The following is a 57,671-nucleotide window of genomic DNA, read 5'->3' on the forward strand; positions in this document are numbered from 1 at the left end:
GGAAGAATCCATTACACGCCGAGCGTTCCGCTTGCCGATGGCGTTCATCAGGCGAAAGTAACCGTCCGCGATCTGTCGGGCAACCAAACGACCAAGGAATGGAACTTCACCGTAAATACGGGCGCAGCCAAGGTGGTGTACGATACGCCGGATACGATCTATGTTGGCGGCAGTTATACGCTCGATATCGGCGGAGTGAAGACCTCCCAAATTCGCGGCGGGCATGTCGATTTCCAATTCGATCCCACCAAAGTGGAGAATCTGGAGCTCATACCGGGAGACAAGCTGAGTCCAACCCAGGTTAGCGGGAACATCGACGGTACAACTGGAAAGGTGAGAGTGACCTGGAAGGACATCCATACCGCATCCCTGCAGGATACGGATTGGATCGGCCAAATCCGGTATGACGTGAAAAAGAACGCCACCGGCACCAGCATTCTATCACTCACGTCCGGGGCGGTATCCTTTGCCGATACGGGCAATACCGAATTTTCGTTCTACGGTCTTCCGATAGAATCGCAGATCGCAACGCATTATGCGCTGAGCTGGAATGAGGAAGGAACCGTACAGGGATACGAAACCGTGTTTGAAGTGATCGATGCTCAAGGTCAGCCTGTGGAAGGCGTTCAGATCATGGCTGACGCAGCGGCGGTGGGCAAAACAGATGCTGCGGGCATTCTGAAGACGGCGGCGCTAACATCCCAGGTGAAGACGTATACCGTGCAAGCCGTAAAGAATAATCAATATAGCCCGGCCTTGGAGTTTAAGGTTTCGCCGCTGGCTGGAAGTCCTACTCCATTCAACATCAGCGTGGGCATGGGCGAAGATCCGACCACGTCGCGGATGCTGAACTGGCACACGGACCCGGCGACGGATGGGACCGTCGTGGAACTGGCCAAGCGGTCCGAATTTACGGATTTCGATGCGCCGAACGTCCAGAAGTTCAATGGTGCTAGCGAGCTGTACCATACCTTGGATCTCGGCACCGTTCGTGTCCATAAAGCGACGGCAGCCGGACTTGAGCCAGGCACAGAGTATGTGTACCGTGTCGGTGATGGACAAGGCCATTACAGTGCCCAAGGCTCTTTTAGTACAACGGAGGTTAGGGGAGATACAACGAAATTTCTGTATTTTGCCGATTCCCAGGCATCTACCGCGAAGGAGTTCGAGCTGTGGGGGAATACGATCGACAAGGCGGCAGCCGAGCATCCTGACGCCGAATTTATGGTTCATGCCGGCGATATGGTCGACAAGGGATTTTTGGAGGAGCAGTGGAACTACTGGTTCGATGAAGCCCAGAAGCATTTCCTGAACACGACGTTAGTGTCTGCCATCGGCAACCATGAAGTGATGGGGAATAAGGAGAATGGAGACTTCCTGGCTCACTTTAACCAGCCGGGCAATGGCCTGGACAGCCTGAAGGGAACCAACTTCTCTTTTGACTACAAGGACGTTCATTTCATTATGCTGAACAGCGAGTATGAGTTGGAGGATCAGAAAAAGTGGCTCCAGCAGGATCTGGCTGGCAATGACAAGGAATGGACCATCGCGATGTTCCACCGCGGGCCTTACGGAAGCATCTATGATTCCGCTGAGGTACGCAGCCTGTGGGCGCCGGTGCTTGAGGAATTTGGCGTGGATCTCGTATTAAACGGACATGATCATATTTATATTCGTTCCTATCCGATGATGAACAACCAAATTGCTGCGGACGGTAAGGGCACAACCTACGTTGTGGCGGGATCGTCAGGACCTAAATTCTACTCCCACACCGAGCGAGGCTGGCATGAGGTGGTAGATGAAGAGAAGACTCAGATGTATGCTTCCGTGGAAGTGGAGGGAGACGAGCTTTATTATGTAGCCAAAACAGTTGACGGGCGCGTCGTGGATGAGTTTACGCTGGCGAAATCGGATACGAAGCCGGAGCCGCAGCGGATTGAAGTAACGCCAAACCAGCTGACGCTAGCTGTGGGCGAGAGCCAGAAATTGCTGGCTCAAGTGAAGCCGCGCAGGGCTGAACGAACCGTTGTATGGTCTGTATACAGTTCCGAACCGGCAAATGATGTCGTCACCGTATCAGCAGATGGCATCGTGACGGCTCAAGGTTTGGGCAGCGCGGTTGTAAGAGCGACCAGCACGACAGCGCTGGACGTCTATGCAGATGTGAAGATTACGGTGGACCGAATTCCGAACGGCAGCATAGAGTCGATCGCCCTAAGCGGCAAATCCGAGCTGAAGGTCGGGGACACCGATCAAACCGTCACGGAGGCGGTTTATACCGACGGCAGCCGTATCCGCTTAATCGAAGGTGTAACCTACGAGAGCAGTAAGCCAGAGATCGCCTCGATCGATGAGTTAGGCTCAGTCCGGGCATTGGCCGAAGGGGCGACCGTGATTTCGGCAACCTACGGAGGGTTCAAGTCGGAATATGATTTGAAGGTGACCACCCGGGGCGGGGGAAATCCTGATCCGGAACCGGAGCCACCGGTAGACCCTCCGGTACAGCCGCCGGTAACACCACCAGTAACGCCGCCAGTAACACCACCGGTCACCCCGCCTGTGACACCGCCGTCAGGCAGCGTCACCTTATCAGCGAGCGAGCTGGCAGCTCAGCTGTCGAACGGGCAGGTTGTAATCACGATGGATGGAAGCTTTACGGATATCACGCTGCCAGGGAATGCAGCAGACATACTTAAGGATGATTCGATCCATATTGAAGCGAAGAATGTGGCCATAACGATCCCGGCCGAAGTGCTTCGCCAGTTGGGTGGTCTTGCATATCCTGGCCAGCTTGAGAAGAGCACGATGAAACTGAGTGCCGCCGCGTTATCGGATGCTGAGATGAAGGAGCGAATCGCGCAAGCTGCCCGCGTCTCCGGGGCCAAGCTGACAGCAGTCGGAGCCATGCTAGAGTTCCAGCTTCGATTAACGACAGCGGATGGCAAATCTTACAACTTAACTGAATTCGATCATCCGATCACGCTGGAACTGCCGTTATCTAATGACACTAACGGCAAAAGAATAGCGATGTACTATTTGTCCGATAATGGTGAGTTGGAGTATATAGGCGGAGTGGAAATAGATGGCCGCATGACTTCGGAGATCCGACATTTCAGCGCCTATGGTTTACTTGATTATGAGAAAACCTTTGCCGATGTGCCATCTTCATTCTGGGCTGCAGAAGTGATTACCGACTTGGCAGCGAAGCAGCTCATCGAAGGCGTCAGCACGGAACGCTTCGCACCGGCTCAGCAAGTGACCCGGGCTGAATTTGCGGCGATGCTGGTTCGTCTGCTCGATCTTCAGGCAGAGAGCTCTGCGCCGTTTGCAGATGTAGCTTCAGGCAAATGGTACGCAGAGGCTGTGGCCGCAGCGGCCGGGTCGGGCATCGTGAATGGAATAAGCAAAGACCGTTTTGATCCGGATGCCCCGATCAAGCGTCAGGAAATGGCGGCGATGCTGGTGCGTGCTTATGCCCACGCGATGAAACTACAGCAGGAGAACATCAGCGCGGGCAGCGATTTTGCCGATCTTGCTTCATCCCCGGACTGGGTTAGGGAAGCGGTAGAAACCGCGCATGCCCTCGGATTTGTTCAGGGCCGTACACCGAGCCGCTTTGAACCGGAAGGCCTGACCACGCGTGCGGAAAGCGCACAGGTCATCTATAATCTGTTGCACAAACTGAAGTAAAGGCTAGAAGGCAAAATACCGCTCTCTTCTCCTGTAGATGATCATAGAGGAGAGAGGCGGTTTCTTTTTTTAAGACTAATCGAGGTCTGTCTTTACGGCATAAACGTCAAAAGACATTTTTCTTACAGGTTAAAGAACGGTGGAAGTTCCGATATAATGATTACATGGTCAATGGACGAATGTGAATCGAATTAATGGCTAATCTGGAAACCAGAAAGGAGGAGAGAGAATGACGGAATACGCGAATACGCCGAAGCCACCTTACTATGCCTGCATTTTTGTGTCCAAACGAACAGAAGGTGACCGGGGTTATGGGGCGATGTCCGATAAAATGGCAGAGCTCGCCGCTCAGCAGCCCGGCTATTTGGGGGTGGAGTCTGCACGGGATGAGGGGCTTGGGATCACGGTATCGTACTGGGATTCACTGGAGGCCATTCGTTTATGGAAGGAGAATGCTGCTCATCAGGTAGCCCAGGAACGGGGCAAGAACGAGTGGTATGAAAGCTTTGGCTTACGAATTTGCAAAGTGGAGAGGGACAGCTTCTACAAGCTTTAGGCAAGGCTAATCCAGGAAGATGATGAGGAGGAGTAAATGATGATACAGAATCCGGGCAAGATCAGATGGGGAATCATAGGGACAGGCTGGATTGCGGAGCAGTTTGCAGCCGATCTGGCGTATGTGGAGAACGCTCAGTTTGTGGCCGTGGGCTCTCGTACGGCAAGCAATGCAGGAGAGTTTGCGTCTAAATACGATATACCGCGGGCTTATGGCAGTTACGAGGAACTCGTGAAGGATCCCGATATTGACGTTGTTTACATAGCGACTCCGCATCCGCTGCACCGGGATCATGCCTTAATGTGTCTTCAGGCCGGCAAAGCCGTCCTGTGCGAAAAACCCTTTACGATTAACGGGGATGAACTGGAGGAATTAGTGGCAACCGCACGGGAGCAAAAGCTGTTCCTGATGGAGGCCATGTGGACGCGTTTCCTTCCCCCGATTCGGAAGGTGCGCGAATGGTTGAGCGACGGGCTTATTGGCGACGTTCGGCTGCTGAAGGCCGATTTTGGTTTTCGCAGCGGCTGGAATCCGCAGGGACGTTTGCTGAATTTGGAACTTGGCGGCGGCGCGCTGCTGGATGCGGGTATTTATCCGGTGTCGTTTGCATCCATGATTTTTGGAACCGAGCCGGAGAAGATTTGGAGTACCGCGCATATCGGTGAGACGGGCGTAGATGAGCAGTTCTCGGTGATTCTATCTTATGAATCGGGCAAGACCGCTTCGTTAAACGGGGCGATCCGGCTTGGATTGACGAATGAAGCTTATATTTATGGCACCATCGGGTATATTCACATTCCGTCCTTCTTGAATGCAACATCCGCTGCGCTTTATGTAGATGGCGAGGAACCGGTGGTTGTTACAGATGACCGGCAGGAGAAAGGGTATAGCTTCGAGGCATACGAAGTGGGGCGGTGTCTGCTGGAAGGGCGGCTGGAGAGCGACGTGATGCCGCTTGATGAGTCGCTTGCGATTATGAGGCTGCTGGATCAAATCCGAGGGCAGTGGGGACTGAAGTATCCTTCGGAAGGTTAAGCCATCTTGGCAAATAAGGGAGCAGTGCGAGAGAACCTCTCGCCCTGCTTTTTTTGTTTTTGTCATAGTTCAGATGACGTGAGCAATATCATATGTTTTCAATGTCATTATTTACATAAGTTTTACGTTGGGATGACAAGCTATTAATCTTCTCTTGTTATGCTGGAGCTGTTTGACAGTCTTGCTTCACACACATCCAACATCATAAAGGAGAGAATACATGATTACTCATCTGTACAAAAGGCTATTATCCATGCTGTTATCCATAGCGTTAGTGTTTGGATTATTTGCAGGAATCGGATCCTTATCCACTGTTGAAGCAGCAACGCAGGATCAGCCTGATATCTTACTTCAGCGCAATGCGGAGTGGAAGTATTTTGATCAGGGCCAAGATTTAACAACCGTATGGCGTTCCACCTATGATGATTCCTCATGGGAATCCGGATTCGCTCCTTTCGGTTATAAAGATAACGGAAGCAGCATAGCAACCACGGAGTTTGGTCCGCTGGGCACCATAGTAGACTATGGTACGGATAAAAAACTCAAGCACCGCACGACGTATTTCCGAACGAATCTTCAAGTCAACAAGGCCCAAATTGACAGTTACGGCCAGATTCTCGGCACGTTCGGCATTGATGACGGCGCCGTGCTCTACGTCAATGGCCATGAAGTAAGACGCATGGGCATGCCGGAAGGCGAAATCACGTACGACATGAAGGCGACCTCGAGCAAGGACCTGCCCGTTATATATGGGGACGTGGACCTGACCGAGCCGCTGAAAACATATTTGCAGGACGGCAATAACGAAATTGCGGTCGAGATCCATCAGCAGAGCGACAGCAGCTCGGATCTATATTTCGATATGGAGCTTACCGCGTTAGCGCAGGCACCGGCACTGGATATTTCCAAGGTAACGGTAACCTTCCATGGAGACGCGACCAGCGCGAAAGGCTTTACCTGGTATACGCCGCTGGGCTCTTCCCAAAGCGATGTCCAGGTTGTGGAGAATCGCGGGGCCGGGCCGGACTTCAGTCAGGCGCTAGCATTTAGCGGTCGTACTTCCGTCTCCTCGAATTCTCCGGGAGAGCATGTACATAAAGCGGAAGCGACAGGTTTAATGGCGGATACCTCCTATTATTTCAGAGTTGGGGACCAGAGCCTGAATGTGTGGAGCGAGGTGGGTACCTTTCAGACGGCACCTGTCAGCGGTGCCTTCACGTTTATCGATCTGACGGATACACAAGCGAAGGAAGAGGACGAGGCGATGCTGTCGGCAGCTACCTTGTCCAAAGCACTTGCCACTATTCCAGATGCTAAATTCGTTGTCCATAACGGAGATGTGGTGGAGAACGGCACATCGGAGCAGGAATGGAACTGGTTGCTGGGTCATTCGCAATCCAGCCTTTTGAATACAACGATTGCCCCTTCCGCAGGGAATCACGAGAATAAGAATTATGCCTTCTACGAGCATTTTAATGTGAAGCAGCCAGACAACGCTGCAACGATTACTGGCGCGTACTACTCTTATGATTACAGCAATGCGCATTTCATCGTGCTTAACTCCAATGAGAATTCGCCCGAGTACGCGAACTTCTCTGCAGAGCAAGTCGCGTGGATGAAGCAGGATGTGGAGCAAGCGAAGGCTGCCGGCGCAGACTGGATTATCGTCAATATCCATAAAGGGCCGTATACAACTTCGAACCACGCAACCGACAGTGACATCATTGGTGCGAACGGAGTAAGGAACAAAATGGCTCCTTTGATGAACGAGTTGGGAATTGATATGGTGCTGCAGGGCCATGATCACATCTATGCGCGGACAAAGCCGATCAAGAGCGACGGAACCGCCGAGGATGCCACGAAAATTACCGAGATGCTTAATGGGCAGAACATCGAATATGCAGTTAAGCCGGATGGAACCATCTACATGATTCCTGCCACCGCAGGAGCCAAGGTTTATTTCAAGAACCAGAAGCCGGAGCTGGGTGATTCATATTTCAATTTGTTTGAGCGCGCCGAAGAGAACCACGCCCGCCAGTACGGAAATACAACCAGCCTTGCCAGAGGCCAGGTTCAGAACTTTGTCGGGTTTACGATCGACGGTGGCAGGCTGACAGCTGTGACGTATGAAATCGATCAGAATCAGATGAACGGGCAGCCGTTTATCGTGGATCAGTTTGGAATCATGAAGGAGACGAAGCCGGATCCTGTTCAGGAAAAAGTGAGCAAAGTGACGGTTACGTTCCACGGCGATGCCAAAACATCCAAGGGTTTCACCTGGTATACATCCCAGCAGGTGACAGGCAGTGACCTTCAGATCGTGGAGAAGTCTGCTGTCGCTCCTGACTTTACGAATGGGATCAAGTTCCAAGGACATTCGGCTGCTTCTACTAATTCAGCAGCAGAACTTGTGCATAAAGCGGAAGCAACGAAACTCAAGCCCAATACGTCTTACGATTTCCGCGTAGGAGATGCAGCGCTTGGGGTTTGGAGTGAGACGGGAACCTTCCGGACTGCGCCGGAGAAAGGAGCGTTCACGTTCATTGATTTGGCCGATACGCAGGCGAAGGCAGAAGATGAAGCGGTGCTTTCATCCGAGACACTTGCCAAGGCGCTGGCTACCGTGCCGGAAGCGCAATTCGTTGTCCATAACGGCGATATTGTAGACAAGGGCGTCAAGGAAGAACAGTGGAATTGGCTGTTAGGTCATTCGCAGGAAAGCTTGCTCCATACGACGCTGGTGCCATCTGCGGGTAACCACGAGGATGAAAACTACGCCTTCATCGAACATTTCAATGTACAGCAGCCGGATAATTCGGCAACCGAGACTGGAGCGTACTACTCATACGATTACAGCAACGCGCATTTCGTTGTGTTGAATTCCAATGAGGACCCGGACGTGTACGATAATTTCTCTGTCGAGCAAGTGGAATGGCTCAAACAAGATGTACAGAAGGCTAAAAAAGCCGGAGCGGAGTGGGTGATCGTCAATATTCACAAAGGTCCGTACACTACTTCGAATCATGCGACGGACTCCGATATTATGGGAGCTAACGGCGTGCGGTCCAAGATTGCTCCGTTAATGGCAGAGCTCGGCATTGATTTTGTATTGCAGGGTCATGATCATATTTATGCCCGCACCAAACCGATCAAGGCTGACGGCAAAGCGGCAGAGCCGGAGAAGATTACGGAGATGCTAAACGGCGAGAAGCTGGAATACTCGGTTAATCCGGACGGTACGATCTATTTGATTCCGGCAACCGCAGGACCGAAAGTTTATTATAAGAATCCGAGTGAAAAGCTTGGGGATGCATACTACGGACTGTTTGAACGCGCGGAAGAAAACCATGCGGCCAAATACGGACCGGATCCGAGCGATAACCGGCGTCCGAAACGCAGCCAGGTACAAAATTTCGTCGGTATTACGATCGATGGCGGCAAGCTGACCGCGGTCAGCTATGAAATTGACCAGAACCTCAATGGTGCACAGCCATTTATCATTGATCAATTCGGTATCGTGAAGAAGGATGTTCAAACGCCGAATCCCGATCCAGGAACTCCAGGTCCGGGACCAGGTCCAGGAACACCGAATCCGGGGCCTGGCACATCCAATCCAGGATCAGGAAGCAACTCTGGTTCAGGCAATAATCCAGGTTCCGGTTCAGGAAGTGGCTCAGGATCAGGCTCGGAGAACGGTTCAGGTGCCGGGAATGGAACGAACCCGGGTAACGGATCGGAAACAGGTTCTCAGCCTGGAAGCAACCCCGGTACGGATTCGGGTAATGGGAATCCACCGGCGCTGAAGGATACTGCGGGTCACTGGGCCAAATCAGCCATCGATAAGGCCGTGGCAGCAGGCTTTGTCAACGGGTATGGGGACGGAACCTTCAGGCCAAATCAACAGGTGACGCGGGCTGAATTCACGGCTATGCTGGGCCGCGCGCTGCATCTGACCGAAGGCGGGACTAAGCTTACGTTCACGGACGCAGGCAAGATTCCTTCGTGGGCCAAGGATGCTGTAGCGCAAGGCGTGGCAGCAGGCATCATCAGCGGTTACAAGGATGGCTCCTTCGGTCCGCACAAGCCGCTGAACCGGGCCGAGCTGGTAGCGATGATCGTTCGTGCCAGCGGAATAAATCCGGACTCGGTAGCGAAATTGACCTTTAAAGATACGAAGGAAATTCCGAAGTGGGCTGCGCCGTATATTGCGACTGCGGTTGATGCAGGACTTGTGGGCGGTGTGGGTAACAATCGCTTCGCTCCACAGCAATTCGCAACACGGGCGGAAGCCGTGACGCTGATTATCGGACTTCTTGAACACGTGAACTGAATGAATCAGGAAGCCAATACGGGGGATTGTCCCGTGTTGGCTTCTTTTTTGCGATTGCATACGCCATGGCAGCTTAAATTCCTGCTCGAAATATAAAATTATATTTTATAAAAACTATTGAAATTTGAAATAAAATTTCAATATGATAGAGGTAGAGATGAACGCGTGTGTTCGAATCCATGCCGATCATCTACTTTTAGCGACAGAGATAGGAGGTGGGGGGCGCCGATTCGAATCGTAATCGTAATCGTATTCGGGTTCAATGAAAAGTAAGCGCATTCATAAAAGTGGGGAGTGAATTAGTGAATGAAAACCAGAAGACATGTCTATCGAAGCAGCAGGTTGATCCTATGCATGACGCTGGCGTTAGCGATAATGTTCAGTTCAGCTGTTTCTGCATGGGGCAGCAGTTCCGATGCAGACGCAAACGCCGAAGATCCACGCGCTGTTGTGATTGAAAATTTCGAATCGGTAACAAATATGTCCGCAACCTCCGTAAGGGGAAAGGCCCAGCTGGAGGTAGTAGGGAGGCCGGAGCCTATCTATTACGGACATCACGCTGCTGCTCTAACTTATGATTTTGTGGGCAGCGAATCCGGCACCTCGGCGGCTTATCTCAACTTCAAAGATCCGGACGGTTCTACCGGCAGAAGCGTCCCCGGTTCACCGATTGCACTCGGTTTATGGGTTTACGGCGATGGCGGGAATCATTGGCTCCGTGCCCAGCTTCAGGACGCTTCCGGTGGCAAGCATGCCGTGGATTTAACCTCTACCTCCGGTTTTAGCTGGAAGGGCTGGAAATACGTCAAATTTAACGTCCCCTCTACCATCAAGGCTCCTCTCAAAGTGAATCAAATCTATATCACCGAATTAAAGGACACGAATAAAAACAAAGGTACCGTATACTTCGACAGGTTGTCCGCATTCTATACGGCTTCCCAAGTGTACGGGCTCGACATTGGCGGGCTGACGCCCATGGGCGTAGGAGAAACGGCGAAGCCCCAAGTATATGCAACCTATGAAGGACATACGGAACCTGCATTATTAACAACCGGCGTGAAACTCACCAGCAGTGACGATAACATCGCTACTGTCACGGGCGCTACATACGACACTATTGAGGCATTGGCGCCGGGAACTGTAACCATAACGGCAGGATACGGAGATGGACCAAAATCTCAGTATGATCTTCATATTACGCAGGATGTGCCAGCCCCTGGAGAATTGCTGTTATCCGGGCCGCTTCATATGGAGACCAGTCTTACCGGCAACATGAGAACCAGTGTGGTTTACTCCGTATACGGAAACCAGACGGACCCCGTATGGCTGACTGAAGGAATTAGTTATGCAAGCAATCAACCGGGCGTTGTATCGGTAGATCAAACCGGTCAATTGACCGCAGTTTCCGCAGGAACGGCAGACATTACGGCTTCGTACCGTGGAATATCCGCACAGCATGCCATTACGGTGACGGATCCAGTTCCTGTTCTGCAGAGCATCGAACTTCAAGGACTTACATCGGTTACGGTAGGAGACTCCTTCGAGACGGCGGTGTCCGCAACCTACTCCTGGATGGAGGAGCCGATGATCATAACGGAAGGCGTTACGTTTACCAGCAGTCATCCGGATGTAGCCGCTGTCGATGATAAAGGAGTGGTATCCGGCTTGAAGATAGGTTCCGCTAGAGTAACAGCGACATTCCAAGGAAAGGCCAGCTCCCTCTACATCACGGTGAACAAAGCTTCTGAGCATCCGAAAGCCGAGATGAGAGCGGCCTGGATTGCAACCGTCGACAATATTGACTGGCCAGCCAAAGGAGTCACCGATCCGGATCAGCAGAAGCAGCAGTTTATCAGTCTGCTTGATCAGTTGGAGGATGCGGGAATGAATGCGGTCATTATGCAGATCAAGCCGACGGCGGACGCATTCTACCCGTCCAATTACGGGCCATGGTCAGAATGGCTGACGGGAGTTCAGGGCAAAGATCCGGGGTATGATCCGCTGGCATTCCTGCTGGAGGAAGTCCATAAGCGGAACATGGAGTTTCATGCCTGGTTTAATCCATACCGCATCAGTCTTCAAGGAGACGTTAACAAACTTGTAGCAGACCACCCGGCCAGGCAGCATCCGGAGTGGGTTGAAGAATATGGCGGCAAGCTGTATTTCAACCCAGGAATACCGGAAGCGCAGCAGTTTATTATCGACGGCATCATGGAGGTCGTTCGCAATTACGACATCGACGCCGTGCATTTTGACGATTACTTCTACCCGTATCCCGTAACCGGCGTGGATTTCCCGGATACGGATACCTTTAACCAATATAAAGGCTCCTTTACGAATAAGGGCGACTGGAGAAGAAATAACGTCAATCAATTCATTCAGAACGTGAACGAAGCCATCAAGGCAGAGAAGAGTTACGTGAAATTCGGCATCAGTCCGTTTGGTATCTGGAAAAATAAATCTAGCGATCCGACCGGCTCTGAAACCAATGGTCTTGAGAGTTACAATGCCATCTATGCCGACTCGAAGAAATGGGTTGAAGAAGAGTGGATCGATTATATCACGCCTCAGATTTATTGGAATATCGGTTATTCCGCTGCCGCTTACGATAAGCTGATCGATTGGTGGAGCGGGATCGTGTCCGGCAAGAACGTTCATCTATACAGCGGACAAGCCGTATATAAAATCGGGTCGAATGCCGATTGGTCCAACCCCGAAGAGATGCCGAACCAGATCCATTACAACCGCAACTTTGAGGAAGTCCGGGGCAGCATATATTTCAGCTCCAAATGGTTTAAGGACAATGCGCTCGGATTTACAGACAGACTGAAGAACGATCTGTATCGATATCCGGCATTGATCCCGGCGATACCTTGGATCGATTCGGAAGCGCCGACTTCGCCTAAGAAGCCAAAGGCTGATCACGAGCAGGATGGTGTGCAGCTAAGCTGGAGGTCGACAGATGATGAGACGTATTATGCGGTTTATCGTTTTGATGGCAGAGGAACCGGCAGTGTTCAAGATCCGTCGCATTTGTTAGGGACTCTCCGAAAAACAGCCGATAAGATGCAATTCTTTGTCGATCATACCGTAGCGGAGGGACAAACCTATACGTATGTCGTGACGGCAGTTGATCGTCTGCATAATGAGAGTGCCCCAAGCAAACCGGTCACGGTGAAAGTGAAGCATAGTGGTAAGCCTGGAAAGCCCCCGGTGAATCCACCAGGGAAACCGAGCAGACCGTGAGTTGACATGAGCGCGATAGGATCTAATCCATACCGGTTAACGGCTGTTCCACTTCCCTAGCAACATGTAGCTTCAGGGAACGACCAGCCCATTTCAAGCAAAAGGGACATCCCGGCTTATAGCCTTGGGATGTCCCTTTTGCGCTTGTTCCAATGGATATGCGTGATACAATAGGTGCATTACGACCTGGAGTGTGGTGCATGTTCAAGAAATTAGGAATGGCATTGGTTTACGCCGCCGTAGGTGGTCTTGTTTACTTTTATGGCGATGTCATATTGGTATGGATTCGATCGACAGACAGTATCATGCTAATGATGTTCATGGCCGTCATCATGGCCTTGTTTCCGGTGATCCCTTATCCGGTGGTAGGAGGCGTTATCGGTGCCGCCCTGGGGCCGGTCATCGGCGGAATTGTCACTTGGGTCGGCTCCACCGCCGCTTCCATCCTTATGTTTATGTTCATCCGATACGGCTATCAGGAATGGGTCGACCGGGTGCTTTACCGTTATAACAGGCTGGGAAAAGTGACAACGATGTTCGAACGGAACGCCTTTTTGACCATCCTGTTTACCCGGTTGATCCCGTTTATTCCTTCCATTGTCATCAACGTGTACGCGGCTCTCAGCAAGGTAACGTTCGCATCATACAGCATCGCGTCCGCGTTAGGCAAAATCCCAGCCATGCTGCTGTTCTCGATGGTGGGGGATCATCTCATGACAGACCCTTCCCACATCATCATCACCATCGGCGTATACGGTGTATTTCTCGTGATCACCCTGCTGGTTTACCGGTTGTCAGGCTTTGGTCGTTCAGGAAGAACGGAGACCGAACGTTTATAAGTGTTCAATTGATGAGGCGGGACCACTCCGTTCAGCAGATGCGGAGTTCTCGCCCTTTTTCTTTTGGAACCAAGCCCGAACAGCCTCGATCTCTCGCTGATCCATTCCGCTTAAACTTTCGTTGATCTCGCTGAATATCATCTTCACTTGAAGGGATAGAAGCCCTCTTCTTCGCTGTCTGCGGGTACCGCTAACCTCCATGGCGATAATCTGCGGCCTGCGTATATACCTGGTGGACATAGCAATGAAACGGCTGCGGATCGTTAGCTGTTTGTCTGTTACATTAAGTCCGGAATCCCGGTGCGAAAGGAGTCCCCAAGCTAACGAGAGCGGAAGGAGCAGAAGCGATAACAAACCGAGCCCGTCAAAATACCAAATGCACGCGGCACTAACTACCGCGGCAAAAGCCAGCTTCCACCGCAAGTACATCCATTTTGCGCGCGGTGGCGGCGAAGCGGTAATGGCATGAGAGCTGAATTGAGGGGTAACCCGATTCAGCAGTGCCGGAATATCTCCAGTCTTCAGTAGAGGATGGAGCATGAAATGCTTGTCAGACTCAGACGTAAGCACATGAACCTTCACTTCAGCGTAACCGAACCAGCGCCGGAATACGCCTTCTTTTACGGTAATGGCCAGCACTCGTTCGGGAGAGAAGAGCAGTCTCTTTCTCTCCAGCAGACCGCAGCTGACCGAGATTTGTTTCCCGATCCGCTCGACGGTAAATCCAGCATATTTGATCGTGTAGAGTACGGCGGAGAGCAGCCAGGATACGATGAGCGCCACAGCAGCAATGCTGATCCAACTGCCGGGCAGCAGCTTCCCTGCCGATTGAAACAGCGATTGGTACATCCGATCCGGGAGCAGGTCATCGGCAAATGATAAAATACCACCTACAAAGGCTAAAGCCAGTGACAGGTTGGGCGAGGAGAGAGCAGCAATGAGCAGGCGTCCGGAGGATAGTTGCAGCAGCGTGCTGCGTTCTTCCTCTACGGTGATTGGATCGTTTGCATTCTTTCTACCAACGGAGCCTGAATCGGAATCCTCCAAAAGACCGCTTCCGTATTCTATGTTCTGATTCGACGGTTGAACGGATTCGTAATTCTCTCGGGTTTCCGGCGGTTGAACAGATGGCCCCTCCGTCTGAACGGGAAGGCTCTGATCGGATGGGTCGGGGCTTTCATGGGCTTGGTGAATCTCACGCTGTGTCTGCCTTGTTACGGTTTGCTCGCGCAGCCAGCGCTGCAGCCGTTCGCCTTCGCTATTGGTAATGGCAGGCAGTATGCCCCCGCCTTCCGTTTTACCCGGCGTTTCGATTCGGACCTGGGTAAGCCCCAGTAAGCGCTGCAGCAAGGGCTGCTCCATATTCATGGAATGAATGCGACCCGTATAGATGGACAATTCCTCACGGAACAGAACGCCGCGGCGAATGAGGATTTTGTCTTCTTCTAACGTATAGACGAAGCGTTTCCACTTTAGATACCCGTACAGAAGCAGAAGCGAGACCAGGATGACGATGGCGGCGGACAGCCAGTACCAGGGGATGTCGCGCAGCGATTTTCCGTTAAGGAATTTGATGGATACCAGAGCGGCGATGGGAATGAGTGATTTTACACTGCCTACGAGCGGGAACAGGATGAACAGGCGGTGAAGTCTTGTCGGTTCATTCATCGTGATCCACCACTTTGGCCAGCTCGCCGATCTGTTTTTTCAGTTCCTCTGCTTCTTCCAGCTTGAGCGCCTGAATGACATGAGTCGTAGCGGCGGTAACGACCTTTACCTTGGCTAAGCCATATTTACGAAGGAGCGGTCCCCGTTCCAGCTCGACATGCTGTACCCGCGTCATCGGGACAAGGGTGTCACTGAGCCAGATCCAGCCGGAGCGAAGCTCCAATTCTTCCTCGCTTACCTTGAAGCCGAATTGTTTGTAGGTGAAAGAGGGCACGGCCCAAGTAAACCAGGCTCCGAGAACCAGAAGTCCGATGGTGATCCAGCCCGGTATCAGGGTCCACCCGAATATAGCAGCCATAATCAGATAGGCTGCTGCAGCGAGTAGAATAACCCCATCCGTAATGAAACCCGTTATGCGGGAGATCGTTACGGAGTCCGGGTGACACCTGCGCATGGCGTCAAGTCGATTGTCCATATGTATGTTCCTCCTTGATGTTACAGATTCGTACATTTTGCATCTTTTATGTATGTCTACGTTCTTGGGGATGGATCGTTTCATCCCGTCCTTTGACTTGATTGCCGTGCCTATCATTGTAGCATAACAGGCTAACGAGCATCTGAACCTGACCTAACGGTTACATGAACACATGCCAAATCTGTTAAGCTTGAGTTAAGGAAGAACATGAATGATCGAGAGGCGAAAGGATCGCATGCAATGAAAATAGACCGGCTATTAGCCATAACCGTCCTGCTTCTGAACCGGGGGAGACTGAGCGCCAAGGAGTTGGCCGATCGGTTTGAAGTATCGAGCAAAACCATATATCGCGATATGGATACGCTATGCCAAGCCGGGATCCCGATTGTTGCCCACCAGGGAATATCCGGCGGGTTTGAAATTATGGAGCATTATATGATTGACAAGTACTGGCTGTCCGCTGAGGAGATGAGTGCACTGGTTACAGCCGTCAAAGGGATGAGCAGTGCACTGGATGATCAGCAGATGGGCATCCTGCTTGAGAAGGTAAAAGCGCTGCTGCATAGGGTAGAGCAGGGGCTTGGCGATGAATATCGGAGGGAACCTGTGGTCATGGACTTTCAGCCTTGGGGACAGCGTCAAGGACTGAAACCTACCGTGGGCTTGCTCAAAAAGGCTATTCAAGAAAAGCGCAGGGTCGAGATGGAGTATATTGATACGCAGGGCAACGCGGAGCGAAGAACCATTGAACCGGCATCCTTGATACTGAAGGGCAATATTTGGTATGTACAAGCCTTTTGTCTGGAGCGGGAAGACCATCGAATCTTTCGATTATCGCGCATGCAGCATATCGAGATGCTGGATGAGACTTCGGAGACAAGAATGATACCGAGCATGGAACGATTAGAATGGGATGCTTCTTGGTCGAGCGCACAGGAGCAGGAGACTGTGCTGTTATTCGAAGCAGCCGCGCGTCAGCGGGTGGCGGATATTTTTCCGCCGGAACAAGTAACCGTCAACCCGGACGGCTCTTTACGCGTTCACGTGTTATACAAATTGGATGAGTGGTTTTACGGCATGATTCTAAGCTTTGGTGATCAGGTGCTGGTTGAGCAGCCGGGCGAAGCAGCCGAGGAAGTGAAGCGAAGAGCACAATTGATTATGCAGCGCTACGATAACCAGGACAGATAGATGTCCACGTTACCTCCTTAGAATAGAGATATATTCATTTTAAGGAGGATACACATGAGTGATAGCAATCAGAATCAGAGTGAACGATTTATAGAAGTTAGACCCGCCATGTCCATTCAGGGTGTCGGCGTTCGAACGACGAATGAAGCGGAGGCAGGACCGCAAGGCAAGATACCGCAGTTATGGGACCGGTATTTCCAAAGCGGTTTGCAGGCACAGTTATCTGATAAGGATCAAGCCATATATGCTTTGTACACCGATTACGAAAGCGACGCATCCGGGGAATACACCTTGATTATCGGCAACAGGATAGAGGAAGACGTGGCTGCTGCAGCTTCTTCGGAGGAATTGAAGCAAGCGTCCGTCCCAGCAGCCAAGTACATGGTATTCCGGACAAGACGTGGCCCTTTGATGGAAATTGTCCCTGAGGTGTGGTATGCAATTTGGAGTTACTTCCAGCAATCAGCCAAAAAAAGGACGTATACCGGCGATTACGAACGCTATGATATGCAGCAGTTTGATCCTGCCCATACCATGGTGGACGTTTACATCGCTATTGAATAGCGGTTAAGAATCGGCTACTGCTCCATTGCTTGGAGTGGAAACGACTAATCCGGGTGATATGACCCAATCCGGAAGTTAGCAATATTTGCCAATAACGAACTAGAGGGTGATCCCGCAGCGGGATCACCCTCTTTATTTCACAATCCAGAGACCGGCATCTTAATCATCGTTATGAACGTAGTGCCGCCATAATCAAACGATGTTACTTCCGAGAAACCCAGCTGGGTATACAAGCGAATGGCTCGTTCGTTGAATTTGGCAACGGTCAGTCGAAACGATTGGCGATTGTGAATTTCAGCGATGGACGACAGCACGAACGAGAGGAACTCTTTTCCCCGACCTTGTCCGGTCGATTCCGGTTTCATGCCAAGTCCAAAATCCAGCAAATCCTCGTCATATGCACCTAACGGGATCGCAAACGGAATTTGGGCAGATGAGCCTGTACAGCAAAAGCCAAACAGCTGCCCTTCTTCGTCCAGTATGGCGTAATACGAACACTCAAGGAGTTCTTTCCGAAACCCCTCATCCGGCCCGCTGTTGTAGAAGTCATAGGGAGGTTCATAGTTCCATTGCATAATTTGCTCGGCGAACGTTTCGGTCATGGCCGCGATACGAAGAGGCATGATTCTCATCCTTTGGGTTTGTTGATATAGGTTTCTTCCATATCCTTTATTTCGATTTGGAAACGTAAAAAACCTTCTCTTCCCGTACATGGCCGGGCATACGCCCGGTCCATGCTGAGAAAGAGAAGGCATCCATTCCGAAGGTCCAGCTTATTTGAACCCGGTTAGTGCCGATCCCGATTTCATGAAATACTTCTGTCCGAAGAAATAGATCAGGATCATGGGAATCGCCATGATGGTGGAAGCCGCCATCAGTTTCTCCCACTGCGCCCCGTGATCCTGCTGAAAGCTTTGCAGGCCGACGGTGATGGTCCATTTGACCGAATCGTTCAGATAAATGAGCGGTCCCATGAAATCCACGTAAGACCACACAAAAGAAAATAAAGCGACGGTGGCCAGAGCCGGTTTCAGGATCGGCATGATGATCTGGACATAAACCCGCAGCTCTGAAGCACCGTCGATCTTCGCTGCCTCGGACAATTCTGTCGGTACGCCAAGCAGGAACTGCCGAAGCAAAAAGATGAAGAACGGTGCTCCGAAGAATGCGCCGATGGTCAGCGGCATGATCGTATTCACCCAGCCGAGCTTGGTGAAGATGATGTACTGCGGGATCATCTGCACTTGAGCCGGCAGAATCATGGTCGCCACCACGATGGTAAAGATAATGTTTCTGCCCCTCCAAGGAATGCGGGAAATCGAGTAGGCTACCAGCGGTGCAGAGAATAGCTGACCGATGATATTCACCATACAAATCAGAAACGTGTTCATCATATAGCGTGTAAAAGGAATGGCTTGAAGGGCTTCTTTATAATTCGACCATTGGAACGTTTCAGGCAGGATACTCGGCGGAAACATGAGTATTTCTTCCGGCGTCTTCAACGAGGTCATCACCAGCCATACAAATGGGAACAGGAAGATAACAGCGAATAGAATAAGGACCAAATGCGGTAGGATAACGCGCAACTTGACAGCCATGTTACTCACCTCCGTAATAGACCCAGCGGCCTGACGTTTTTAATAGGATGAACGTAATCAGCAATACGATAATAAACAGAATCCAGGCGAGCGCCGAGGCATAACCCATCTTCAGAAAGACAAAAGCTTCCTGATACAGATTGACCGCATAGAACAACAGAGACTGTTCCGGACCGCCCAAGGAGCCGCTTCCATCTACCTTGCCGCCAGCCAAAATGTAGGATTCCGTAAAGATTTGAAAGGCTCCGATTAATCCCATGATGAGCTGAAAAAGAATGATCGGGGACAGGGCAGGGACCGTGATCTTCCAGAACCGGTACCACCAGTTCGCTCCGTCTACCTGAGCCGCTTCATAATATTGTCTCGGCACGCCCTGGAGAGCGGCGAGAAATATTAAAGCGCCTGCACCCGAGCCCCACAGGCTCATCAGGATAAGAGACGGTTTCGTATAACGGGGATCCAGCAGCCACGCCGGGTCCGTTAAACCGAGAGTGCGAAGTGCCATGTTAACCAAACCGAAGTCGGGGTTCAGCATCCATGTCCACAATAGAGCGCTTGCAACGATCGGTATGACGGATGGAAGGTAGAAGATGGTGCGGTAATAATTGATCCCCTTTACTTTGAAATTGAGCATCACGGCAATCAGCAGAGAGACGGTCAGCGTGATCGGCACGGATATGAACGCCATAAAAAAGGTGTTACCGAGCGACTTATAGAAGCGGTCATCCGCAAAGATCTGCTCGTAATTCTGAAGCCCTACCCACTTGGGAGGGCTGAATAAATCGTATTCGGTCAGACTCAGATAGAGCGAACCGAAGAACGGATAGACCGTAAAAGCCAGAAAGCCGATAATCCAAGGAGAGGCGAACGCCAGGCCAAGGTATACATAATGACGCTCCTTCCTGGACCAGCCTGATATGTGTTTTCGTTGATTCGCTGCTGTGGAGACTCTCATCTTCGCGATTCTCCTTCCGCTTCAAAATATTTAGGTTGCAGCCCTGTCCAATACATCGCTGCAATGGACAGAACCTGCCTAGCTCATTATTTCACCAGAGGCTGAATCTTTGCCTTCACCTTATCCATGCCTTCCTCCATGCTGACGGTACCTCGGATAATAGCGTCATATTGCGCGCTGAATTCGGTCATGTACTCGTTCGCGTAGGAAGAAGCCGGGAAGGACCTCAGGTTTTCGCTTCCCGAATAGTCCAGGAATTCCTTGAATCCGGGCACATTCTCATAGAGTGGATTGGAGAAGGCGGAGTTTCTCGTTGGGAGATTCCCAAGGGCGGCCGTAAATTCGGCCATTTGCTCCGGTTCGGTCATCCATTTAATGAATTTCCAGGAAGCGTCCGGGTTTTTGACGCCTTTTGGGATATAGAATACGCTGGTAGTCACATTTCCGGAGTTTTGAAGTTCCGGGTTGTTCTCATCATAAGGAATCGGGGCAATGCCATAATTCAGATCAGGCGAGTATTGTTTGATGAAGGTGGGTAGCCACTCTCCATCGATCGTCATCGCATACTTGCCCGAGAAGAACGGATTCTGTGCTGACATGTATTGGCCAAGCCCGGAAGAGAATCGATCCAGATTATCGGAACCGTATTGATCCCAGATCTCCTTCGAGAGCTTAATCGCTGATTGGATCCCGGGATGGTCCGGCGTCACCTGCTGCGTCGATTCATCATAAAACGATCCGTTAAAGGCATAGCTGAACGTATACGCATCCATTCCGGGCCACAATCCGAGTCGCTGGAGGCGCCCGCCATCCTCGACGATGCTCAGCTTTTTGATATATTCTTTAAGCTCGCTTATCGTTTCCGGTGGACCGTCATAACCGGCTTCCTGCAAAATATCCTTGTTGTAGAACAGCATGGATACATGCATGGCCGTCGGGATCGCATACGTCCTGCCCTCATGCTGGGAAGTGCTTAGGGCAGCCGGCACGAAGTCTTTAAGATCCAAGCCGTCCTTCGTTATATAATCATCCAGCGGCATCATGGCGCCGCGCAGCCCCCATGGCACGACATTTTGTCCGAATTGGGATGCGATGTCCGGAGGATTGCCCCCGGTAATCGCGGTAAGCTGTTTCTGATAGTCGCTTTGGGATAGGCCTTTTACTTGAATGTCGGGATTGGCCGAGTTCCACTTGGCAATCAATCGTTCCAGCGCTTCCGCTTCCGGTCCGGTCCAGCCGTACCAGAAGTCGAGCGTTACGGCATCCTGGGCAGGCGGATTATCGGATGGCTTGTCACCAGCATCACTGCCCGATTGCGGCGGATTACCGCCAGAGCATCCTGTTGCGATAGAGAACAATAGAATAAGACTCCATATCAAATGTTTCTTCTTCATTCCTCTTCCTCCCCTTGAGCAATCGTGTACAATCGTGTAATCGTAATCGAAGTTCTATCAATTCCCTCCCCAAAACAGTTGACTAAACAACCGGCCCTGATCCAGTTATTTGTAAGAATTATGGATATCGTAGCATGTAAAAAAATCATTTCATTTCACTATCGTGTTCAAAAATAGGATTATCGTATGGCATTGAACGTTCTATTTGATCGCTTGTTTACGAAAGTCGGTGGGGGAGATGCCCGTGTATTTTTTAAAGATTCTGCAAAAATAGGAGAGTTCATTAAAACCGCTAGAGTAGCAAACATCCGTAACGGTTAACTCCGGCTGCTTCAGCATCATCATGGCCTGCAGAATCCTCAGGTCGGTGAGATACCGGTTGAATGTTTTGCCTGTCCATTCTTTGAAGAGGATGCAGAACGTGGACCTTGATAAATTTGATAGGGTGCATAGATCATTCAGATTCATATCTTCTTGGTAGTGGTTATGGATATGATCAACGACTCTTGTCATGATTCCCCGGTATTTCTCTGATTTCTCGAACCCTTCTCTGAGCAGTTCACCGTTGACCTGCCGTACCAGAATCGAGAGGAGGACAAGCAGTTTCGCTTTGAGCGAGATTTGAAAAAAAGGGGTTCGTCTCTCGTATTCAATCAGCATGTCCTTCAAGACATTTTGGACCGTTACGTCGGTAACGCTGTCCAGCGTTATTTTGGATTGGGCGTTCATTTCCTTGCGCAGAAAGTATTCCAGAAACCCCACATCGAAAAAAGTATGATCTGTTGGCATTTCCTGAAATCTCTCGTTCACGAAGGCTGGCATAAATTCGCATCCGTAAATCTCGATGTCCTCATCGGGTGAAATGCTGACGCTGTGCAGGGTAAACGGAGGTATAACAAAAATATCGCCCTTGGAGATCTCGTACGCCTGTTGATTAACGGTGTGTTGGAATGCTCCTTTCGCCACATACCAAATCTGAAAATAATCATGACAATGCGTCCACAAGCTCTGTTGATAGGTCAATTTATACATTTTGCACGGAAGACCTTCCAACATTTCCATCTTTGAGTTAAAATAAACGACACCTGATCCCGTTAGTTCTTCAATATCAACCTGACTCCAATAAATACTCAATGTTTTACCCTCCCCTATTGATTTCCTTTGATTTAAGAAAACGCTTTCAGTTTATGAGTCAGCCATTTTCTTAAAGATGATTATCCCTGAAAAACGAATCGTGTACAGCATTCCTCTTCCTGCCCTTTGAAATATGTTTCGCATTCGCAAACATCCTATTTCTAGGGGAATGTGGGGTTGTTATGAAAATTGTATATTTGGATGGTTTGAGAGGTTTAGCTGCCTTGATTGTGGTCGTGTCTCATTTTTTTCAGGTGTTTGCACCGTTTGTTTTTGAGGGGAGGAAGGAGATCGAGCATTTCGCTTTCGAGGGGATTGCCGCGCGAACACCGTTCAATCTGCTGTTTAACGGCAACTTTTCCGTCTGTCTGTTTTTTGTGTTGAGCGGATATGTGCTCAGCTATCGTTTTTTTCAAACCGGGGACAGGCTCATCATTTATTCGTCTGCCATTCGCCGCTATTTTCGTTTGGCAGCACCCGCCTTGGTATCCGTCTTCCTTGCTTATTTGATCATCGTGTTGGATCTCGGAGCATACGACAAAGTACGCGGAATGACATTATCCTCGATGCCGGATCCGTTCGCCGCTGACGCAAATCTGTTGGTCATGCTGAAGGAAGGCTTGTTTCATACCTTTTTCACGTATGGATCGCAGTATAATCCTGTACTCTGGACCATGACATATGAGCTGTTCGGATCGTTTCTGATTTTTGGGTTTCTTGTCCTGTGTGGGAGACGGGTGATCCGTTATGCTGCATATGTTCTCCTGATCTACGTCTTCAACGATTCTTACTACCTGGGATTCATGCTGGGGATGCTGCTCGCAGACTTGAAGCATAGTGATCGGGATTGGCTGTCTTACTTCAATGCACCATGGATGAGCTTCACATGGATCACGGTTGGCATTTATCTTGGCTCTTATCCATACTTGGATCCGGAGGGAACAATCTATTCTATTCTCGTGTGGGAATCGGATGGATTCGAATTTTTTGCATTTTATCATGTGATCGGGTCGTTTCTGATTCTGATAGCCCTGCTGAATTCGAGATGGCTGCAAGCGTTGTTTCATCATAAGTTATTTGCCTATCTGGGAAAGATATCGTTCTCGCTCTATCTATTGCACTTCACGATCATCTGTACACTGGGATGCCATCTATTTCTTCTGTTCAGCACATTTCTCTCCTATGGGTGGAATGTAATCGTGACGAGTCTAATCACGGTTCCGGTGATCTTTGGCGCTGCCCATGTATTCTACCGGCTGGTGGACGTTAGCGTCTTATCTTTGCTGTCGCGCTGGAGCAAGAAATGGCTTGCCAGCCGGAAGAGGAGAGCGCTCAATGCCCATGTCCCTCATGAGCAATCCGTAAAGGCAGACTAAGACTAAGGATATCAAATAAGCCCATTTATGCATGAGAAAAAACCTTCTGGTCCGCGGCCGATAGAGTTTGGGTATTTTACCTGATCCCAGGCTCGACAGGCTGCGATAACCGAAGGTTTTTTTGCTATTCCTCCTTACATGAAATGAATATGTCTTACATACCCTGCTTCGATTTTTTACAGTTCAAGGGATAGTAGCGCCCGTACGCTTTTCCATAGGACACGATTCTTTCAATGGTGTCCTTCTCTTTAAGTTTGGTGAATGGGCATGGATCGGGGAGCGTATTCACTTCCAGTATCCAGAGCGTAAGGTCGCGATCTACTGCGAGGTCGAGTCCCAATTCGTTCAATGCAGGATAAGTATGGCTCATGTGAGCAGCCACTGCCAAGGCAATACGGTCAATCTCTTGAAGGAGTTCGTTTGTCTTCGCATCATCCGCACTTGCGCGAATAAGTCGGTCTGCGGAATAAATCGTACCGCCTTGGCTGCCGTTGGTAACCGCTTTTCTCGGATGGGCGACACGTCCAACCGTTCCGGTAGCTTCCCATTCCCCCTCCGGGTTTCTTTGAATCATGACACGAAGGTCGAAAGGGCGATGATCATATGTCAGCAAATGTATTCCTCTCTGGATCAGATAGCGCTTGCTGTCTATTTGTTTACTCAATGATCGGCACAGTTCTCGATAAGAACGACAAGTCAATGTTCTTATGCCGTTTTGATACTGATATGCCGACCCCTTCTTCTCCACGCGCATGACCCCTTTACCTTGTGAACCAGCATCGGGTTTCACATATACCATGCCGTAGCGCTCCAGCATGTCAAACAGATGTCTCCGTGAAAACAGCTGGGTGGGTGGAACGAGCTTCGCCAACTCTTGTTGGCTTTGCAGAAGTTTTGTTTTGGTCCACTTGCTCTTCACCGTGAATCGGGAGGTTTTCATAAGATGTGCCTCATTTCAGGAAGATATGGTGTTATTGTACGAAGCTGGCGGTCAAAGTGTAACCGTGCAGCTTTTTTTCTATAGGGGAATCGAACGAAATGAAGGAAGCGACATAGACTATAGTCAGGGGGAGTGGACTCCAATCTGTCGAAGGGGGAAGCGAAGTGCGGGATTCCAACATTCTGCAGCAAGCCTTGGTCCGCTCGCGTCGTTATATGCCATGGTATGAGGGCTGGGTACGGGGGAGCATCGGAAGAGCGCTCGATGAGATGGCTCAGGAGCCGAGGTTAGAACTGGAGCATCTACCGCTGATGACGCACACCGTGCTGGAGGAGCAATACTATACGGACGACAATCCGTTGGCAGCTCGAAGTGATGTTCATTATTATCGTACTTCCGGCACGAGTTCGGGTCGGCGCAAAGCGATCTATTACTCTGAAGCCGATGAAGAGGATTATATTCGGTTCAAGCTCCAGGTGTACCGGCAGATTCTTGGATCCGGCCAATATCGATCGGCTATTGCGGATATGGGTACCGGGCACGCGGAGGCAACGTCGATCGAGGTGTTCCGCCGCTTAGGTATGAACGCCGAATCGATCCCCTTTCAGGCGCCGATTGAGCAGCATCTTGAGCGGCTCGCACTGTGCAAGCCGGAGGTGCTATATACGATGCCGTCGATATTGGATCGCATCCTGAACGCTTCGATTGACGCGACCGTATATGGCATCCGTCACGTCATACTGGTTGGCGAAATGGCTTCCCCCGCCTGGATTCAGCTTACCGCCAAACGGCTCGGAATCGGTGCAGACCATATTACGGATACGTACGGTTCCATCGAGATTGGCACGATTGCTTATTACTCCCATGAACACGGGCGATATCTTCTGACGGACGGACTGCTTGCCGAGGGAGTACGCCCGGAGCAACTGGACGCTGATCTTGAACCGCTTGCCAATCCGGAGGAATCCGTGCTCGTCCTGACATCGGGTTATCGGGAAGCGTTTCCCGCCATTCGCTATGTCACCTACGACGTAGTGCGCGATTTGCGCCCAATGATGGTGGATGGAAGACTCCGTCAAAGCTTTAGCAGCATCGTTAAGCGAATCGGACCAGATCTGAAGCATGGAGAGAAGATCAGCATCTATGATATTGAAAATGTCGCCTTGCGCCATCTGCATGCGGGCAGCGTTCAGGTGAAGGTGGCTCATAACGCCTTGATCGTGTATATATTCCATTCCACGGCAGAGCAAGCGATATTACAGAGGATCAAGCATGATATCGAGCAGCAGATTCCCGAGATCGGTACGATGATACAGTCCGGAATCCTTGGCGAAATCCAGGTGATTCGCGGAGATGGTGAGCCAGGAGCAGGTACGACATCGGTTAAACATAAAAAAATATGGTACGAGTAAATAAGGAGAATGACCTTGGAACTTCAAGACGGGATTGCAGGCGTGATCGGTGTCACTCCATTAATCCGCCTTAGTCGATTGTTTAACAACCGTTCGTTTGATGTATACGGAAAACTGGAGTGGATGAATCCCGGAGGAAGCACCAAGGATCGACCAGCGCTTCATATGCTTCGGGAGGCCATGCGCCGCGGCGAGATCACGCCGAGCACGGTCGTCATTGAATCCAGCTCAGGCAATCTAGGCATCAGCCTGGCACAACTCTGCAACTACTTGGGGCTGCGTTTCATCTGTGTCATTGATCCGCGCACAACCGATCAGCATCGCCGCATCATTCGCAGCTTTGGCGGGGAGCTTGAACTGGTCACGGAGCCCGACAAGGAAACCGGTGAATTTCTGCCTGCACGAATAAGAAGGGTTAATGAACTGGTTCACCGTATGCCTAATGCTTACTGGACCAATCAATACGGTAATCCGGACAACTATTTGGCCCATAAAGAAACCACCATGCAGGAAATCGCTGAGCGGTTAGGCGAGATTGATTATTTGTTTTGCGGGGCTAGCTCATGCGGAACGATCCGGGGATGCAGAGAGTATATTGCGGATCGGCAGTGGTCTACCCAAGTTGTGGCTGTGGATGCAAAGGGAAGCGTTATTTTTGGAGGAGAGAAAGGTCCGCGGAAATTGCCTGGACTGGGTGCCGGCATAACGCCGACTTTATACCACGAGGATATAGCGGACCGCGTAGAGTACGTGTCGGACCTAGATTGCATACGGGGCTGCCGGGATCTGGTTCGGTACGAGTCGATTCTCGCCGGCGCTTCATCTGGCGGGGTCATCTCAGCAGTCCAGCGGATGTCGGGCAGCATCCCGGAAGGAGCGTTATGTGCGGTAATTTTACCTGATCGCGGTGAAAGGTATTTGGACACGGTGTATAACGATATATGGGTACAGCAGGAGTTTGGTGTGGACCCGGTTCTTTCTCTTTGGAGGATAGATCATGATTTATTTACATGACGGACACATACGTGAAATCGGGATGGATTGGTCAACGCTGATTCAAAAGATAGATGAAATCATCAGGATCAAAGAGAACGGGGACTGCGTTCATCCGCTAAAGCCGTATTTACGCTTTCGCGCCCCCGAGAATCGAATCATTGCCATGCCAGCTTTTGTTGGAGGAAATGTAAATATGTCCGGCATCAAGTGGATCGCAAGCTTCCCGGGCAATAGCCTGCATGGTCTGCCGAGAGCGCATAACACGATAATCCTTAATCATCCGTTGACCGGTGAGCCCGTGGCTGTCATATATAGCGGATTGCTGAATGGTTTGAGGACAGCTGCGGTAAGCGGGTTAATGCTGAAAGCCTTCATTGAAGCCAGGCGGCTCGAGAGCGTACGGATTGGTATCATTGGCTGGGGGCCAGTGGGGCAGATGCACCTCGCGATGTGCAGGGCGCTGCTGGGGGATCGCTTGGAACGTGTGCATCTATACGATCTCAAAGGCATCGATCCGGCAACCGTTCCTGAGGAGGTTCGGAACATCACAGATATTGCGGATACTTGGCAGCCTGTCTACCGAAACGCCGATGTTCTTGCCACATGCACCGTCTCGGAAGAGCGATATATCAATGAGAAGCCATCGAAGGGGATGCTGCTTCTCAATGTGTCGCTGCGGGATTATACAACAGACAGCGTAGCCGGGGTCAAGGCCATTGTTGTCGATGAATGGATGGAGGTTTGCCGTGAGAACACGGATGTGGAACAACTGCATCTGATGACGGGATTGCAGGAATCCGACGTCCTGACGCTTTCAGATATTCTATGTCGTGACGGCCTGGCGGCTTACGACGATCATGAAACGGTTTTCTTCAACCCTATGGGGTTAGCGGTATTCGATATTGGCATAGCCAGTTACTATTATCACGAAGCAAAGCGATTTGGGAAAGGCATCGGGTTGGATAAAGGATAGCGATCCATATTAGAATAACAGGGCCCTTCGTTCCGCTGTATAGCGGAACGAAGGGCCCTGTTGTTAAGATAGACCTTTAACCGCTCGCATGGGTCTGCACCACATGCTGCCGGCGGTAAGCGCCCGGCGTTATGCCGGTGGCCTTCTTGAACGTCCGGTTGAAGGAAGTAATGTTGAGATAGCCGACACGCTGGCTGATCTCATTAACGGTCAAGTCTGTGCACGCCAGCAGTTCCTTCGCTTTGTTCATGCGGATGCCAAGCAGATGATCACTGAAGTTAAGACCGGTCTTCTCCTTGATATAGACGGAGAGGTAGGCGCTCGACAAGTTCAGCTTGGCTGACAAATAGTCGAGAGACAGATCATCGGCATACTGGTTATGGATGATGTTCATGAACATGGCGATGAGCGGCTCGTCGCCGGTATCCTTTTTCTTGCGAATGAGGGCGCAGGAGGCTTCAACGAGCTGACGGAATACCCCCTGGTAATCAGATAAACAATGACATTCTGCCAGCCTTGCGCTCCAACGCTTCAAGGATTGGACAGAAGTTTTATCTATCTGGGCCATCTCCATATAGCTTAGAATCTTGGAAGCGACCGAATCGGCGAAGAAACGAAATTGCGCGATGCCCGCCTCCTTACGCTGCATTGCTTCGAGCGCCTGGTCGATGATCTGCAAGGAGCGGCTGTCGCTGCCGGATTGCAGGGCGTCAAGCAGTCCTTTTTCCTGTGACGGGCTCAGATTGACGGTGGTTGGAAGAACCCGCTGCTTGGTTACCATCTGGGATTCTTCCAGGAGCTGTGCCTGCGCGGCCAGTCCTTTGACCTGATGGTAGGCTTGATTAAATTCGGACGAATGGCTCACCTGGGAACTGACGGCGATGGTGACCAGGAACAATTCCTTTTCCTCGTTTAACATGTCCTTGATTTCCAGCAGAAGATCCTCCAGGCGGGCGGCTTCCTCCCGTTTAAAGATAGATACAATCTCGTTCTTTTCGATCTGGAACGTATGAGACCCCGGATAGCGCTCAGCCGTGATCAGATGAATATGCTCCAGGATATGGCGGACAGCCTGATCGGTCTGGAGGGGGAGCTCATAAACCGGATTCATCCGGAAACGGATGTGATACAGAACCACGATAAAGCTTCCGTCATCCGACAGGAAGTCCTCCCACTCGCTGATATCGGTATTGATGCTCTTCAACTGACTGATATAAGAGTAACTGGTTAGAACCGATTTATGCTTGTTCATGCGCTCCCGTATTTCTTCCTTCTCCCGGAACAGCTCTTGAATACGGTTCTGGATCAGATCGTATTCCGTGATGCTGCCGGATTCCGGCATGGATGTACTGTTGGCTCTGTTCAGCACGGTGGTTAGAATCTGCTTCACGGGCTTGTGCAATCTGCGGCTGAGGAAATAGGAAGCGGCAAGGGCCACGCCAAGCGACAGGCAGAAGATGAGCAGCAAACCGCCGGTTAACCGGCTCAACTGAGAAGAGACATGGCTGTAAGGTACGGCCGAGACATAGGTCAGTCCGTCGGATCCGGCTTCGGCAAAATAGTAGGTTCCATCCTTCAGCACGGCTTTCTGTCCGGCTTCAAACGACGGAAGCTGATCTTGGTTCAGGGAGCCTAGCGTATACAGCACTTGGCCTTCGGCATTCAGAATGGCGAGTGCACGATCAACCGACTCGCCGAAGAAGGACTGGGCGGCCTTGTCGATATCGATGAGAGCAATGACCTCATAAGGACTATCCGGCTGTTTATAGACAAAGGGCATCAGTTTTTTCTCGGACAAATCGTTGTTGATTCGATAGGTTGATGCAGGGAGGAGTTTGAAGGACTCCTGATGGCCTTCGTAGCTGCTCCAGAATGAATAAGGATACATCGAACTTGCATAGGAACGATTGAACATATAGGAAGCATCGCCGCTTCCGGATTTGCTCAGTACAAAATCAAACTCCCGGAGATAAATCAGGGTATCCTCCAGAAAGAATAACGGGTTATAGATATCGCTCCGCATCTGCATCATCACATCTCGGGCTTTCAAGTAATTCACTTCGTTTCCCGTCTGGTTGCGAAGCTGATTATTGAAGCCGATTAATTCGGATTGATTGTATATATCAAACATCAGCACCTGAAGCCTGCTGAATTGATTGGTGAACCGTTCCGCCGTATCGTGAACGGCCTGCTGGCTGGTGTCGATGATTTCTTTTTGCAGGCTGGTCTTAAAAAGCTGGAAGATGACCATATAGAACAATCCGAATAACACGATGATGGCCAGAAAGCTCAGAAAAATCTTAAAGAATACACTGCGGCTTTTATGTCTGATCCAATTCACAGCCTTCCCCCCCTTTGTATTTTTCTGACGTCCAAGGTTTCACAACATTATATAGGACAAGTGTTAAGGATTGTGCCCGATTCGTGTTAATCGTTCGTAAAAAATGGATAGTCAATATTTTAGATTTTAAGCAATGCTTTAGGAAAACGGCGCTTCTGCCCAGTCATCCAATGAAAGGCGAGACATCATTAAAATGGTCAATACCCTTTATGCGTTCGGGTCGTTTATGATGCAGACGTGGACCTTTGGGACACACGAAGACGCATAGACGAAAGAGGGGGGATTGCCGATTTTACAACGTCATCTTAACACCGTGGAAGCGCATTCAAACATTCGCAAGAAAAGTGCTTGGCGAAGCTGGATGATGCAGGTTCGCAGAAACTGGCAGCTTTACGCTTTATTTGCACCAGTTCTGTTATACTTCATTGTATTTCATTATGTACCCATGTATGGCGTCCAGATTGCATTTAAGGATTTTATTGCGAACAAAGGGATCATGGATAGTCCATGGGTGGGCTTCAAGCATTTTGAACGCTTTTTTGACAGCTTTTATTTTTGGCGGATTATTAAAAATACGATGGGTATCGGGTTATATGAGTTGGCGGTCGGATTTCCGATTCCAATTATCCTCGCCTTGATGATTAATGAAGCCAGATCGGGCCGGTTCCGCCGATTTGTACAAACCGTAACTTATGCACCCCATTTCTTATCTACGGTGGTCGTTGTTGGCATGATCATGATGTTCCTGTCGCCGGTCAGCGGCCTAGTCAATTCGATTATCACCTCCTTCGGCGGAGAGCCGATCGCATTCATGACGGAGCCCTCCTGGTTCAAGAGCATCTACGTGTGGTCTGGCGTGTGGCAGGGCATGGGCTGGAGCTCAATTATCTACTTGGCAGCACTTGCCGGGATTGATCCGCAGCTGCATGAGGCGGCCAAGGTGGATGGTGCGGGCTGGCTCCGGCGAATCTGGCATATTAATCTGCCGGGGATCGCGCCAACGATGACCATTCTGCTCATTTTGAACATCGGTTCCGTTCTTGGCGTCGGCTTCGAGAAGATCTTCCTGATGCAAAATTCGCTCAATATGGAAGCGTCCGACGTCATCGCCACGAACGTATACCGGAGCGGTATACTGGGTGCCCAGTACAGCTTCTCGGCTGCGGTCGGCCTGTTTAACTCCATCGTCAACTTTATCATGCTGATTACCGTAAACCGGATTGCCCGAAAAGTCAGCGAGAACAGCCTATGGTAAGGAGGAATGATGGCATATGCCGCAAAGCCGCAGTGAACGAATAGCGGGTGTATTTATTTACATTATACTATCTTTTATTACACTCCTTGTACTGTATCCTTTATTTTTTGTTCTGATTGCTTCCATCAGCGCTCCGGAAACGGTGATGCGGGGGGAAGTATGGTTATGGCCGAAGGAACTGTCGTTTGTCGGCTACGAACGGTTATTTGCCAATTCGGAGCTCATGCGGGGATTTCTAAACACGCTGCTCTATACCACGACGGGCACAGCGCTGAATGTACTGATGACGATCGCAGCGGCTTATCCATTATCGAGAGCCGATTTTAACGGCCGCGGCATTTTTACGGCGATCATCGTATTCACCATGTTCTTCAGCGGGGGGATGATCCCCAATTACTTGCTGGTGAAGGAACTGGGGATGCTGGATACGATTTGGGCCATCATTATCCCTTCGGCCGTATCGGTGTGGAACATTATCATCATGCGGACCTTCTTCCAAAGCTCCATTCCGAAGGAAATGCAGGAGGCGGCGTTTATCGATGGGGCCTCTAACATGCGGGTGCTGCTGCGGATTGTGCTTCCATTATCCGGACCGATATTAGCTGTCATGGTTTTGTTCTACGCAGTGGGCCACTGGAATTCGTATTTTAGTGCGCTGATCTATTTATCGGACCGTGCGAATTATCCGATGCAGCTGTTCCTGCGTGAAATTCTGGTTCAGGGACAAATGCAGGAGATGGTTGATATCAGTGATGATTCACTGGCACGAAGTCTAATGGATGCGGAAGCGATCAAATATGCGGCGGTCATTGTGACAAATCTGCCGATGCTGCTGCTGTATCCGTTCCTGCAAAAGTACTTTGTGAAGGGTGTTATGATTGGCGCAATTAAAGGTTGATTACGGATATTTCATGAGGAGGAATTGAATTTTATGGTGATGAGAAAATGGACTTCACTTACATTGGCAGCTGTACTGGCAGCCGGATTGCTGGCAGGCTGCGGTAGTAAAAGCGGCGAAGGTGCAGCGGATAAGGGGGAGACGCCGCAAGCCAATGTTAACGAGACCGGCATGCCGATTGTGAACGAGCCCCTTAACTTGACGTTCTTCACGGGCAAGTCGCCATCAAACGGGAGCAAATTCGAGGAAACGCTTGTATGGAAAACCTATCAAGAGATGTCGAATGTGAATGTGACCTGGAACCTCATTCCATTCGATACCCTTACAGAGAAGCGGAACCTAGCGCTGGCAGGTGGAGATTATCCGGATGTATTCTACTCCGCAAGGGTCAGCTCCGCAGAATTAACCCGTTATGGGGAGCAGGGAGTATTTATACCGCTGAATGATCTGATCGATCAATATGCACCGAATTTCAAAAAGCTGATGGAACAGTACCCTGATATTCGAAAAGGGCTGACGATGCCGGACGGCAATATTTATTCCCTGCCTTCTTTCTACGATCCTGCGCTGCTCTCCATGTTGATTGGTACACCGATATGGATTAATCAGGAGTGGCTGGATCAGCTCGGGATGAAGGAGCCGCAGACGACCGAAGAATTCTATGCGTATTTGAAGGCGGTCCAGAAAACCGATCTGAACGGTAACGGTAAGCATGATGAGATTCCATTCGCTTCAACAGGCATTACCGGAATCATCGATCACTTGAAAGGCTCTTGGGGACTTGGTACAAGTGGACTTGGCCATAAATTGGTAGACATAGATCCGGATACAGGGAAACTGCGCTTCACCAAAGCCTTGCCGGAGTATAAGGAAATGCTGCAGTTCGTAAACAAGCTGCACCAAGAGGGACTGCTCGATAAAGAGATCTTCACGATTGAGGGCGGCGCATTGAATGCGAAAGGGCAGGAGGGCCTGCTCGGTGCCACGATTGTGCCGAATCCGGAGATGGTGATGGGACGAAAAGAATACATCGGGCTCGGGGCGCTTAAGGGACCGCATGGAGATCAACTCTATTCTCATGTCAAAGTTCCGATGGTTCACGTAGGTGCATTTGCGATTACTGATAAGAACCCGAATCCGGAAGCAACGATCCGCTGGATGGATTATTTCTACGGGGATGAGGGAGCCCAGTTCTATTTCATGGGTAAAGAAGGCGAGACTTACACGAAGAACGCTGAGGGTCAACTGGAGTATGTGAAGGAGATTACGGAAAATCCAAATGGATTAACGCAGGATCAGGCGTTGGCCAAGTATTTCACTTGGCTCGGGGGCAGCTATCCGGGATTTGTGCGGGAGGGATGGTTCAAAGCCTCGGAGACACGACCTAACGCAATGGCCGCTGCTGAAAAAGCAGAGCCGTATGCCGTGAAGGAGATCCTGTACAATTTTAACTTTACATTGGAGGAAATGGACGTCATGACCTCGATCGGTAAAGATATCGAGGATTACGTGAAGGAAATGGAAGCGAAATTCGTGAATGGTTCGGCCTCGTTCAGCCAATGGGAAGAGTATGTGAATACACTCAACAAGATGGGGATGGACCGATATATGGAGGTTTACCAGGCTGCATTTGACCGCTACCAGGCGGAGTAATCGGAAGATATGACAATCGAAAGACGCGGTGCGGGGGGTTCCGTATCGCGTCTTTTGCTAATCCAAATAATTGGTGAAACAGGTTACATGATGAAGCGGCCCGTTCAAGGAAACATCCTTGCTTACGGACCGCTTCTGTTATGGTTTAATCGGATGAGGAACAGAGTTCTTCTACATGGATGGTACAGAACAGCAAGGCGGTTCTGCCGGGCTCCAGCACCTGCATGCCGGTGATTTCCGGATCCAGTTCCAGGTTGAAGGCATTGGTAGCACATGTGTAAGGCTCGGGGCATAGATAACCGCTCGCTCCATCGCCATTGTGCAGCACCCATTGCTTGAATGCGTCATCCGCACGGTATGTAACCCGGAGGCCTGCCGCCGAATCGGTTAATACGGTTTCATTCCGGTCTTCCGGCATGGCAAGGAACAGATCATCGAGCGGAAACTGACTGACGGAGATGCCATCCCGTAAGCCTCTGCTGCGGAAATCATGGGCGAGCTCGCCGGTCGGCAGCACGCGGTCATTAAGGACCCATCGTTTCCCGACAGGGGCCTGCAGCGTGCAGCGTTCCTGACCGTATTCATTTCCGAAGGGAAAGCGGAAGGTGGTATGATATCCCAGTCCCCATGGAAAAGAGCTTGTGCTTTTATTGCGAATTTCCGCGGTCTGCCTGAACGAGGCCCCATCAATGCTCATACGCAGAAGGATGGTGAACTCGTGGGGAAATTGCGACAGGATCGTTGGACGGCCTCTTGAAGAGAACACGGTTCCGATCACGGCCCGATTCCCTTTTGTCCAGCAGCGTCCGACTTCCCATGCCTGGTCATGAACAAGCCCGTGCGCATGATTATGATGCTGCGGCTCGTTGATCCGGAATTGATAGGGCCGGCCTTCAAAAGTAAAACTCCCGTTTTCGATCCGGTTGGGCGGAAATAAAACAGGAATGCCATATAACAAGGGTGTCCGCTCATATTCCGTCATGGAAGGCGGCATACGCAGCAATTCCGTGTCTGATGGTTTCCACCGCAGCGAGATGACGCTGCTCCCCCAGCCCGGAACCACCGTCATGGATAAGCGATCATTCTCGGCCCTAACTGCAGGCATGTCAAGAAATGTACATCGTTCAACTGCTGGGCATGTCTCCATGTCACACCTGCTCTACTTGTCCGCTTAAGACGGAGCGATGGATGGCATGCACCAGCTTGGTATTCAACAAACCGGCAGCTGCGCCGGATTCCGGCATCGTATCCAGGCGGATATGATCGACGAAGGAATGGAGCATATAATTGGGTGCTGCAGTATATTGGCCGTTGATCGGCGTACCGAGCGTATGGACATGACTGTACACGCTGCCGCCTTTACGGACCATTTGATCGGATAAATCGACATACAATGCCCCGTCTTCGCCGATGATCTCGACCTTGAAGTCGTAGATAAGCGGCATCGATTCGGGCAGCACCCAACTGGTCGTAAATGTAGCGTGCGTGCCATCATCGAAGGACACGATCGTTTGCATGGAATCGTAGGTGTCGATCCCCATCGCGGCTAATTTCTTCTTCGTGCCTACCGCGTAAACGCTCACCGGCAGAACCCCGCTTTTCAGCCATAAGGCAATATCCGTGGCATGAGGGAAAAGGAACCAGCCGGGCGTTGATTCCTCGGCCCATTTCAGCATTTTGGTGGGCACGTAGATGGTGTCATTTAAGCGGGTGTTGATGGTCAGAATGTTGCCTATGTCACCATTTTGGACCGCTTCCTTAACTGCAACGAATGGAGAATTCCAGCGATTCTCGAATGCAACGAGGCACTTAATGCCCGCCTTCTCGACCTCGGCGTACATGTCCTCGGCTTCCTCGACGGAGGTGGAGAAGGGTTTTTCAACCATGATATGAATGCCTTGCCGTGCTGCAAGCATAACGGGCTCTTTATGCAGGAAATCCGGCGTGGCAATAACGATGGCGTCCAAAGCCTCGCTTGCCAGCATATCTTCAATCTGCAGATAACCGGGAACCCCGTATTTATCCATGCTGGCGTTTCGTGTTGTTTCATAAGCATCGCTGACCGCGGCCAACTCCGCATAGGGATTTTGGCTAAGGGTATCGGCGAACATATTCCCGCGAATCCCCATGCCTACGATTCCGATTTTTATCATTGTGAACCCTCCTCGAATGGTTAAATTATTTAACTGCTCCGGCTGTCATTCCACTGACCAGATGTTTCTGCAGCAGCCAGAACGCAATCACGATCGGAAGTGTGGTTATGACGGAGCCCGCCATGAGGTAATCCCAGTTGACGACATACTGTCCTTGAAAGCTGGCGATGCCGACCGACAGCGTCCATTTGTCGTAATCGCTGATGAACGTCTGTGCAAACATAAACTCGTTCCAGCTGGTTAAGAAGGAGAAGACGCCGGTTACCACGAGCCCGGGAAGCGTGAGCGGAAGCAGGATCCGGATAAAGGTCGTCCATCGGTTGGCCCCGTCTACGCTCGCAGCTTCGTCGATGGACTGGGACACGCTGTCAAAGTAGCCTTTTAGCATCCATGTACAGAACGGTACTGCAAACGTGGTATATGCGATGACGAGACCCAGATGGGAATTCAGCAGATTGTAATCCTTCATGATAAGGTACAGCGGGATAATGAGCAGCGAGCCGGGGAGCATCTGCGTCAACAAGATGATATATCCGAGCGACATCCGTCCCCGGAAGCCGAACCGGGACATCGCATAGCCGCCAAAGGCGGAGATGACAAGGGAGAACACCGTTGTTAGCAGCGAGACTAGCGCCGTATTACCGAACCATTTCATAAAGTTGGCGCTGTCATCCGCATTGGGATTCAGCATTCCCTTGTAACCATTCCAATTAAGTTCATGTGGCAGGTACGTCAGCGGCGTGCTGTAGATTTCGGCCTGAGGCTTCAACGAAGTCAAGATCATCCATAGAAAAGGAGACACGGCAAACAACGAAATAAAAACAGCGCATACATATACTAGAATCTTGTTTGGGCCTATGCTCATGACATTTCACCTGCCTTCGTCGCTTTCATGTACATGACGGTGAACACAATGGAGATCGCCAGCAGGATCATCCCTGCAGCGGAGGCCAGACCGAAGTCAAACGATTTGAAGCCTGCCCTGTAGATGAAGATGGTCAGTATTTCGGTTACCCGGCTCGGTCCGCCCCCGGTGAGGACGTATACGATGCCGAAATCCTTAATGGTCCAGATGATAAGCAGCAGGAACACGATGACGGATACGGGCTTCAACATCGGGAAGGTGATGCTGAGAAACTGGCGCCATTTCGAGGCACCGTCGATTTCCGCTGCTTCGTACAAGCTTTTGGATATGCTTTGCAAACCGGCTAGCAGCATGATGGCCGCGAACGGGAAGCCCTTCCATACATTGACGAACATGGCTGCCCAGAGCGCGGTGTCGGCTTCGCCGAGGAAAGCGACCGGATTGGCCAACAGGTTGAGCTTCAGCAGCAGATCATTGATCACGCCGAATTGGTAATCATACATCAGAATAAATACGAGACATGCAACGACTTCAGGTACGGCCCATGGGATGATCACCAGTGCTCTTACAAGCCCTCGTCCCTTGAAGGGAATATTCAGCAGGACGGCCGTACCGATTCCGAGCAGGAAACGCAGAGCCACCGTCACGATAATATATAGAAAGGTAATGCCTAACGATTTCAGGAAGTTCCCCGACTGGATCGCGGCTGTATAGTTGTCCAATCCTACAAAGGGATTGCCTTCGGCAATCGGTTTGGCAACCTTCCAGTACTGCACGCTCATCAGCGCCGATTTCAGAATCGGATAGAGGAGCACGAGAGCAACGGTAATGACCAGCGGTGCAATAAATAAATATGCGGCTATATTTTTTTTGAAATGTCGTTTTTCCTCTAGCCATAAACGCTTTGCCCTCGATGGTCTTTTCAATGGCAAGGGAGTTTGCCTGCTTGTCACATCCGTTCGCGTTGGATTCATTCCCCTACCTCCTTATGATGTAAGTGCCGCCCTGCCATGAAGCCAGGCGGCTTCAAACGTTTGATCATCCGAATGTTTTTTAATGCATCGTGTCCTTCATTTGCTCAGCTGCACTGTCCAGCGCTGTCTTGGCGTCTTTCATGCCAACAAACATTTCCTGCGCGGCATTGATCAGGATTTGGGAGAGGGAGCCGAGTTCGGGAATTGGCGGGTCCATAACGGCCGGCGCATATACATTCTCCTGGAAATCGAAGAATTGGGCAGCCAGCGGATTCTCCGATTTGTATTCTTCGGATTCGGCATATTCCTTGCTGCTCGGAATCATGCCGGAGCCGGCGATAATCTGCTGCGCCTCTTGGGATGTCATCCATTCAAGGAACTCCCAAGCTTCATCAGGATGCTTGCTGTCTTTAGAAATCATCGATACGATCGGGTAATTGTGCGGGTTCGGTTTATAGGTTTGGCCTTCGTATACGACGGAAGGCTGCGGAATGAGCCCAAGGTCGTCCATTAAAGCTTCATCGCGTTCTTTGGTCATGCCGATAAACCAAGGGCCATCCATCATCATGCCGGCTTGCCCATTCCAGAACATCTCGCGGCTGACCTTCTTGTCGCGGGTTCCTGGAGGCGTTGCCTGCGGGTTCTTGATTAGATCCTGCCACCACTCCGCTGCCCAAACGTTCGGTGCCGAGTTGACATTAATCCGGTCGGCTTCGTAAGGGCCTGCCTCGCCGTCTGGGAAGTAAATTCCTCCTGATACCGGACGAGCGAGCAGCCTGTACCATTCCGAGGCGATAAAGGGATGCGTGCCGATGACGCTGGAGAACCCGTATTGCCCGTCTTTAACACCGCCAAGTTGAATGGCGGCTTCTTTGAAGTCGTCCATCGTTTGAATGGAGGCAGGATCAATTCCGGCCGCTTCGAACATCGATTTGCTGTAGAAAATGCCGGTTGATCCCCATGCGTAATTGGACAGCGCATAATAGGAGCCGTCGACCTTGCTCAGTTCCTGTCCGACAAGCTTGTCCTCAAGTCCGCTCGCTTGAATCTTTTCGTCGAGATTCACGAAAGTGCCGCCGCTCTGCAGCGCATTATAGGTGGCAATATTCTCAGGGTATACCTGAACGATGTCCCCCTGTGTACCTGCCAGAAACTCCGTGGTCAGTTTATCCCAGTAATTCTCGTAGTCTGTGCCGTGAACTTTGATGGTGACGTTAGGGTGGGATTCATTGTATTTGGCAATGAGCGCATCGATTGCCTTCTTATGAGGTTCTTCCGCATACACCGACGTCTCGAACGAGATCGTAATTTGATCACCTTCGGACGGGTCGTTGCTTGCCGATGCCGGGTCTTTACCACCCGAGCATGCGCTTAATACGGTTGATAACGTAAGGGCTGCAGCGATCAGAGCCGTCCATCCCTTTTTCTTTCTGTTCTTGTCTACCATGCTAGTTCATCCCCTTCTGGCTTTTTAGTATTGTGGAAAGCGCGGTGAGGCGCCGTTCCTATGCCCTTAATAAAAACACCTGCTGCCAAGTCAGGACAACAAACACTTTTCGTAAAACCAACCGAAAGGTGAATACAGTGTTAGTGTAAACGTTACCGCGATGGCAATTTAAATAACACTGGAAATTGTATGTAATATTAATCACAAAAAACTTTTCTCTACGAGAAACTATTTTCTACTTTGCGGTGAAGGGCATCACTGCGCGGGTAGGAGCAACCAAGGCATAGACGGGAGAAGGCCGAGAGAGACTTTTATGTCCTCCTCGGCCTTCGTTTGATATCGGGGTCTGCGCCGTTTTATTTGCCTTTACGATAATCCATTGGGGGTACGCCGGTAATTTTTTTGAAAGTCCTGGCAAATGATATCGGGCTGCTGTAACCGACCCGTTCCGTAATTTCTTGTACAGACAATGCGCTTTCCGTAAGGAGTCGTTTCGCTTCCTGAATTCGCAAATCGATCAAAAAGTCCACAAATTTCAAGCCATACTCTTCCTTGAATAATCTGCTCAGATATTTGCCGCTGATCCCGAATTTGTCTTGCAAGTAGTCAAGGGATAGTTCCGCTTTCGTATAATGCTTTTCAATATAAGCCTTAACCTCTTGTACGAGGTTTCCCTGGCTTCGCAGATTCCGCTGCTTATCCAGCCGTTGGGCAAATTGCTCCAGAAGCTGGAGCACCATCTGCGTCCAATCTTCCGGCAGGTCGATTTCTTTCTGAACCCGGTCGAGTGCCGGCATCGTTTCCGTTTTCCAGAGCAGGTAGTATTCGTCATTCATACTGGAAGCCGTCTTGTTCAAATGGTACGTCAGGTAATGCAGTACGCTGCTTGCGCCCCGTCGGGATATGCCTTCTTCCAGCATATTCTGAAAGAGCGCCTGCATCTGTGTCTTCCACTTGACTTCTTGCAGTTGGAAGGCGTCAACGATCCGGTCGACCTGTTGAAAATAATGAAAGCTGTGATCCTTCGACAAGGCATCGGACGAATAAGGAATGATCATGGCACTTCGGTTTACGGGCTTCGTTTGCAGCGCATCCAATGCCTCGTGATAGGAATCATGCAGATTATCCGGATGCTCAACCGGCTCCCCGATGCCGACGGATACGGTGAACGATAAGGCATCGGCAAATCGGCGCTGGCATTCTTCGGTGAAGGAGAGTGCCTCGAATCCCTGTTTCTCCGCTTGTGGCGATATAACCAAAATGCAAGCAAGCTGGTGCAAGGACACCCACAGAAGCTTTACCTCGCAGGCGTGATCCGACGCCGCTTCCAGGATGATCGTTTCAATGGCTTTTTGCTGGGAGCCATGCTGCTTCTGACCGTAGTTGGCGCTCCACTCTGAACGATGATCAATTTCCAGGACAAAAACCAATGGCTTGCCAAACAGCACAGGCAGGCCGTGCTTGGCTGCTTCCTTCTCCCATTCCTTCAGATCGAAAGAGCGCGTCCCTTCCAGCAGCTCGTACATGAAAAAATTTTGCTGAGCCTTCAAGTCCTCCTCGAACTGAAACTGGAACCTTTTATTCTGATCAATCATATTTTGCAATTTGGAATTGATGAACGTAAATTCGTTTTTATGGATTTCCTCCGGGACGTCATCCTTGGAGGATAGCTGCTGCAGCTGGTTGACCAGGCGCTGAATGGGTCTGTAATTTTGCAGCGTCACGTAGACGATCCAGGCAACCGAAACGGCACATAGAAGCAAACCGGCAATAAACCATATATTTGATAAGCTAATGATGAAATTGAAGGTATCCGCCCCTTGAACGCTGCTAACGATGCGCCAGCCCGTATACTCGGAATTCGCTTCTGACTGAAGGGCGCCGTTGTTGGTTACAGGCTTGCTTACAGAAGTCTTCGATTTTGCCATATCAAATAAGCTGTTCCCTTGGGAATCATACAGGCTTAGTATGCGGGATGACGGATCGTGCATTTGAAGAAGCATTCCCTGCAAGGCGTCAGCGCTTACATTAACGACGATTAGCCCATGATGCTTCGAGAAGATGGAAACGCTGCGCGTCAATGAAACGACCGGCACCCCTTTGTCGGAGGGCAGCTCCTTGTATGATCTGATGTCCGACCAATGGCTGTTGGGTGTTTCCAGCTTGGAGCGAATGAAGGCGTTATCGGCATATTGATCCAAGGGATAGCTCGTGCTTTCATTGAGGACTTGATTATGATCCGCTTGAACCATATAGATGGAATGAATCAGGGGGTTGGTCATTTTTAAATCGCGCAAAAGATTCATCACGTCCACCTGAAGGGGCAGATCCTTTTCCGTGATTCTGGAGAAAAAGGATATGACCTTTCGATTACGCAGCATCTCGAGCGAAATTTTCTGATCCAGCGAAGACAACGACGTATCAATCATCAGCATCGCTTGTTGGGTTACGAAAGCATTGGAGCGCTCGGCATCCTTTCGGTTGCTCTCGCTCAATGATTGGGAAAAGACAAAAAATAAAAAGGCGGGGACGATCAGAAAGACAGGGATATACAGCATGAGCATCCGCGTAAACCAGTTACGATTCATGTTGGTTCCTCTTTCCTAGGCAAACATAAATGATATTCACACGTTATGGCCTCGAATAGTCATGAATAGATCTTCGGCTGTTATTCTTGTGAAGTGTTTGTTACAAATAGCAATTCTTATGTTAGTTTATCAGACATCATGTCGATTTGACTACAATATTGTCGGAAATGTGACAAAGAAACATTTGAGATGGTGAATTTTACCAATGAACATGATAAAACTCAAGAAATGTGTTCAATGACTTGCCGGAACACTTGCGTTGTATATCCTACATACAAATTGAAAGAAATGGAGGAAGACGCAGCCAATGGAGCCAAAGACGCCTTTCAGTGATATTCCCAAAGGGTTCGCGGCGTGGTTTTTTAAGCAGAGACGTAGATATACGTCAAACAAGAAGATCGAATGGATGGTTGAGCGGTTGATTCAGGGTTTTCTGCTCATGTGGGCCATCTTGTTCATACGTTGGTGTATATTGATAACCATAGCCACGATGAGGCATTTTGGAATCATTGATTAAAGGCGATAGAAAGCGGGTAATTCTTCTGATAAGTGGAGTATCACAAAGCATATATGAAGGTAATTTCAAGGCGGCAGGTAGCTCGGACACAGCTGCCGCTTACAGAAGCCCGGCATGGCTGTCGCGGCTTTTTTTGCTGTGTAGCGTCCATTTTACACAAACCGTGACCTTTATTGAGGATGCGTTAACACTTCTTCCTTACACTTGAAATTAAATAAGGATAGAAGAGGGGATATGGAGTTGAAGCATAAAAGCATAAAAGTAGTCTCGCTGTTAATGGCGGCGGAAATCGCGATGGCCTCTCTATTTTCGGCAGGCACCGTGATGGCTGAAGAGGGACAGGAGATACTCCGGACGGCAAGCATGGAGACAGCATCACAAGACACAGCTATCGCTGCCGTTCATTTCGGCATTACCGATAAAATTTTTCCGGATGCACATGCAGAAGAAGCATATACGGTAACCGTTGATGTGTATGGTGGACAAGCACCGTATACCTTCTCGGCGACGGGTCTACCGGCAGGCTTGGACATTAAGTCCGATACAGGATTCATTACAGGTACGCCTGCTGCTGGGCAAGAGGGCGAATATACGGTTGAGGTAGCGGTACAAGATAGTGCAGCCATACCTGCTAAGGCTCAATCGATTGTGAAATTGCAAGTGTTGGGGAAACGGCCGGATCCGGTGGCTGACAAGCTAGCCATGAAGATGATCGGGCATTATTCTGTAGGGACCTCCAATAAGGATGGCGGCGTTGCGGAAATTGTAAAATACAACAAGGATAACGGGAAGCTCTATCTGGTCAATGGTTCAACTCAGCCGGCTAGTCTCGAAATCGTGTCGCTTGGCGCTGATGGCAGCTTGCTGAAGGACAAGCAGATCAATGTGGAAGACTTGGCAAGCACGGGCGGTTTTCTGTATGGGGACCTGACCAGCGTGGATATCAACACCAAGACGAAGCAGGTGGTGGTCGCTGTTCAGGAGCAGGATCATGCAAAAGCCGGCAAGGTTCTGGTACTCGACTATGACGGCGGTTTGATCGGAACTTATGAAACCGGCATCCAGCCGGACATGGTCAAGTATACTTCCGATGGCCGTTATATCCTGACAGCGGATGAAGGCGAGCCTCGTACAGAGACTGCTTCTGATCCGGAAGGAAGCATTACGATTATCGACACCCTATCGGGCGAACTAAGTTATCTGAAGTTTGATGACCCGTCGATCATTGACGATCAGGTACATATTCGCGGACCTGTGGAAGCGGACGGGCAAATTCGCAGCACCGGAAACAAGGATGATGCTGTTCATGATCTTGAGCCCGAGTACATCTCGTTGTCCGAAGATGAGCAGACGGCATACGTCGCCTTGCAGGAGAATAATGCGATCGCCGTGGTCGATATCGCCGCGAAGCGTATTCAAGCGGTTAAGGGACTCGGGTATAAGGACTTCAATCAACCAGAGAATCAGCTTGACCTTCTGAAGGATGGACAAATCAAGTTTGAGAACGTTCCTTTTTACGGAATGTATATGCCTGACGGAATCGCGACTTACAGCGTGAATGGACAGCAGTACATTCTGTCCGCGAATGAAGGGGACGCAACAGGCTGGGATGAGCGAAGCAATGAAAGTAACATTGGCAAAATGAAACCTAATTTGGATCCGTTGTCTCCGGCAGCACAATTTCTGGCAGACAAAGGAACCACCTACGATAAGGTTGAAGTTGCCAGCGATATGGGCAATGAGGGACTGTACCTGTACGGAGGTCGTTCATTCTCCATATGGAATGCAGCCGATATGTCCCAGGTGTATGACAGCGGCAGTGATTTTGAGAAGATTACAGCCGAGCGTTTACCGAATCATTTCAATGCCAGCAATGACAAAACCGATCTGGACAGCCGCAGCTCCAAGAAAGGACCAGAGCCCGAATATGTAACGGTGGGTAAGGTAGGACAGAAGACGTTGGCTTTTGTCGGCTTGGAGCGCATTGGCGGGGTAATGACGTATGATGTGACGAACCCATCCGATCCGGCGTTTCTGAACTACATCAATACACGGGATTTTAACGGAGGGATTGCATCGGATTCCGGCCCGGAGGGACTGGACTTTATTCCGGCCGCAGACAGCAAGACAGGACGCCCGCTGCTGCTAGTTGCGAATGAGGTCAGCGGAACGGTGGCACTGCTGGAGCTTCAGGTGACCAAAATTACGTTGGATCACTCTTCGCTCACGCTGAATCCGGGCGGTTCCCCGGTACAATTGCAAGCGAGCGTTGATCCCGCTCAGGGCGGATCCAGCGAGCTGGCCTGGAGTTCCTCTGATGAAACGGTAGTTACCGTAGATCCGAACGGTCTGGTTGCACCGGTATCCGTAGGTGAAGCCGTGATCACCGTTCTGAGCAAGGACGGCTATGGATCAGCGGAAGTACCGGTTAAGGTAACGGATGGTTCGCCGGAAGGAGAGCCATGGAAATTAACGGTTATGCATACGAACGATACGCATGCGCATCTGTCCGAAGTGGCCAGAAGGGCTGCACTGGTTAAGCAGGTCCGCAGCGAGGGCGGAAACAGCCTGCTGCTGGATGCAGGGGATGTATTCTCCGGCGATCTGTATTTTACCAAATGGTTTGGATTGGCCGATTTGGCCTTCATGAACTATATGGGTTATGACGCGATGACGTTCGGTAACCATGAATTCGATCAAGGCACCAAGACGCTAGCAGATTTCGTAAGCAAGGCACAATTCCCGCTCGTCAGCGCGAATGTGGATCTTAGTCAGGATGCTAACATTTCGCACCTGATCCGTAAGCCGGCGGTGATCGATACCGATCAGCCTAAGACGACGGCAAATAGCGGGGTATATCCATATGTGACATTACTAGTTGACGGCCAGAAGGTCGGGGTATTCGGCTTAACCACTGAAGATACAGCCGAGACGTCCAGCCCGGGCAAAGATGTGGTATTCAACGAGGCGGTAACCTCAGCTCGTGCAACGGTGGAGGCGATGGAGCAGGAAGGACTCAACATCATCATCGGTCTGTCGCATCTGGGCTACGCCAAAGATCAGGCGCTTGCCGAAGCGGTTGAAGGCATCGACCTCATTGTTGGAGGCCATACCCACACGACGCTCTATGCACCGGAAGTGGTGACGGACAATGAACACGGAACACCAACCGTCATCGTGCAAGCGAATGAATGGGGGAAATACCTCGGCCGGGTCGACTTGCAATTTGACAAGGAAGGCAAGGTCCTCGTCGGAGAAGGCGAGCTCGGCGGCAAGCTGATTCCGGTGGATAGCAATGTGGCAGAAGACAAGCAGGCCAAGGATATGCTGGCCCCTTATAATGCCGAATTAGAAGAGCTCATGAAGCAGGTAGTCGGTATAGCAGATGTTCTGCTGGACGGTAAGCGCGAGAATGTCCGCTCCAAGGAAACGAATCTCGGTAATCTAATTGCGGATGGCATGCTGGCAAAAGCTAAGGAGCTTAAGAACGCCGATGTTGCCCTCACCAATGGAGGGGGTATTCGCGCCGCTATTGATGAAGGTGAAATCACGATGGGCGAGCTGCGCACGGTGATGCCTTTCGGAAACACGCTGTTTGTCATGGACGTCACAGGACAGCAGCTGAAGGACGGATTGGAAAACGGAATTAGCGGTGCGAAATTGGCCGATCTGCCGGGGAAATTCCCGCAAATCGCCGGGATGAAATTCAAATGGGATCCTAGCGCTCCGGCAGGAAATAAAGTGTACGATGTACAGATTATGAAGGGCGGAAGCTATAAACCCCTGGTATTGACCGAAACGTACCGGATGGCAACGAACAGTTTTGTGGCCAAAGGCGGGGACGGATATAAATCCTTTGCCGAAGCGATTGCCGAAGGGAGATATAACGAGGATCTGGGTTATCCGGATTATGAAATCTTCATGGAATACGTGACCAAGCTTGGCGGAAAGGTCTCGCCGAAGGTCGAGGGACGAATTACCGAGCAGAAGAAACCGGTGAATCCAGGTGACGGCTCCTCTCCGGGATCAGGTTCAGGATCAGGCGGTTCTGTAACACCGCCGACAACGCAGCCTAACCCTCCTTCCACGGGTGGAAATACATCATTGCCCAACGTAATGACAGGTAAGGATCTGAATATAAGCGCTGCAGGTGGAGCAGTGGACCACATTACGGTGAAGGAAGAGGCGTGGAAGAAGGCAGTTGCCGGATTGTCTGCGAACGGGCAGCAGGAACTCATTATTCGGGCCCCTGAGTTGAACCGTGCCGCTGAGCTATCCCTTTCGGCAGCAGGTCTGAAGCAGGCGATGGAACGGAATTCGAATACGACCCTGGTGCTGGAGACTGCACTTGGAGCGTTCCGTCTTCCGGTAACGGCTCTGCATTTGGATGAGGCTTTGAAGTCTGTACAAGGCTCCGGCAGCATCCAAGTGAAAATATCCATGACCCCGGTTGGTAGCAGCGTGGTGGATGCTATGACAAGCAAGGCAACTTCCATGGGCGCCGTGATGGCTGCGAATGGAGCTCTTCAGTTTGGCGTAGCGGTTGGCGTGCCGGGCGCAGAGCAAGAAGTAAAGGATTTCGGGAAGCGTGTGGTCAGTCGCATCCTGCCGCTGCCGGCAGGAACAGCTCCGAATTCGGTCACTGCTATAATCTATGACGCCGATGCAGGAACCTTCCGATTTGTACCGGCTGCAGCGACGACATGGAACGATAAACCGGCCATCAAAGTGAAGCATGCCGGAAACGGCATTTATGCGCTGCTGCAGTACAAGAAAACCTTTGCGGATCTAAACGGACACTGGGCGAAAGCGGAAATCGAATCTATGGCTTCCAAGCTTCTCGTGAACGGAGTTAACGCTAACTCGTACGCACCGGGCAAGGTAATCACGCGAGCAGAGTTTACGGCTATGCTGGTCCGTGCGATGGGACTTAGTCCAGTTATCGAGAGCGGAGCATTCAAGGATGTCCAGGATGCCTCCGCGTATGCTGGCGAGATCGGCGCAGCGTTGCGTTACGGCTTGATCGAAGGCGGCACAGATGGTGTTTTCTCACCAAATGCCGGCATGACCCGGGCAGAAATGGCTGTGATGATTACCCGGGCTATGGAAGCGGTAAGTCCGACAAGCCTGCCAAACCAGGGTGCGAATGCTGGTAATGAATTCAAAGATCAGGCATCCATCCCTGTCTGGGCGGCTGCCCATGTAGCCAGTCTTACTAAGCAAGGCATCGTGCAGGGTGATAATCAGGGTAATTTCGGAGCAATCGATTCGGTTACCCGTGCACAAGCAGCACTTGTTCTGAAGCGGACTTTGGCAGCATTGAAGTTCATGAACTAAGCGAAGCGGGAATACATTAGAAATTATAAGACCGTCCTTAAGGTTGATCAGAAACCTTTCGGGCGGTTTTTTATATCTAAGTCATTTGTGAGCGATTAAAGAGAAGTGTCCAGGCATCCGATAATTGAAGTAAGGGTTAAAATAACAATTGGATAAGGATGTGAGTTCATGCGCGTTGAGTCAGCATATACATGCTGGAGTCCTGTGAAATCGAAGAAAGCCGAACCAGCCCAAGAAGGGTTTGAACAGCTGCTCCAGAAGAACAAGAAGGAAGAAGAGGGCAAGGGAAAGATGGTAACCGTTAGAGAAGGCGGTTATTTGCGTCAGTATATGGTTCGGCCGGATGGGAGCAAAATGCTATTAAGCGAGACGAAGCAGTTCGAGAGTGAAACCGCCGCCAGTTCAACAGATCTATCGATGTCGTTGCCTCGAGCAGGCGGAATGAGCCTCAATACCAAGGAAGCTCTCGATCTGTTATGCCTTCAGGCTGGGGCAGTCGGTACCCGGTCCATCTTCAAGGTATTCGATATAACATAAAAGGAAAATGGCAAAAAATCATACTGGTAACAAATCGATACTTGCTGTATAATTCTCAGTAAGTCCTGGTTGAACGTGAGATTTTTCATTGTATTTAAGTCTAATTTCATTTATTTTGAAAATAGATGTATTTACATGAAAGGATTCATGTTATAATTCAATTCATCAACTAAGCTTATAGGGATTATCGGTTAATTAGTATGGATGCATGACAAAAATAAAACATGAATATGGATCTTCGGGGTAAGGTGAAATTCCTAACCGGCGGTGATGGTTCGTTCCGGCGTGAACGAAACTCAGCCCGCGACTCGCTGCGTTCTGGCACGAACATGAATGCAGCGACTGACTTGGTGCAATTCCAAGGCCGACGGTAAAGTCCGGATGGGAGAAGATCAAAGATGAGTTTGCCGTAGATGGGAAATTTCCCATTTGACGCAGGCTTATTTGATCAGCCCCCGTATACGTCGACACATGTCGATGGCGGGGGCTTTCTGCTAGTAAGACCTCCGTATTCAAGACAGGAGAGGGCAAGATGAGTAATATGAATACCGGGGTTAAAATGAAACCCTATGATTCCGACGCACAGGCAAGTCGACGTTTTAAGGGAGGGTTCTGGCTTGTCGTTTTGGGAGCCGCTCTGTGGGGCGTAGACCCGTTATTCCGGGTCATTCTGCTCAAGAATCTGACTTCGGCTCAGATCGTTTTGCTTGAACACATCATTATATCCTTGATTGCAATCCCTGTATTGTGGAAGAACCGCGAGGAACTAAAAGGCCTTGGCTGGAATCATGTCGGCGCGCTGCTGTTTATATCCTGGGGCGGCTCGGCATTGGCTACCGTATTGTTTACGATGGGGCTGTCGAGCGGCAATCTGAATGCCGTCCTGCTGCTTCAGAAGCTTCAGCCGCTGTTTGCCATCATTTTGGCCAGCTTACTTCTGAAAGAGAAGCTTCCGCGCCATTTCGGGATACTGCTCATTATCGCTTTGGCGGGCACGTATTTACTGACCTTTGGCCTAACCCTTCCGATTGGCCATTGGAACGAGTTTATTCAAGTTGGCAGCCTCTTGTCCTTAGGTGCGGCAGCCCTGTGGGGCGGTTCAACGGTCATGGGGCGCCTGATGGTAGGCAAACTGAAATACGAGACGGTAACCTCGCTGCGTTTCGTGCTGGCACTGCCGCTCCTGACCGTCATTACATGGAGTGAGGGGGCAGCATGGAATATGCCGGCCTGGAATACCGGGGCATTTGCCTTGGTATCGCTGAACCTGATCGGTCAGGCATTGCTGCCGGGTCTCCTGAGTTTGCTGGTTTATTATAAAGGGTTAACCACGACCAAAGCCTCCGTGGCAACACTTGCGGAATTGAGTTTTCCTATGGTGGGCGTGCTCATCAACTGGATCGTATTCCAGCAGATCGTGACAGGTCCTCAGCTTCTGGGATTCCTGCTGATCTGGATCGTACTGTTTATCATTTCCAGACAGCAATCCGAAGATTCTCCACAATTACAATAATTTCATAAAAGTTTGCAAAAAAGCCGGTCCGAAATGGATCGGCTTTTTTGTCGTTACAAAGCTGTCCAATGGACCTGTCGCCCTTGCAAAGGGAGGATCATTTTTTCGAAAGATGTGTAGGGTTTTTGAAATTATAGGTGTCTTATATAGTAGCACCGGATCTATGGCTTGGTTCAACAAAACAGATGGTTATAAAAGGGGGGGAGGGTCCATGGAGGATCGGACATTGCTGGATGGGCTTGCGAGGAAAGATCCGTTATGTTTTGAAACTTTGGTTGACCGCTATTCACGCTACATAGCCGCGGTGGTCGCTAAGGTGGCTGGTGGACGGTTTAATTCCTACGATGTGGAGGAAATCACCGGTGACGTGCTGGTCAAGCTGTGGACAGACGGGTCCACAATCATGCTGCGCGGAGATAGTCTCAAGCCTTATCTGGCCATCGCCGCGCGTAATCATACTTTGAATGTTTTACGAAAAAGACAGCGGGTCATTGAATCCGAGTTGGAAGATGATGCCGTTTCTTGCCCCTCAGCGGAGGCATTGGCTATTCTCCGGCAGGAGAAGGAAACGATAAGCGGCATGGTGCAGGGTATGGGCGAACCGGATCGCGAAATATTCATCCGCAGGTACTTCTACTTGGAGAAAGTCCGCGATATTGCAAGCAGGCTGAATATGCAGGAGAAAGCCGTCACCGCTCGGATCCGCCGGGCAAGGGACAAACTACGCATTCATTATGAAACCGAGAATCCGTAGGATTTCTATAAGGATCGTGTCTATAGGAGTGAAGCTTCAAATCGATAGCGAAAGGGGATGGAGGCAAGTGAAGCGGCGAATTGTAGATATTATGGCCAATATCGACAATCAGGAGCTGGACAATCTCCTCCTTACGGAGGAAGAGGAACGCGAGTTGACGCAGCAGATCAGTATGGAACGAATCAAGAACCGCGCGATGAACCGTATTCAAGAGGAGGAAACGATGGTGTTTAAAAACAGGAAAGTAAAAAAATATAAAGCGAGTATCGTTATCGCTGCGGCGATGATTATGATACTTAGCACGACCGCTTTTGCGAGCCAATACATGGATAGTTTGAAGCAGTTCTTCGGTCAATCCGCGTCCATTGCGGAAGATGAGCGATCACCCATACAAGGAAGTGATACCGTGTCCGGGGTGACCATGAATGTTGAAGAAGGCATATATGTCGGTAACAGCGGCTATTTGGTTGTCAGCTTTACGAAAGAGGATGGTACGCCATTCCCTGCGGGTGTTTCGATACCCGGACTTGAACTGAAAACGGAACATAATGTGAATTATATGGTGGGGCAGCAGCTTCTTGACGATAACAAAAAGCTTGTCGGCGTATTTGAGATGGATGCGATGAGTGACCTCGACGGGTTAAAGGCACGGATTACAGCCGATCGAATCACGGCAGCGGACGACACCCATACCTTCGAAGGGCCATGGGATGTTAAATTCACCATTTCTCCCGGCAAGCAAAGAGAGCAGAGCCTGAATCTGACGATTGATGAGGGTGAGGAAGCACTGTCTCTCAGCACCATTAGCGTATCTTCCATCGGTGTGGCCATCGAAGGCAAGCGTACGGACGGTGAGCTGGATAAACTGCCGGAATACACGCCGGAGGTTAAGGTCACCGCCGCGGACGGATCAGAACTGATCCTTCATGCTAGCTCGACAAGTACGACAATGAGAGGGTTTCAATGGCTGTATAATCTGGACAGCAAGAATAACCTTGTTTTTCTGGGGGATATGGATATCAAGAGTATCAGCATTGACGGCAACGTGACGGAGCTGAAGTAAATCTTGAGCTTGCAGGGGGGAAACCTCGAGGGGCAGAAGCGAAGACTTCTGCCCTTTATGCATGATGAATACCTAGGCAAGAATGGAATCCGAAAGCCGTGACGCAACAGGCCATAGCCTGAATGCGCTCACGGCTTTTTTTTAGGCATGGGATCGAATTTTATACATGAGAAAAAAATGTATTGAAATTGTAGAAAACGTCCATTAAAATGAAACTAACTACCATACTAGTTATACTAGTATGGTGGAAATAACTCTCTACATAGGTGGGAGAAGCAGCTGGTTCACTTTGTCAGTCAAACGTTCAAGATACGGGAGTCTATTTTTTGAACATAATTGTAAGCGTTTAACATTGGAGGGGGGATCAATAGAGGTCGGATATTACCCATTATTCTGCCGTAACAGTAGCAGCTTGTTTATAACCGCAATAAATGAAAGCGATTTCATCACGAGTGTTGAATGGAGATGGATAATGAAATACAGCCGTATTCCATGAATGAAGAGGTATGAGAAGAGGCCATACGGAATGGAGTGAATAACGTCGATGGAGCCAAAAGTTGTAAATCATTCTTTGCCAGCAGTGAAAACAGCAAAGAAAACACCCAAACTTAAAACCGTCGCTGCCCTGGTCCGGAAGGATTGGCAGCTGTATTCCCTGTTGATTTTGCCGGTTATGTACCTGCTCATTTTTAAATACGGACCGATGATTGGCAACGTGATCGCTTTCAGGCGATTTATGCCCGGAGGCAGCATCTACGGGGAGAAATGGGTAGGACTCCACTATTTCAACATGTTTGTCCATGACCCTGCGTTCTGGAACGTGTTCAAGAACACCCTGCTTCTTGGTGCGTTGTCCCTGCTCTTTACGTTCCCGGTTCCCATCATCTTTGCACTGCTGCTGAATGAGGTGAAGAGCAAGCGATTCAAGAAATTCGTCCAGACGGCTTCTTATCTCCCGCACTTTTTGTCCATCGTCATCGTTGCCGGGATGATCCTGCAATTGACGTCGGTTAATGGCTCTGTTAACTCGCTTGTTGAGTTCTTTAATGGAGAACGAATCAATTTCATGCAGCGCGCTGAGTGGTTCCGGACGATCTATATCTCTTCGGAAATCTGGCAGGGCATGGGCTGGGGCGCGATTCTGTATCTGGCCGCATTAACGACGATTGATGAATCCCTGTACGAGGCGGCGAGGATCGACGGGGCTAACCGCTGGAAGCAAACGCTGTTTGTCACGATTCCGGGTATCCTCCCGACAATTGTGACGCTGCTGATCCTGAATATGGGAGCGTTCCTCGCGGTAGGGTTCGAGAAAATATTGCTGCTGTACAATCCGGTCATCTATGAGACGGCCGACGTCATCTCGACTTACTTGTACCGGGTCGGTCTCGTATCAAACAACTTCAGTTATGCTACAGCCATCGGATTGTTCGAGTCCGTGATCGGACTTATATTGGTCTTCTCCGTGAATGCGATCTCGCGAAGACTGACGGATCGAAGCTTATGGTAAGGAGGGAGCGCCTATATGAAGGAATCAAGATCCTATAAGGCATTCAAAGTGTGCAATGCCATTATTCTGCTGTTCGTTGTCTTCATTACGCTGTACCCCTTCCTGAACGTGGTTGCTCAATCCTTCAGCAGCGAGTCGTACATCAACTCAGGGAAGGTGAACTTAATTCCCAGGGGCTTCAATATCGATACCTACAAAACCGTGACCAAAGACGCCATGTTCTGGACGAATTACAAAAACACCGTCGTTTACAGCGTGGTTGGCACTGCGATATCCATGTTCTTAACAACGATCTTTGCTTACGCCTTATCCAAGAAAAGGTTAGTAGGCCGCAAGTTTCTGACGATGTTTGCCGTGTTCACGATGTTCTTCAATGGAGGGCTGATCCCGAACTATGTGCTCATTAACAGCCTCGGCTTCAGCAACTCGATCTGGGCCATCGTAATCCCGGGAGCCATCAGCATCTACAACATGCTCATCATGAAATCCTTTTTTGAAAATATGCCGGAAGAGCTGGAGGAAGCCGCGGCCATTGACGGCCTGAACACCTACGGCATGCTGTTCCGGATCGTGCTGCCCTTAAGCAAAGCGGTGATCGCGACCATGGTCCTCTTCTATGCAGTCGGGCACTGGAACTCCTGGTTTCCGGCCTTTCTGTACCTGGATCAGAAGGAACTCTTCCCGGTCACGATTTATTTGCGGAACATGATAGCGGGCGCGACAGGCGTGACTTCCGCAGGCGCCACTTCTGCCGATAACTTGACGCAGATATCTGCCAATATCAAATCGGTGACCATGGTACTGACCATTTTGCCGATATTGACGATTTACCCGTTCGTGCAGCGATATTTCGTAACCGGCATCATGCTTGGGTCCGTAAAGCAATAGGATTATCCATCCGATTGGCCATTATTGATATTTTGGGGGAATAGGAAAATGAAAAAAAGTCCTCGTTCGTTTGCTGGCAAAGCTTTATTAATATCGTTGATTGTTGCGGTATTGGCGGCGTGTACCGATAAAACAGGCGGCAAAGAGGCCGAGAATCAAGATAAGGGCGCCATGGAAACTTACGCGGTAGGCGATACGTTCAAGGCGACGGAGCCCTTCGATTTGTCCATCCTTTACAGCGACCAGCCAGCTTATCCTTACAAGCAGGACTGGATGCTTTTTGCTAAACTAAAAGAAATGACAAACGTGACCTTGAAGCCGACGATCGTGCCGATGAGTGATTACAGTCAAAAGCGCAGTCTGCTGATCAGCTCCGGTGACGCTCCGTTGGTCATTCCGAAGACTTACCCCGGGGAGGAATCCGCGTTTGTGGCTTCCGGTGCAATTCTGCCGATTAGCGATTACATTGATCTGATGCCGAATTTCAAGGACAAGATCGAGAAATGGGATATGGAGAGCGAACTGGAGGGACTTCGCCAAGAGGACAAGAAATATTATGTGCTCCCGGGCTTGCATGAGGCGGTGTGGCCGGACTATACGCTGATCGTGCGTACGGATATTTTCGAAAAGCATAACATCGCGATTCCGACCACCTGGGATGAGCTGTATACGGCCATGAAGCAGCTGAAGCAGGATTACCCGGACGTTACGCCGTTCTCCGACCGCTTCAAATTCAACAGTACGCTGAACATCGCGGCTACGGGCTTTGGCACCAAAGGCGGATGGGGTTACGGCAGCGGACTTACGTATGAGGAAGACACGGATAAGTTTGTGTATACGGCAGTAACGGATGAATATAAGGATATGCTGGCCTACTTCCACAAGCTGGTGGATGAAGGATTGCTGGACAAAGAGAGCTTTACCCAGGATGACGATCAGGCTGTGCAAAAGTTCGTGACCGGCAAATCCTTCATCATTAACGGCAACTCCCAGACCGTGGTCCAGCACCGTAATGATATGGACAAAACGCTGGGCGAAGGCAAGTATGCAATCAGCAAAATCACGGTTCCCGGCGGCCCGGCAGGCCAACTGATGTCCGGCAGCCGACTCGAGAACGGAGTGATGATCTCTTCCAAGGTGAAAGAGAGTGAGCACTTTAAAGCCATCCTGCAGTTTATCGACTGGCTCTATTACAGCGATGAGGGACAGGAATTTACGAAGTGGGGCGTAGAAGGCGTGACGTATACCAAGGAAGGCGGCGTACGCAAGCTGATGGACGACATTAACTACAACGGACTGAATCCGAAGGGAACGAAGGATCTGCGGATCGAGCATGGCTTCTCGGGCGGGGTGTTTGCATACGGCGGTACAACCGAGCTGCTTCAATCCATGTTCAGCGAGGAAGAGCAGCAGTTCCAGAAGAGCATGAGCGAAACGAAAACCGTCGTGAAGCCGGAGCCGCCGATTCCGTACTCGGTCGAAGAACGCGAGCGAGTGACGCTTTTGAGCACGCCGCTGAAGGACTACACGGATCAGAACACACTGAAGTTCATTCTGGGGGACCGCGATCTCGCCGAGTACGACAAGTTCGTGAAGGAGCTGGATAGCCAGGGCGTGGGACAATACCTGGAGATTGCGAATAAGACTTATAAAAATTATAAAGAGCAACAATAACTAACGGATCAACAGGCTGTCGTTTCTTTTTGGAAAGGCAGCCTGTTTTCAACTTCGGACGGTTACGATGCTCCTGCAATGTTGACGACAAGGAGGTTGTTCTAATTTGAGTGTGACCGTTCAAGACGTAATCGACCGGTTAACAGAACCGGCGGGACAGGGACACTTTGAATCCACGGTGGACAGGGTTGTAGCTGGAAGCGCGGATGCCATCGTTCATGGCATTGCCGTCACGTTCGCCGCCTCGCATTCGGTTTTACAGAGAGCCATACAAGCGGGAGCAAACCTTGTGATTACCCATGAGGGGGTCTTTTACAGCCACCATGAGGATGGAGTGGAAGGGATGCAGGCAAGTGCTGTCCACCAGGATAAAATAGACCTGATCCAATCCGGCAATCTAACGATTTACCGGTTTCATGATGCGCCTCACAGGTACGTTCCCGACATGATTACGCAGGGATTGGTTCAGGCGCTGGACTGGGAACCATATATCGATAAGTATCTTCCGACAGCGGCCGTAGTCACACTGCCCGGAGAAATGACAGTTCAGGATGTTGTGGAAGATATAAAAAGAAAGCTGAATCTTCCGTATCTTCGTTATATCGGGAACCAAAGAGGAACATGCTCCAGAATCGGCATAACCGTTGGCTACCGGGGCGGCGGAACGCACGCCATTCCCCTTTGTGTGAATGAGCGGCTGGATCTTCTTATCGCCGGCGAAGGCCCGGAATGGGAGACGCCGGAATACATCGGCGATGCAGCAGCCCAAGGCCGGAACCCGTCCATGCTCCTGCTTGGCCATGCCGCCAGCGAGGAGCCCGGTATGGTCTGCGTGGCCGAGCGGCTGCGAGAGTTTTTTCCGAAGATTCCCGTACATGATATACCGTCCGTGCCCTTGATTCAGGTAATATAGAGGGAGGATAACGTAAGCAAAGAGAACATAGAGCATAGGAGAAAGAGGTAACGTATATATGTCAACAGAGCAAAAGATTAAAGGCTCTACCAGGGAATATTCATATCAGCTACTGAAGGACCGGATATTCCATCTGGAGCTGGAGCCGGGTACGAAAATCTCGGAAAAAGAAATTGCGGATGAATTGAACGTCAGCCGAACGCCGGTCCGGGAAGCGTTCATGAAACTTGCCGAGGAGGAACTGCTCGACATCATTCCGCAAAGCGGGACAATCGTATCCCGTATTAATCTCAGGCATGTTGAGGAAGGCCGGTTTATCCGGGAGAAGATCGAGAAGGAAATCGTGGCGCTCGCCTGTGAGTTTTTCCCCGAAGAGTTCCGTTTCCGTCTGGAAACCAATATTGCGCTTCAGGACGTAT

General features: G+C 50.4%; 40 protein-coding genes and 1 riboswitch (2 of these 41 cut by a window edge). Of the genes, 25 read left to right on the plus strand and 15 right to left on the minus strand.

Annotated elements, in window-relative coordinates:
- The 6 genes from MHH48_RS07155 to MHH48_RS07180 form a co-directional block, all read left to right on the plus strand.
- On the plus strand, positions 1–3,690 hold the 3' portion of the coding sequence (locus tag MHH48_RS07155; RefSeq protein ID WP_179090636.1) for a phosphodiester glycosidase family protein. It extends 2,412 nt beyond the left edge of the window; 3,690 of the gene's 6,102 nt are visible here — the last part of the coding sequence; its start codon lies off the left edge, out of view; the stop codon is at positions 3,688–3,690.
- 229 nt (positions 3,691–3,919) lie between these two features.
- The gene (locus MHH48_RS07160) at positions 3,920–4,246 is read left to right on the plus strand and encodes an antibiotic biosynthesis monooxygenase (RefSeq protein ID WP_006208549.1); all 327 of its coding nucleotides are present in this window, start codon (positions 3,920–3,922) and stop codon (positions 4,244–4,246) included.
- Between the two features lie 39 nt (positions 4,247–4,285).
- Positions 4,286–5,281, plus strand: a complete 996-nt coding sequence (locus tag MHH48_RS07165) for a Gfo/Idh/MocA family oxidoreductase (RefSeq protein ID WP_076322913.1) — start codon at positions 4,286–4,288, stop codon at positions 5,279–5,281.
- A 220-nt stretch (positions 5,282–5,501) separates the two neighbouring features.
- Positions 5,502–9,611: an S-layer homology domain-containing protein gene (locus MHH48_RS07170; RefSeq protein WP_076322914.1), complete on the plus strand. Its 4,110-nt coding sequence runs from the start codon at positions 5,502–5,504 to the stop codon at positions 9,609–9,611.
- 306 nt (positions 9,612–9,917) lie between these two features.
- The gene (locus MHH48_RS07175) at positions 9,918–12,857 is read left to right on the plus strand and encodes a family 10 glycosylhydrolase (protein WP_076322915.1); all 2,940 of its coding nucleotides are present in this window, start codon (positions 9,918–9,920) and stop codon (positions 12,855–12,857) included.
- Positions 12,858–13,057: 200 nt separating this feature from the next.
- Positions 13,058–13,696 carry a TVP38/TMEM64 family protein gene (locus MHH48_RS07180; RefSeq protein ID WP_076322916.1) on the plus strand — a complete coding sequence of 213 codons (639 nt, stop codon included), beginning with the start codon at positions 13,058–13,060 and terminating at the stop codon, positions 13,694–13,696.
- Here MHH48_RS07180 and MHH48_RS07185 read toward each other — a convergent pair.
- Positions 13,691–15,364, minus strand: a complete 1,674-nt coding sequence (locus MHH48_RS07185; protein WP_076322917.1) for a PH domain-containing protein — start codon at positions 15,362–15,364, stop codon at positions 13,691–13,693. The genes MHH48_RS07180 and MHH48_RS07185 overlap by 6 nt on opposite strands.
- Positions 15,357–15,839: a PH domain-containing protein gene (locus MHH48_RS07190; protein WP_076322918.1), complete on the minus strand. Its 483-nt coding sequence runs from the start codon at positions 15,837–15,839 to the stop codon at positions 15,357–15,359. The genes MHH48_RS07185 and MHH48_RS07190 overlap by 8 nt, the downstream gene beginning before the upstream one ends.
- A 240-nt stretch (positions 15,840–16,079) precedes the next feature.
- On the opposite strand from MHH48_RS07190, the gene MHH48_RS07195 reads away from it, so the two are divergent.
- Together MHH48_RS07195 and MHH48_RS07200 are read left to right on the plus strand one after the other, a co-directional pair.
- Positions 16,080–17,030, plus strand: a complete 951-nt coding sequence (locus MHH48_RS07195; protein WP_076323166.1) for a YafY family protein — start codon at positions 16,080–16,082, stop codon at positions 17,028–17,030.
- Positions 17,031–17,084: 54 nt separating this feature from the next.
- Entirely contained in the window at positions 17,085–17,594 is a 510-nt protein-coding gene (locus MHH48_RS07200) for a GyrI-like domain-containing protein (protein ID WP_076322919.1), read from the plus strand.
- A gap of 137 nt (positions 17,595–17,731) precedes the next feature.
- On the opposite strand, the gene cpaA is transcribed toward MHH48_RS07200, so the two are convergent.
- The 5 genes from cpaA to MHH48_RS07225 all read right to left on the minus strand — a co-directional run bounded on the left by cpaA (position 17,732) and on the right by MHH48_RS07225 (position 22,675).
- The gene (cpaA, locus tag MHH48_RS07205; protein ID WP_076322920.1) at positions 17,732–18,217 is read right to left on the minus strand and encodes a capreomycin N-acetyltransferase CpaA; all 486 of its coding nucleotides are present in this window, start codon (positions 18,215–18,217) and stop codon (positions 17,732–17,734) included.
- Between the two features lie 150 nt (positions 18,218–18,367).
- A complete protein-coding gene (locus MHH48_RS07210; protein WP_076322921.1) occupies positions 18,368–19,192 on the minus strand; it encodes a carbohydrate ABC transporter permease in 825 nt (274 codons plus the stop codon).
- A gap of 1 nt (position 19,193) precedes the next feature.
- Positions 19,194–20,147 (minus strand): sugar ABC transporter permease, encoded by a 954-nt coding sequence (locus tag MHH48_RS07215; protein ID WP_076322922.1) that lies wholly within the window; start codon positions 20,145–20,147, stop codon positions 19,194–19,196.
- Positions 20,148–20,233: 86 nt separating this feature from the next.
- Positions 20,234–21,541 carry an ABC transporter substrate-binding protein gene (locus MHH48_RS07220; RefSeq protein ID WP_076322923.1) on the minus strand — a complete coding sequence of 436 codons (1,308 nt, stop codon included), beginning with the start codon at positions 21,539–21,541 and terminating at the stop codon, positions 20,234–20,236.
- Between the two features lie 201 nt (positions 21,542–21,742).
- On the minus strand, positions 21,743–22,675 hold the full coding sequence (locus MHH48_RS07225) for an AraC family transcriptional regulator (protein WP_076322924.1): 933 nt from the start codon (positions 22,673–22,675) through the stop codon (positions 21,743–21,745).
- Between the two features lie 182 nt (positions 22,676–22,857).
- Between MHH48_RS07225 and MHH48_RS07230 the strand changes: the two genes are divergently transcribed.
- The gene (locus MHH48_RS07230) at positions 22,858–24,051 is read left to right on the plus strand and encodes an acyltransferase (RefSeq protein WP_076322925.1); all 1,194 of its coding nucleotides are present in this window, start codon (positions 22,858–22,860) and stop codon (positions 24,049–24,051) included.
- A 154-nt stretch (positions 24,052–24,205) separates the two neighbouring features.
- Here MHH48_RS07230 and MHH48_RS07235 read toward each other — a convergent pair whose 3' ends face one another.
- Positions 24,206–24,991 (minus strand): YheC/YheD family protein, encoded by a 786-nt coding sequence (locus tag MHH48_RS07235; RefSeq protein ID WP_076322926.1) that lies wholly within the window; start codon positions 24,989–24,991, stop codon positions 24,206–24,208.
- Positions 24,992–25,155: 164 nt separating this feature from the next.
- Here MHH48_RS07235 and MHH48_RS07240 point away from each other — a divergent pair, with 164 nt between their 5' ends.
- From MHH48_RS07240 to MHH48_RS07250, 3 genes are read left to right on the plus strand one after another with little or no spacing between them, the layout of a single operon-like run.
- The gene (locus tag MHH48_RS07240; protein ID WP_076322927.1) at positions 25,156–26,403 is read left to right on the plus strand and encodes an AMP-binding protein; all 1,248 of its coding nucleotides are present in this window, start codon (positions 25,156–25,158) and stop codon (positions 26,401–26,403) included.
- Between the two features lie 9 nt (positions 26,404–26,412).
- Positions 26,413–27,417, plus strand: coding sequence for a 2,3-diaminopropionate biosynthesis protein SbnA (gene sbnA / locus MHH48_RS07245; protein ID WP_076322928.1), 1,005 nt, complete (start codon positions 26,413–26,415; stop codon positions 27,415–27,417).
- Entirely contained in the window at positions 27,401–28,372 is a 972-nt protein-coding gene (locus tag MHH48_RS07250) for a 2,3-diaminopropionate biosynthesis protein SbnB (protein WP_076322929.1), read from the plus strand. Before sbnA ends, MHH48_RS07250 begins: the two co-directional genes overlap by 17 nt.
- A gap of 76 nt (positions 28,373–28,448) precedes the next feature.
- Here MHH48_RS07250 and MHH48_RS07255 read toward each other — a convergent pair whose 3' ends face one another.
- Positions 28,449–30,713 carry an AraC family transcriptional regulator gene (locus MHH48_RS07255; protein ID WP_076322930.1) on the minus strand — a complete coding sequence of 755 codons (2,265 nt, stop codon included), beginning with the start codon at positions 30,711–30,713 and terminating at the stop codon, positions 28,449–28,451.
- A 364-nt stretch (positions 30,714–31,077) separates the two neighbouring features.
- Here MHH48_RS07255 and MHH48_RS07260 point away from each other — a divergent pair, with 364 nt between their 5' ends.
- Genes MHH48_RS07260 through MHH48_RS07270 form a run of 3 tightly spaced genes read left to right on the plus strand, consistent with a single transcriptional unit; the run spans position 31,078 to position 34,519 of the window.
- Positions 31,078–31,968: an ABC transporter permease subunit gene (locus MHH48_RS07260; protein ID WP_237566323.1), complete on the plus strand. Its 891-nt coding sequence runs from the start codon at positions 31,078–31,080 to the stop codon at positions 31,966–31,968.
- A 16-nt stretch (positions 31,969–31,984) separates the two neighbouring features.
- Positions 31,985–32,866 (plus strand): carbohydrate ABC transporter permease, encoded by an 882-nt coding sequence (locus MHH48_RS07265; RefSeq protein WP_076322931.1) that lies wholly within the window; start codon positions 31,985–31,987, stop codon positions 32,864–32,866.
- A gap of 33 nt (positions 32,867–32,899) precedes the next feature.
- Positions 32,900–34,519 (plus strand): extracellular solute-binding protein, encoded by a 1,620-nt coding sequence (locus tag MHH48_RS07270; protein ID WP_076322932.1) that lies wholly within the window; start codon positions 32,900–32,902, stop codon positions 34,517–34,519.
- 145 nt (positions 34,520–34,664) lie between these two features.
- On the opposite strand, the gene MHH48_RS07275 is transcribed toward MHH48_RS07270, so the two are convergent.
- The 6 genes from MHH48_RS07275 to MHH48_RS07300 all read right to left on the minus strand — a co-directional run bounded on the left by MHH48_RS07275 (position 34,665) and on the right by MHH48_RS07300 (position 42,546).
- Positions 34,665–35,666: an aldose 1-epimerase gene (locus MHH48_RS07275; RefSeq protein WP_076322933.1), complete on the minus strand. Its 1,002-nt coding sequence runs from the start codon at positions 35,664–35,666 to the stop codon at positions 34,665–34,667.
- Between the two features lies 1 nt (position 35,667).
- Positions 35,668–36,672, minus strand: coding sequence for a Gfo/Idh/MocA family oxidoreductase (locus MHH48_RS07280; RefSeq protein WP_076322934.1), 1,005 nt, complete (start codon positions 36,670–36,672; stop codon positions 35,668–35,670).
- Between the two features lie 25 nt (positions 36,673–36,697).
- Entirely contained in the window at positions 36,698–37,537 is an 840-nt protein-coding gene (locus MHH48_RS07285; protein ID WP_076322935.1) for a carbohydrate ABC transporter permease, read from the minus strand.
- The gene (locus MHH48_RS07290; RefSeq protein ID WP_179090637.1) at positions 37,534–38,511 is read right to left on the minus strand and encodes a sugar ABC transporter permease; all 978 of its coding nucleotides are present in this window, start codon (positions 38,509–38,511) and stop codon (positions 37,534–37,536) included. Before MHH48_RS07290 ends, MHH48_RS07285 begins: the two co-directional genes overlap by 4 nt.
- Positions 38,512–38,590: 79 nt before the next feature.
- The gene (locus MHH48_RS07295) at positions 38,591–39,958 is read right to left on the minus strand and encodes a sugar ABC transporter substrate-binding protein (protein ID WP_076322936.1); all 1,368 of its coding nucleotides are present in this window, start codon (positions 39,956–39,958) and stop codon (positions 38,591–38,593) included.
- 356 nt (positions 39,959–40,314) lie between these two features.
- The gene (locus MHH48_RS07300; protein WP_076322937.1) at positions 40,315–42,546 is read right to left on the minus strand and encodes a helix-turn-helix domain-containing protein; all 2,232 of its coding nucleotides are present in this window, start codon (positions 42,544–42,546) and stop codon (positions 40,315–40,317) included.
- A gap of 751 nt (positions 42,547–43,297) precedes the next feature.
- Here MHH48_RS07300 and MHH48_RS07305 point away from each other — a divergent pair.
- The 10 genes from MHH48_RS07305 to MHH48_RS07350 all read left to right on the plus strand — a co-directional run.
- Positions 43,298–48,400, plus strand: coding sequence for a choice-of-anchor I family protein (locus MHH48_RS07305; protein ID WP_076322939.1), 5,103 nt, complete (start codon positions 43,298–43,300; stop codon positions 48,398–48,400).
- Positions 48,401–48,568: 168 nt separating this feature from the next.
- A complete protein-coding gene (locus MHH48_RS07310; protein WP_076322940.1) occupies positions 48,569–48,937 on the plus strand; it encodes a hypothetical protein in 369 nt (122 codons plus the stop codon).
- Between the two features lie 230 nt (positions 48,938–49,167).
- Positions 49,168–49,334, plus strand: a riboswitch (FMN riboswitch).
- A gap of 135 nt (positions 49,335–49,469) precedes the next feature.
- On the plus strand, positions 49,470–50,450 hold the full coding sequence (locus tag MHH48_RS07315; RefSeq protein WP_076322941.1) for a DMT family transporter: 981 nt from the start codon (positions 49,470–49,472) through the stop codon (positions 50,448–50,450).
- Between the two features lie 211 nt (positions 50,451–50,661).
- Positions 50,662–51,204: a sigma-70 family RNA polymerase sigma factor gene (locus MHH48_RS07320; protein WP_076322942.1), complete on the plus strand. Its 543-nt coding sequence runs from the start codon at positions 50,662–50,664 to the stop codon at positions 51,202–51,204.
- A 67-nt stretch (positions 51,205–51,271) separates the two neighbouring features.
- Positions 51,272–52,267 (plus strand): hypothetical protein, encoded by a 996-nt coding sequence (locus MHH48_RS07325; protein ID WP_256720549.1) that lies wholly within the window; start codon positions 51,272–51,274, stop codon positions 52,265–52,267.
- 544 nt (positions 52,268–52,811) lie between these two features.
- Positions 52,812–53,777 carry an ABC transporter permease subunit gene (locus MHH48_RS07330; protein WP_076322943.1) on the plus strand — a complete coding sequence of 322 codons (966 nt, stop codon included), beginning with the start codon at positions 52,812–52,814 and terminating at the stop codon, positions 53,775–53,777.
- 15 nt (positions 53,778–53,792) lie between these two features.
- A complete protein-coding gene (locus MHH48_RS07335; protein WP_076322944.1) occupies positions 53,793–54,665 on the plus strand; it encodes a carbohydrate ABC transporter permease in 873 nt (290 codons plus the stop codon).
- Between the two features lie 48 nt (positions 54,666–54,713).
- Positions 54,714–56,339, plus strand: a complete 1,626-nt coding sequence (locus tag MHH48_RS07340) for an extracellular solute-binding protein (protein ID WP_076322945.1) — start codon at positions 54,714–54,716, stop codon at positions 56,337–56,339.
- Positions 56,340–56,445: 106 nt separating this feature from the next.
- Complete coding sequence (locus MHH48_RS07345; protein ID WP_076322946.1) at positions 56,446–57,252, plus strand: Nif3-like dinuclear metal center hexameric protein; 807 nt, start codon at positions 56,446–56,448, stop codon at positions 57,250–57,252.
- A 58-nt stretch (positions 57,253–57,310) separates the two neighbouring features.
- Positions 57,311–57,671 carry the 5' portion of a GntR family transcriptional regulator gene (locus MHH48_RS07350; protein WP_076322947.1) on the plus strand. It continues 314 nt past the right edge of the window, so only the first 361 of its 675 coding nucleotides appear in the window; it begins with the start codon at positions 57,311–57,313; its stop codon lies beyond the right edge, outside the window.

The sequence above is a fragment of the Paenibacillus sp. FSL F4-0100 genome, assembly GCF_037993005.1.
GTDB lineage: Bacteria > Bacillota > Bacilli > Paenibacillales > Paenibacillaceae > Paenibacillus_AQ.

Excerpts from the sequence above, each read along its gene's own strand:
- MHH48_RS07170 (WP_076322914.1), top strand. The coding sequence starts at position 5,502 with ATGATTACTCATCTGTACAAAAGGCTATTATCCATGCTGTTATCCATA.
- MHH48_RS07270 (WP_076322932.1), top strand. The coding sequence starts at position 32,900 with ATGGTGATGAGAAAATGGACTTCACTTACATTGGCAGCTGTACTGGCA.
- MHH48_RS07340 (WP_076322945.1), top strand. The coding sequence starts at position 54,714 with ATGAAAAAAAGTCCTCGTTCGTTTGCTGGCAAAGCTTTATTAATATCG.
- MHH48_RS07330 (WP_076322943.1), top strand. The coding sequence starts at position 52,812 with ATGGAGCCAAAAGTTGTAAATCATTCTTTGCCAGCAGTGAAAACAGCA.
- MHH48_RS07285 (WP_076322935.1), bottom strand. The coding sequence starts at position 37,537 with ATGAGCATAGGCCCAAACAAGATTCTAGTATATGTATGCGCTGTTTTT.
- MHH48_RS07300 (WP_076322937.1), bottom strand. The coding sequence starts at position 42,546 with ATGAATCGTAACTGGTTTACGCGGATGCTCATGCTGTATATCCCTGTC.
- MHH48_RS07215 (WP_076322922.1), bottom strand. The coding sequence starts at position 20,147 with ATGAGAGTCTCCACAGCAGCGAATCAACGAAAACACATATCAGGCTGG.
- cpaA (WP_076322920.1), bottom strand. The coding sequence starts at position 18,217 with ATGCCTCTTCGTATCGCGGCCATGACCGAAACGTTCGCCGAGCAAATT.
- sbnA (WP_076322928.1), top strand. The coding sequence starts at position 26,413 with ATGACCTTGGAACTTCAAGACGGGATTGCAGGCGTGATCGGTGTCACT.
- MHH48_RS07165 (WP_076322913.1), top strand. The coding sequence starts at position 4,286 with ATGATACAGAATCCGGGCAAGATCAGATGGGGAATCATAGGGACAGGC.
- MHH48_RS07180 (WP_076322916.1), top strand. The coding sequence starts at position 13,058 with ATGTTCAAGAAATTAGGAATGGCATTGGTTTACGCCGCCGTAGGTGGT.
- MHH48_RS07190 (WP_076322918.1), bottom strand. The coding sequence starts at position 15,839 with ATGGACAATCGACTTGACGCCATGCGCAGGTGTCACCCGGACTCCGTA.
- MHH48_RS07250 (WP_076322929.1), top strand. The coding sequence starts at position 27,401 with ATGATTTATTTACATGACGGACACATACGTGAAATCGGGATGGATTGG.
- MHH48_RS07160 (WP_006208549.1), top strand. The coding sequence starts at position 3,920 with ATGACGGAATACGCGAATACGCCGAAGCCACCTTACTATGCCTGCATT.
- MHH48_RS07295 (WP_076322936.1), bottom strand. The coding sequence starts at position 39,958 with ATGGTAGACAAGAACAGAAAGAAAAAGGGATGGACGGCTCTGATCGCT.
- MHH48_RS07275 (WP_076322933.1), bottom strand. The coding sequence starts at position 35,666 with ATGGAGACATGCCCAGCAGTTGAACGATGTACATTTCTTGACATGCCT.
- MHH48_RS07290 (WP_179090637.1), bottom strand. The coding sequence starts at position 38,511 with ATGAATCCAACGCGAACGGATGTGACAAGCAGGCAAACTCCCTTGCCA.
- MHH48_RS07335 (WP_076322944.1), top strand. The coding sequence starts at position 53,793 with ATGAAGGAATCAAGATCCTATAAGGCATTCAAAGTGTGCAATGCCATT.
- MHH48_RS07220 (WP_076322923.1), bottom strand. The coding sequence starts at position 21,541 with ATGAAGAAGAAACATTTGATATGGAGTCTTATTCTATTGTTCTCTATC.
- MHH48_RS07230 (WP_076322925.1), top strand. The coding sequence starts at position 22,858 with ATGAAAATTGTATATTTGGATGGTTTGAGAGGTTTAGCTGCCTTGATT.
- MHH48_RS07175 (WP_076322915.1), top strand. The coding sequence starts at position 9,918 with ATGAAAACCAGAAGACATGTCTATCGAAGCAGCAGGTTGATCCTATGC.
- MHH48_RS07280 (WP_076322934.1), bottom strand. The coding sequence starts at position 36,672 with ATGATAAAAATCGGAATCGTAGGCATGGGGATTCGCGGGAATATGTTC.
- MHH48_RS07260 (WP_237566323.1), top strand. The coding sequence starts at position 31,078 with ATGCAGGTTCGCAGAAACTGGCAGCTTTACGCTTTATTTGCACCAGTT.
- MHH48_RS07195 (WP_076323166.1), top strand. The coding sequence starts at position 16,080 with ATGAAAATAGACCGGCTATTAGCCATAACCGTCCTGCTTCTGAACCGG.
- MHH48_RS07235 (WP_076322926.1), bottom strand. The coding sequence starts at position 24,991 with ATGAAAACCTCCCGATTCACGGTGAAGAGCAAGTGGACCAAAACAAAA.
- MHH48_RS07210 (WP_076322921.1), bottom strand. The coding sequence starts at position 19,192 with ATGGCTGTCAAGTTGCGCGTTATCCTACCGCATTTGGTCCTTATTCTA.
- MHH48_RS07185 (WP_076322917.1), bottom strand. The coding sequence starts at position 15,364 with ATGAATGAACCGACAAGACTTCACCGCCTGTTCATCCTGTTCCCGCTC.
- MHH48_RS07265 (WP_076322931.1), top strand. The coding sequence starts at position 31,985 with ATGCCGCAAAGCCGCAGTGAACGAATAGCGGGTGTATTTATTTACATT.
- MHH48_RS07310 (WP_076322940.1), top strand. The coding sequence starts at position 48,569 with ATGCGCGTTGAGTCAGCATATACATGCTGGAGTCCTGTGAAATCGAAG.
- MHH48_RS07315 (WP_076322941.1), top strand. The coding sequence starts at position 49,470 with ATGAGTAATATGAATACCGGGGTTAAAATGAAACCCTATGATTCCGAC.
- MHH48_RS07305 (WP_076322939.1), top strand. The coding sequence starts at position 43,298 with ATGGAGTTGAAGCATAAAAGCATAAAAGTAGTCTCGCTGTTAATGGCG.
- MHH48_RS07200 (WP_076322919.1), top strand. The coding sequence starts at position 17,085 with ATGAGTGATAGCAATCAGAATCAGAGTGAACGATTTATAGAAGTTAGA.
- MHH48_RS07320 (WP_076322942.1), top strand. The coding sequence starts at position 50,662 with ATGGAGGATCGGACATTGCTGGATGGGCTTGCGAGGAAAGATCCGTTA.